This window comes from Lutimaribacter degradans (assembly GCF_023703375.1).
Lineage (GTDB): Bacteria > Pseudomonadota > Alphaproteobacteria > Rhodobacterales > Rhodobacteraceae > Lutimaribacter > Lutimaribacter degradans.
The window spans coordinates 111,615-167,294 of record NZ_JAMQGO010000004.1 but is presented as its reverse complement, the minus strand read 5'-3'; the positions used below and the strand labels follow the sequence as shown (position 1 = coordinate 167,294).

Genomic DNA, 55,680 nt, shown 5'->3' with positions numbered 1-55,680 from the left:
TCCACCGTTTCCTTCTCGATATCGGCGAGAAGGGCGCTGGCGGGCTTGTCCATACGCACCTCGGTGTATCGCATGGCGGCGGGGCTGTCGCCATCCATCGAGCCGAAATTGCCCTGGCCATCGAGCAGCGGCAGCGACATCGAGAAATCCTGCGCCATGCGCACCAGCGCGTCGTAGATCGCGCTGTCGCCGTGCGGGTGGTACTTGCCCATAACGTCGCCGACGGCGCGGGCCGACTTGCGGTAGGATTTGTCATGCGTGTTGCCGGCCTCGTGCATCGCGTAAAGGATGCGCCGGTGCACCGGCTTCAACCCGTCGCGCAGATCTGGGATCGCGCGGCTGACGATCACCGACATGGCGTAATCGAGATAAGACGATTTCAGTTCTTCGGTGATCGAGATGGACGGGCCCGTATGCTCGGGGCGGGCGGGGCCGTTTTCATCTTCGTTATCAGGGGTTTCCGGCGTATCGTTCACGTGATCTGCCCGTTCTTTTCTGCTGCGCAATATGTTGTTGCACGAACTATATCAGAGCCATGATATGGGGTGCAATCAAAGACCTTGCGTGATGTTGGCAGCCGCAGAGAAGGGGTGATAACATTCTGTTTTTGTTGCAAATTAATTTCCGACGGGCATGATTTGAGGACAGTGACAGAAAACCGAGGTCAAAGATGGATCACCGTGAAACCGAATTGATGCTGAAGGGCTATGGGCTGACGACGGCGGAGATGTTCTATCACATGCCCGATTACGCCCATGTTCTGAACAGTTTCGTTTGGCAGGATTACGACATTGCACCCGATCATCCGCGGCTCTTCAAGTTCATCGAGTTCTGGCGGGAAGAGATAGAGGGACCGCTCCATTCGGTGCGCTTTACCCACCGCAAGATGGTGGCCCCGGGCGAATGGCGCAACGTCGTGGGTGAGTTCACACTGCATTGAGGGCGGTCGGTCGCGCATGTGCGGCATTCGTTTGCCTGACATGCGCGATCCGCCGAACGCGGCAGAAGGGCCACGGGGTGGGCGTCGCCCGGCGCCGTGTGTTCAGGGAATGATGCGGGTGTATTTAACGCCTTCAAGCGTGGCGCCCACCAGAAGACCGGCCTGGCCAAAGATCACGGCAAGGATCGGGGCCTGGGATGTGGTCGTTTCGGCGCGGATATTCTCGGCCTTGTCGTTGAACACGTATTCCACGTCGGCCCCTGCCGCCCAGCCTGACGAGCGCCGGAAACGCATCAGCGCCTCATCTGTCATGAAAAACAGTACATGCGCATATTGTTGCGCGCCGATCTGCAGCCCGAAACTGCCCTTGGTCGCCGAGTAGTAATCAACCGTCGAGCCGCCCACGCGCAGTGCGCCACGGCCGTAGCCACCGCCAAAGCCGAAGCCCGCCTCGGTCAGCAGAGGCATGACAAGTTGGCCGGTCGATTTCGTGGCAATGTCCTGCGTGCTGGGGTAGTTGCTGTAAAGAAAGTTCAGCGTGGAATCGACCCGCGCGTCGATCTTGGCGCCGCCATCGCTTCCCACGCCGTTGCCGCAGGCCGCCGTTACGCCCGCACCGGCCAGTGCGGCCAGCGTGAAGCTGCGTCGGGTAATTTTTGTCATTGTATATGCCTGTATCTGATTGCCTGACTGCTCTGCCGGTTTACACACCGATCTGCGCCGCAACTATACGTGTTGTGCTGCGATCTGTCACTAGGGCATGGGCCGGATGTGCGGGATGCCGCCATTGCCGGCGCGGCCACGGGCGGATCAGTTGTCTTGCAGCAGCCGCGCCACTTGTGGCGCGAAATAGGTCAGCACCCCGTCGCAGCCGGCACGCTTGAAGCACATGAGCGATTCAAGCATTGCCTTTTGCCCGTCGATCCAGCCGTTCTCGGCTGCACCCGCGATCATCGCGTATTCGCCCGACACCTGGTAGGCATAGGTGGGCGCGCCGAACGCGTCTTTCACCCGGCGGCAGATGTCCAGGTAGGGCATGCCGGGTTTGACCATCACCATGTCGGCGCCTTCGCGCAGGTCGCGCTCGACCAGGCGCAGGGCCTCGTTGCTGTTGGCTGGGTTCATCTGGTAGGTCGTCTTGTCTCCCACCAGCGCACCCGAGGCGCCCACGGCATCGCGGAAGGGGCCGTAAAAGGCGCTGGCGTATTTCGCCGCATAAGACAGCAGCATTACGTCCTTGAATCCTTCGGATTCAAGTTCGGTGCGGATCGCGCCGATACGGCTGTCCATCATGTCGCTGGGGCCGATGATATCGGCGCCCGCACGCGCCTGGCTGAGCGCCTGCCTCACCAGCGCATCCACGGTTTCATCATTGGGGATCTTGCCATCCACCACGAAGCCGTCATGCCCGAGGCTGTTATAGGGGTCCAGCGCCACGTCGGTCATCACCGCGATATCGGGCACCGCATCCTTGATGGCGCGCGTGGCGGAATTCGAAAGGTTGTCGGGGTTCCAGGCCTCGGCGCAATCCTCGGTCTTCTTGGCGGGGTCTGTGTAGGGAAACAGGCAGATCGCGGGAATTCCCAGGCTGGCCGCCTCGCGGGCCGCCTTGACCACGTTGTCGACGCTCAGACGGCTGACACCGGGCATCGAGGCGACGGGCTCGACCACGTCCTTGCCATCGCGCAGGAAGACCGGCCAGATCAGGTCACCCACTGTCAGCGCGTTTTCCTGTACCAGGGCACGGACCTGGGCCGATTGGCGGGTGCGGCGAAAGCGGGTGGCGGGAAAGGGGGCCTGGCTGGGGTGCATTGTCTTTTTTCCTTGGCAGCGGGGTTCAGAATGACTGACATGGAATTTCGCGCATCTCAAGGGTAGGAATTGCCACGCCGGAGCGATATGGAAGCGCGGAACAAGCTTTGAGGCACGCCATTGGACTGGTTCGACAACTTCACCACGCTGATCGACATGCGCTCTTTCTCCAGCGTGTGGTACTGGATCGCGCTTGCGGTTCTTTGGTCGACGGCCAGCCATTGGGTCCTGGGCATCCCCTTTGACATGGTCAGCCGGGCCGCCAGTCGCGGCGGGCAGGCACAGACCGATCTTGAGGACATGACACGCGTCATGACCAACCGGCTTTTGTCGATCTCGCGCATTTCCGGTTTGTGGCTGCTGGGGCTGGCCTGCTTTTTCCTGACGTCTCTGGCGCTTATCGGCTTTCTCTACGAAGTGCAGATGGCGCAGGCGGTGTTCTTGATGGTATTTCCGATGTCCCTCGTCGGGCTGCTAAGCCTGAATACCGCGCGGCGCATCCAGAACCGCCAGGCTAGCGGCGAGGAACTGCGCAAGGTGCTGTGGCGGCATCGGGTCATGGTTCAGGTGGTGGGAATGATCGCCATTTTCGTCACCGCGATGTGGGGTATGTATCAGAATCTCAAGGCTGGCATGGGCAACCATTTCGGCCCGATGGGCGCAATCGAGCAACAGGTAGATGATGACCCGAATAACGGTTGGGGGCGCCCCGGAGGGGTTTGACGCTCGCCTGATCCTGAACGAGGTGGCGCGCGCCGACGCGCCCGTTATCCATGTCGCGCGCGATGACAAGCGCCTGGCGGCCATGGAGGCGGCGTTGCGCTTTTTCGCGCCCGGAATGCCCGTTCTGCGCTTCCCCGCCTGGGATTGCCTGCCTTATGACCGCGTCAGCCCGCATGCCGATATTTCGGCAGAGCGCATGGCAACGCTGGCGGGGCTGGTGCACGGGGCGCCCCGGCAATTCGTGCTGCTGACCACGATCAGCGCTGCGATGCAGCGCATCCCCGCGCGCGAGGTTTTGCAAGAGGCTGCGTTCACCGCCCGCGTGGGCGAGCGCGTCAACGAAGAGGCGTTGCGGGCCTTCCTGGTGCGCATGGGGTTCGTGCAGGCGCCTACCGTGACGGAGCCGGGCGATTACGCCATTCGCGGCGGCATCATCGACATCTTTCCCCCCGGCGAGTCGGGCCCGGTGCGGCTTGATTTCTTCGGCGACGTTCTGGATGGCGCGCGCCGCTTTGATCCGGTCAGCCAGCGCACCACCGAAAAGCTGGACCTGGTTGAACTGGCGCCCGTTTCGGAGGTGATGCTGGACGACCCCGCGATCCGCCGTTTTCGCCAGAATTACCGGATCGAGTTCGGTGCCGCCGGCACTGATGACCCGCTCTACGAGGCGGTCAGCGCCGGGCGCAAGCACCAGGGCGTCGAGCACTGGCTGCCGTTCTTTCACGATCGGCTCGAGGTCGTGTTCGACTACCTGCCGCAGGCCACCGTCACGCTGGATGACCAGGTGACGCCCACCCGTATCAGCCGTTGGGAGGGGATTGTCGATCAATACGACACAAGGCGCGAGGCGATGGCGCAAAAGGGCCGTGGCGACAGCGTCTACAAGCCGGTGCCGCCGGGGCTTTTGTATCTCGATGATGAAGGCTGGGAGGCCGCCCTGGGTGCGCGCCGCGTGATGCAGTTCAGCCCGCTGCCACAGCCCTCAGGCCCCGGGGTGATCGACGCGGGCGGGCGTGTCGGGCGCAGCTTCGCGCCCGAACGGCAGGCCGAAACCCTCAGCCTTTTTGGTGCCCTGGCCGATCACATCAAGGCGCGGCTGGATGTCGGGCCGGTCGTGATCGCCTCGTATTCCGAGGGCGCGCGTGAGCGCCTCGACGGTCTGATCGAGGACGAGGGTGTATTGGGCGCGGTCCATGTGCGCGACATGGGCGGTGTCGGCAAGCACGGGCTGCACCTGGCGGTCTGGGCGCTGGAACAGGGGTTCGAGGCCGAGTCGTTGACGGTTATCAGCGAGCAGGATGTCCTGGGCGACCGGCTGATCCGAGCGCCCAAGAAACGCCGCCGGGCCGAGAACTTCCTGACCGAGGCGCAGGCGCTGTCGCCGGGCGATCTGGTGGTGCATGTCGATCATGGCGTGGGGCGCTATCACGGGCTTGAGGTTGTGACGGCGGCGGGCGCGGCGCATGAATGCCTGCTGCTGGAATATGCCGAGGGCGCCAAGCTGTACCTGCCGGTCGAGAATATCGAACTGTTGTCGAAATTCGGCCACGAAGAGGGGCTGCTCGATCGGTTGGGCGGTGGCGCGTGGCAGGCCAAGAAGGCCAAGCTGAAAGAACGCATACGCGAAATGGCCGAGCGGTTGATCCGCGTGGCCGCCGAACGTGCGTTGCGCCGTGCCCCTGTTCTGGAGCCGCCGCCCCACGCTTGGGAAGAGTTCAGCGCGCGCTTTCCCTATACCGAAACCGACGACCAGCTGCGCGCGATCGAGGATGTCCTGGCCGACATGACAAGCGGCCAGCCGATGGACAGGCTGATTTGTGGCGACGTTGGGTTTGGCAAGACAGAGGTTGCGATGCGCGCGGCTTTTATCGCGGCCATGTCTGGCGTGCAGGTTGCGGTGATCGCCCCCACGACACTGCTGGCGCGCCAGCATTTCAAAAGTTTTTCCGACCGGTTCCGCGGCTTCCCGCTCGAGGTGCGGGCACTTTCTCGGTTCGTCAACGCCAAGCAGGCCGCGCAAACGCGCGAGGGCTTGGCCAAGGGCACGGTAGATATCGTGGTGGGCACCCATGCGTTGCTGGCCAAGTCGGTTAAGTTTCAGAACCTTGGCCTGCTTGTCATCGACGAAGAGCAGCATTTCGGCGTGGCCCACAAGGAGCGCCTGAAACAGATGCGCAGCGACGTGCACGTTCTGACGCTGACCGCCACGCCGATTCCGCGCACGTTGCAACTGTCGCTGTCGGGTGTGCGTGACCTGTCGATCATCGGCACTCCGCCGGTCGACCGGCTGGCCATCCGCACCTATGTCAGCGAATTCGATCGCGTCACCATCCGCGAGGCGCTGCTGCGCGAGCATTACCGGGGCGGGCAGTCCTTCTACGTGGTGCCGCGCATTTCCGACCTGCGCGAGATCGAGGATTTCCTGCAATCGCAGGTGCCCGAGATCTCGTATGTCGTGGCGCATGGCCAGATGGCGGCGGGGGAACTCGATGACCGCATGAACGCCTTTTACGATGGCAAATATGACGTGTTGCTGGCCACGACGATCGTGGAATCGGGGTTGGATATTCCGACCGCCAACACGATGGTGGTACACCGCGCCGACATGTTCGGGCTTAGCCAGCTTTACCAGATCCGGGGTCGCGTCGGGCGGTCTAAAACCCGCGCCTATGCCTACCTGACGACCAAGCCGCGCGCGCCGCTGACACCGGCGGCCGAAAAGCGGCTGCGCGTGCTGGGGAGCCTCGACAGCCTCGGCGCTGGCTTTACGCTGGCCAGCCAGGACCTGGACATTCGCGGCGCCGGCAACCTGCTGGGCGAAGAGCAGTCGGGCCAGGTGCGCGACGTGGGTTACGAGCTTTACCAGACCATGCTGGAAGAGGCGATTGCCAAGATCCGCGCGGGAGAGATGGAGGGGCTGTCGGAGGCAGATGAGCAATGGGCCCCCCAGATCAACCTCGGCGTGCCCGTTCTGATCCCCGAGGATTACGTGCCCGACCTGGACGTGCGATTGGGATTGTATCGCCGTCTCAGCGGGTTGCACACCAAGGTTGAACTGGAAGGATTCGCCGCCGAACTGATCGACCGCTTCGGCAAGCTTCCGAAAGAGGTGAACACGCTGCTGCTGGTCGTGCGTATCAAGGCGATGTGCAAGCGCGCGGGTATCGCCAAGCTGGACGGCGGCCCCAAGGGCGCCACGATCCAGTTTCACAATGACAAGTTCGCCTCGCCCGAGGGGTTGGTGGAGTTCATCAAGGATCAGCGCGGCCTGGCCAAGGTCAAGGACAACAAGATCGTGGTGCGCCGCGATTGGAAGAACGAGGCCGACAAGATCAAGGGCGCCTTTGCCATCGCGCGCGACCTGGCCGAAAAGGTGATCGCCGTGGAAAAGAAGAAAAAGGCCCAGGCGTAAACCCGGCCGTCGCCGGTGCGTTTATGCGTGCGGCCCTGGTGCATTTCGGGCGCCGGGTTCACCGATGCTTGTGAGTGGCAAACCATGCGCGAATGCGCGGCGCGATCCAGCCCCAAAGGGCAGGCGCGCCACGGGCGATGGGCCTGCCCACGCGGCTTTCCACCATGTCCAGCGTTGCGCCGTGGTTCACCCAGCTGATCCCGCCCGAGGCGAGGTTCTGGTTGGGCGGTTGAAACCGGTCGAGCGCCTTGGCAAACCGCGCATCCGGGCTGTCGGCGGCCTCAAACTCATCCCAAAGCGCGCGCAGATCGCGCGCCTGATCGGGTGGCAAGAGACCAAAGATGCGCCGGGCGGCGGCCTGTTCGCGTACCGCGATGGCGGCGCGGTCGGCCTCGGCATAGATCGGGGTGTCGCCCGCGTCGATCTCAACCAGGTCATGCAGCAGCAACATGCGGATCACGCGGGAAATATCGACGCCCCCGGGCGCGTGTTCGGCCAGCACCAGGGCATAGAGCGCCAGGTGCCAGCTATGCTCGGCCGTGTTCTCGGGCCGCGAGGCGTCGCAAAGGGTCGTGGCGCGCGTTACCGTTTTCAGCCGGCAGGCCTCGGTCAGAAAGGCCATCTGCGCATCAAGCCGCCGGGCCTGCTCGGTCATTTGGTGCCTGGCGTTGCAGGTTTCGCCGATTGTTGAGCTGCGCGTGCCCTGGTGCGGAGCAGTTGGCGCGCGCGGGCAACGGCCATGCGCACCCGTATCGCCGACATGAACGCCTCTTGCGTCGGCGTGGATGAGGCGCCCAACGTATTGGACACCTCTGAAACCAGGTCTTCGTTGCCGGTGATCTCGACCAGCTTGAGCGTGTCGCGCGCCAGTTCGTCTGCCAGGTCTTCGGTGACGCCCATCTTTTTTACCGCGAATTTTCCGTCAGGCGCCGTTTGACGTAATCACTGACGGTTCCGATCATCGTGTCCATATGCGGCTCTTCGAAGAAATGGCCCGCGCCCTCGATTTCCTCGTGGGTGATGGTGATGCCCTTTTGCTCGTGCAGCTTGCCCACCAGGCTGACGGTATCGGCCGGGGGGGCCACGCGGTCATTGGTGCCGTTGATGATCAGGCCCGAGGCCGGGCAGGGCGCAAGGAAGCTGAAATCATACATGTTGGCCGGCGGGGCCACCGAAACGAAGCCGGTGATCTCGGGGCGGCGCATCAAGAGCTGCATGCCGATCCAGGCGCCGAAGGAAAACCCTGCAACCCAGCAATGCTTGGAGTTGTTGTTCATCGATTGCAGGTAATCGAGCGCCGAGGCGGCATCGCTGAGTTCGCCCACGCCCTGGTCGTATTCGCCCTGGCTGCGCCCGACACCGCGGAAATTGAACCGCAACACGGTAAAGCCCATATTATAAAACGCGTAATGCAGGTTGTAGACGACCTTGTTGTTCATCGTGCCCCCGAACTGAGGGTGCGGATGCAGAACGATTGCAATGGGCGCGTCGCGCTCTTTTTGCGGGTGATAGCGGCCTTCCAGGCGGCCTTCGGGTCCGGGAAAAATGACCTCGGGCATGACATTCCTTGTCAGAATTGGCTTGGCATTATAGTTGACTGTAACGCTCAAGCACTTTAGAACTGTTCTAATTCCCGGCGGTCGCGCCGGATCAGGGTGATAGCGAGATAAGCCTTTCGCCCTGCAAGGTCAATCTGTTGGCGGGGTAGGGCCATGAAACTGAGCACCAAGGGGCGCTATGCGATGGTGGCGCTGACCGATATCGCGCTACAGCCGCAGGGCAACCTGGTGACGTTGGGCGATATTTCGCGACGCCAGGACGTGTCCTTGCCCTATCTCGAACAGTTGTTCGTCAAGCTGCGCCGGGCCGGGCTGGTCGAGTCGGTGCGCGGGCCGGGCGGCGGGTACCGACTGGCGAAACCGGCGTCGGACATTCGCGTGGTCGACGTTCTGGCGGCGGTCGACGAAACGGTGGACGCCATGCACAAGGGCGCCGGCGCCACCGGCGGCCTGTCGGGCAGCCGCGCGCAATCGCTGACGAACCGTTTGTGGGAGGGGCTGAGCGCGCATGTTTATGTCTTCCTGCACCAGACACGGCTGTCGGACGTGGTCGAGAATGACCTGGCCCCGTGCCCGGCCGTGCCCACCCTGTTTTCCGTCGTGGACGAGGGATGACGCGGCGTGAGCATGCGGAGCGGGCTTTCGCCCGCGCTTGGGGCGCATCGCTTGCGCGATGCAGGATGAGGGGCGCTGCCCCTCAAGCACCCCGGGGTATTTCTGGCAAGAGGAAGGATTGATGGCTTTGCGCCGCGTTTACCTGGATTACAACGCCACCGCACCGCTGCGGCCCGAGGCCCGCGAGGCGATGCTGGCGGCGTTCGATCTGGCGGGCAACCCCAGCAGCGTGCATGCCGAGGGGCGTGCCGCCAAGGCGTTGATCGAGCGGGCGCGCGGGCAGGTGGCCGAGGCCTTCGGGGCCGACGGGGCGGATGTGATCTTTACCTCCGGGGCAACCGAGGCCGCGGCGCTGGCTTGCGCAGGGCGTGGATTGTCGGGTGCGGGGGTCGAGCATGACGCGGTGGGCGCCTGGGTTGACGAGGTGCTGCCGGTTGACGGGCAGGGGCGTGTGACCGTTGGCGATCCGGGCCGGTCTGTCTTGCAGGCGGCCAATTCGGAGACCGGCGTTGTGCAGGATCTGCCGCAGGGACTGGCCGTGGTGGACGCCACGCAAGCCTTTGGCAAGCTGCCCTTTGCCTTCAACTGGGCGGGGTGCGAGATGGCGCTGATCTCGGCGCACAAGCTGGGCGGGCCCAAGGGCGTGGGCGCGCTGGTGGTGCGGCGGGGCACCGATGTGGCCGCGCATCTACGCGGCGGCGGGCAGGAGATGGGCCGGCGCGCGGGCACGGAAAACGTGGCCGCGATCGCGGGGTTCGGGGCGGCCGCGCAGCAGGCCGCGCGGGATCTGGCCGACGGGGTGTGGGACCGCGTTCTTGAACTTAGAAAAATTCTAGAAAAGGCCATTGAGGCTGGCGCAAAAGAGACTATTTTGGTCGGGAAAGATACGCAGCGCCTGCCGAACACCTGTTGCTTTGTCACCCCCGGCTGGAAGGGCGAGACGCAGGTGATGACGATGGACCTGGCCGGGTTCGCCGTAAGTGCGGGCAGCGCCTGTTCGAGTGGCAAGGTGCGCGCCAGCAAGGTGCTGGCGGCGATGGGGTTCGACGAGGCTGCGGCTGCCTGCGCGATGCGGGTGTCGCTGGGCCCCGATACGACGGAAGAAAACGTGCTGCGCTTTGCCGAGGCGTGGTTGAGCAAGTTGGAACGGCACCGCGCACGCAGCGCGGCGTAACAGGAAAGGAAGGCGGCCCATGACGGCTTTGGACAAGGTAGAGGTGAAGGAAGGCGTCGATCAGGAAACGGTCGATGCGGTCAAATCCCTTGGCAAGTACAAGCATGGCTGGGAAACCGATATCGAGATGGAATACGCCCCAAAGGGGCTGACCTCGGATATCGTGCGGCTGATCTCGGAGAAGAATGGCGAGCCCGCCTGGATGACCGAGTGGCGCCTGCAGGCCTACGAGCGCTGGCTGAACATGAAGGAGCCGGACTGGGCCATGGTCGATTACCCCGAGATCGATTTCCAGGACCAGTATTACTATGCCCGGCCCAAGAGCATGGAAGACAAGCCCCAGAGCCTGGACGATGTCGACCCCAAGCTGTTGGCCACCTATGAAAAGCTGGGCATCCCCCTTAAGGAGCAGATGATCCTGGCCGGGGTCGAGGGCGCCGAGGATGCGCCCGCCGAAGGCCGCAAGGTCGCCGTCGATGCGGTGTTCGATTCCGTCTCGGTAGGCACGACCTTCCAGGCCGAGCTCAAAAAGGCCGGGGTGATCTTCTGCTCGATCTCCGAGGCGATCCGCGAGCATCCCGAGCTGGTCAAGAAATACCTGGGCTCGGTCGTGCCGGTATCGGACAATTTCTACGCGACGCTGAACAGCGCGGTGTTCTCGGACGGGTCTTTCGTCTACGTGCCGCCTGGCGTGCGCTGCCCGATGGAGCTGTCGACCTATTTCCGTATCAACGCTGAAAACACCGGCCAGTTCGAACGCACGCTGATCATTGCCGACAAGGGGTCGTTCGTCTCGTATCTCGAAGGCTGCACCGCACCGCAGCGCGACATCGCGCAACTTCATGCCGCCGTGGTCGAGATCATCGTCGAAGAAGACGCCGAGGTGAAATATTCCACGGTGCAGAACTGGTATCCGGGCGACGAGAACGGCAAGGGCGGGATCTACAACTTCGTGACCAAGCGCGCCGATTGCCGCGGCGACCGGGCCAAGGTGATGTGGACGCAGGTTGAAACCGGATCGGCCGTGACGTGGAAATACCCGTCCTGCATCCTGCGTGGCGATGACAGCCAGGGCGAATTCTATTCGATCGCCATCACCAACAACCATCAGCAGGCCGATACCGGCACCAAGATGGTGCACCTTGGCAAGAACACCAAGTCGCGCATCGTGTCGAAGGGGATAAGCGCGGGCTACGCACAAAACACCTATCGCGGGCTTGTGTCGATGCACCCCAAGGCGAAGAACAGCCGCAACTATACCCAGTGCGACAGCTTGCTGATCGGCGACAAGTGCGGCGCGCATACGGTGCCGTATATCGAGGTGCGCAACAACTCTTCCCGGGTCGAGCACGAGGCGACAACCTCGAAGGTGGATGACGACCAGATGTTCTATTGCCGCCAGCGCGGCATGGACGAGGAAGAGGCCGTGGCGCTGATCGTCAATGGCTTTGCCAAGGAAGTGTTGCAGGCGCTGCCGATGGAGTTTGCCATGGAAGCGCAGCAGCTGGTGGCCATTTCGCTGGAAGGGTCGGTGGGCTGATGCCCGCCTGATGGCCGCACGGTGAGCACCCCATTGGCATATCTGGCAGGGGCCCTGGCGCCCCTGCGCCCTTTGCGCATCGCGGATGTGGGCGCGAACCCGATCGTCGCGTCGGCCTACGACGCCCTTGTGCGGCAGGGGCTGGCGCAGGTCTGGGGGTTTGAGCCGCATCCCGTGGCGGCGGCAGCGCTGCGTGACCAGGCGCCCGAGAACGTAAAGGTGATCGAGCAGGCGATAGGCGCGCCGGGCCGCGCGGTGTTCAACGCTTATCCAGCCTCCGAGATGTCGTCCTTGTTCAAGCTGTCGCGAAGAAGCATCGGATACCTAGGGCATTTCCGCAGGCATCTTGATAGCGAGGAGGAGGTCGACGTAACGCTCGACTCGCTCGATGCGGTGGCGGATGTGCCGATGATCGACTGCCTCAAGGTCGATGCGCAGGGTGCCGAACTGTCGGTGATCGAGGGCGCACGGCAAAAGCTGGTGCAGGCGGTTGCGGTGGTCGCCGAGATGCGGTTTTACCGTCTTTACGATGGCGAACCCGAGATGCACGAGCTCGACCGCGCGTTGCGGGGGCAGGGGTTTGTTCTGCATCGCTTTATCGCGCCGAAGGCACGTATGCTGGGCAACAGCCAGGCGCATCGGCTGAACCGGCGCGCGGTGGGCAGCCAGTTGATCGACGGCGACGCGGTCTATATTCGCAACCTCGAAGACCGCGCGGCGGTCAGCGATGAGCAATTGGCGCATCTGGCGCTTTTGGCAGATGCGATGTTCGGCAGCCGCGACCTGGCGCTGTGGTGCCTTGACGAGCTGGCGGCGCGTGGCGCGCTTCCCGGCAAGGTGGCTGCCAAATATGTCGACAAGCTGCCGGCCGCGCTGAAAGCAGAAGGGGCGAAGGCATGATCGTCACGACCACCAACTCCATCGAGGGTCACAAGATCGTCGACTACCGCGGTATCGTCGTGGGCGAGGCGATCATGGGCGCCAACATCGTGCGCGATATCTTTGCAAACGTGACCGACATCGTAGGTGGCCGGTCGGGCGCCTATGAAACCAAGCTGCAAGATGGGCGCGATACCGCCCTGCGCGAGTTGGAGCAACGCGCGCTGGCATTGGGCGGCAATGCCGTGGTGGGCGTGGACCTGGATTACGAGGTGGTGGGCCAGTCGATGCTGATGGTTTCGGCCAGCGGTACGGCGGTGGTGATCGAGTGAAACAAGGCGCCGACATACTTGCGCGTCCGGAACTGACGCTGCCCGAGGCAGAGACCGCCATGGTGCGCGCGGCGTATGGCCGGGCGGATGTCATCCTGGAATATGGGTCGGGCGGGTCCACGGTGTTGGGCGCCGAAATGGGCAAGCGCGTGCTGTCGGTGGAAAGCGACCAGGACTGGGCGAAGATGATGCGCGACTGGTTCACGCAGAACCCGCCCGAGGGCGAGGTTGACATAATCTGGTCTGACATCGGCCCTACGAAGGAATGGGGGCATCCGGTGGATGACCGTGCCTGGAAACGGTTCGCCCGCTACCCGCTGGAGGTGTGGGACATGCCCGAGTTCGCCCATCCCGACGTGGTGTTGGTGGACGGGCGGTTTCGCGTGGGCTGTGCGCTGGCCGCGGCCTATCGCATCACGCGCCCTGTCGGCCTTTATTTCGATGACTACGTGCCGCGCAAGCGGTTTCACGAGGTCGAAGAGTTCATCGGCCCGCCGGCCGAGATCGCGGGGCGCATGGCACGGTTCGAACTGAGGCCGCAGGCGATCCCGCCCGACCGGCTGTTGCGGATGGTGCAATTGATGACACGGCCCTGAAGGGCTGCCCGAAAAAGAGAACGAGAAAGGAACGAAAAATGCTGGAAATCAAGAACCTTCACGTACGCCTGGAAGAAGAGGACAAGAAGATTCTGAAAGGTGTGGATCTGACGGTCGAGCCCGGCAAGGTACATGCGATCATGGGGCCCAACGGGTCGGGCAAATCGACGCTGTCTTACGTGCTTTCGGGGCGTGACGGTTACGAGGTGACCGATGGTACCGCCACGCTGGATGGTCACGACCTGCTGGACATGGAGCCCGAGGAGCGCGCCGCCGTGGGCCTGTTCCTTGCGTTCCAGTACCCGGTCGAGATTCCGGGCGTCGGCAACATGACATTCCTGCGCACCGCAGTGAACGCGCAGCGTAAGGCGCGCGGTCAGGAAGAGATGTCGTCGGCCGATTTCCTCAAGCTCATTCGCGAGAAGGCCAAGGAACTGAAGATCGACGCCGACATGCTGAAACGCCCGGTCAACGTGGGCTTTTCGGGCGGCGAGAAAAAGCGCAACGAGATCCTGCAAATGGCAATGCTGGAACCCAAGATGTGCATCCTCGACGAAACCGACAGCGGCCTTGACGTGGATGCCATGAAACTTGTCAGCGACGGCGTGAACGCGCTGCGCGACGAAGGCCGCGGGTTTTTGGTGATCACGCACTACCAGCGGCTGTTGAACCACATCAAGCCGGACGTGGTGCACATCATGTCTGATGGCCGCATCATCAAGACGGGTGGCCCCGAGCTGGCGCTCGAGGTCGAGGAAAACGGCTATGCCGATATTGTCGAGGAGGTGGCGTGATGGCATTGCCCCAGGCAAAACTGGACGCAACCGAGGCGCGTCTTGCCGCGCTGGCGCTGCCTGCGGGCGGCACCTGGATCACCCAGGCGCGCGAGGCGGCGCTGGCCCGCGTGCGCGAGATGGGGCTGCCCGGGCGGCGGGACGAATACTGGAAATTCACCCGCCCCGACACGCTGATCGTGCCGCAGGCGCCCAAGGCGGCTGTCTTTGCCGATGACGAAGGCCTGCCATTCGACGACATGGATCGGCTGCGCGTTGTGTTCGTGGATGGCGTGTTCGACGCCGAGGCCAGCGACGACCTGTCGGCCGCAGGCATCGAGATCGAGCGGCTGGAAACTGCCGCCGCGCAGGACATCCACTGGGCCAAGGATATCTACGGCACGCTGGAAAAGGCCGGACAGAACCCGGTGATGCGCCCGCTGGCCGCTTTGAACAGCGCCTACGCCACCGATGGCGTGGTGATCCGCGTCACCGGCAAGGCGAAAAAGCCCGTCAGCCTGATCTATCATCACCAGTCCGAGACCTCGGACGCGATCCTGCACAATGTCATCAAGCTGGAAAAGGGCGCCGAGCTTACGGTGCTGGAAAACGGGCCTGCCGCGGCGCGGTTCAACCAGGTGATGGAGGTCGACGTGGCCGATACCGCGCGCTTTCACCACGTGCGCATCCAGGGCCGCGACCACGAACGCCACGCGGCGACGCATATCTTTGCGCGGTTGGGCACGGAAAGCGTGTTCAAATCCTTTACCATGACGGTGAACGGCGTGATGACGCGCAACGAATGCGTGATCGAACTGACGGGCGACGATGCCATGGCCCACGTGGCCGGTGCGGCCATGGGGGATGGCGATTTTCACCAGGATGACACGGTGTTCATTACCCATGACGCGGTGAATTGCGAAAGCCGCCAGGTGTTCAAAAAGGTGTTGCGCAACGGTGCCACGGGCGTTTTCCAGGGCAAGATCCTGGTGCAGCCCGAGGCACAGAAAACCGATGGCTACCAGATCAGCCAGTCGCTTTTGCTGGATGATGACAGCAATTTCCTGGCCAAGCCCGAACTTGAAATCTATGCCGATGACGTGGCCTGTTCGCACGGGTCGACCACGGGGGCGATCGACGAGGACATGCTGTTCTACCTGCGTGCCCGCGGCTTGCCTCTGGGCAAGGCGCAGGATCTGCTGGTGCTGGCTTTCCTTGCCGAGGCCGTCGAAGAGATCGAGGACGAGCCGCTGCGTGAACATATCACGGTGCGCCTGCAGGGCTGGCTGGAGCGTCACAGTCGCTGATGGCCCTTATGCGTGACATCACGGCCACCTACCGTGGCCCGGGTCGCGTGGTGGGCCGCCTTCTGGCGGCCCCCACCAATGAAGGCCGCGCATTGGCGCTGGTAATGGGCGCCTGCGTGGTGTTGTTCATCGCGCGCTGGCCCGCCTTGGCGCGCCAGGCCCACCTTCAGGACGAGGATTTGCAGATGCTGCTGGGCAGCACCCTGTTTGCAACGGTGTTCATGCTGCCGCTTCTGTTTTATGTTCTGGGCCTTGTCGCGCATCTGCTGGCGCGGGGTTTGGGTGGAAAGGGCACGGCCTACGGTGCCCGTATCGCGTTGTTCTGGGCCTTGCTTGCATCGTCGCCCTTGGTTTTGTTGAACGGGCTGGTGGCCGGTTTCATCGGTCCGGGTATCCAGCTTACCATCGTTGGTATCTTGTGGACGGCCGTGTTCTTGTGGTTCTGGATTGCCGGCATGCGCCGGGTTGGATGGGGATGAGGATGACAACACGCAGCCTGAAAGATCTGGCCGTCCAGACGTTGACTGCCCCGCGTGAGGCAGCCGAATATCTGCTGGGCCTGAACATCGCGCGCAACACGCTGTGGATGGCTCTGGTGCTGGCAACGGTGCTTAATGCGCTGCTGTTCAGCCTGTCGAATTATCTTTTCCCCACGCCGATGCCGATGCAGGGCCTGTTCGACAACCCCTTGCTTTACGCGTTGGCGCAGGGCGGGGGGCTGGCTATCACGGTGTTCGTGCTGACATGGGTCGGCAACATGATGGGTGGCAAGGGCCAGTTGGGCGATGTTCTGATCGCGCTGGTCTGGTTGCAGTTCATGCGCGTGCTGGCCCAGGCGCTGGTGATTGTTCTGGGCGTGGCCATTCCGATGCTGGGCGGGCTCGTGTCGCTGGCGGTGCTGGGGCTCAGCGTGTGGATATTGCTGAATTTCATAAATGTCGCGCATCAATTCGACTCGCTCGGCAAGTCTTTCCTGGTGCTGTTCCTGGCGGCGATGGGCGTCAGTTTCGGTATATCGATCATCCTGATGCTCATCGGAGTATCGGCCGAAGGGGTTAATCCCAATGTATGATGTCGACACGATCCGCCGCGACTTTCCGATCTTGTCGCGCGAGGTGAACGGCAAGCCGCTGGTCTATCTCGACAACGGCGCGAGCGCGCAAAAACCGCAGGTGGTGATTGACGCGATCACCACCGCCTACGCGCATGAATACGCCAATGTGCATCGCGGGCTGCATTACCTCTCGAACCTGGCAACCGAGAAATACGAATCCGTCCGGGGCACGGTGGCCCGCTTTCTGGGCGCGGCGGACGAGAACGAGATTGTCCTGAACTCGGGCACGACCGAGGGCATCAACATGGTTGCCTATGGCTGGGCCATGCCCCGGATGGAGGCGGGCGACGAGATCGTGCTGTCGGTGATGGAGCACCACGCCAACATCGTACCGTGGCATTTCCTGCGCGAACGCCAGGGCGTTGACCTGAAGTGGGTCGATTGCGACGCCACGGGCGCGCTGGACCCGCAAAAGGTGATCGACGCGATCGGCCCCCGGACCAAGCTGGTGGCGATCACGCATCTGTCGAACGTGCTGGGCACGGTGGTCGACGTGAAAGCCATTTGTGCCGCTGCGCGCGAAAAGGGCGTGCCGGTGCTGGTCGATGGCAGCCAGGCCGCCGTGCACATGCCCGTGGACGTGCAGGACATAGGCTGCGATTTCTATGCCGTCACGGGGCACAAGCTTTATGGCCCGTCGGGGTCGGGGGCGATCTGGGTCGCCAAGGAGCGGCTGGCCGAGATGCGCCCCTTCATGGGCGGTGGCGACATGATCCGCGATGTCAGCAAGAACAGCGTCACCTATGCCGATCCGCCGATGAAATTCGAGGCGGGCACGCCGGGCATCGTGCAGACGATCGGGCTGGGCGTTGCGCTCGATTACATGATGGGCGTCGGGATGCAGAATATCGCCGCGCATGAGGCCGATCTGGCGCGCTACGCGACCGAGCGCCTTTCGGGCTTGAACTGGCTGACGGTGCAGGGCTCCGCGCCGGGCAAGGCGGCCATATTCTCGTTCACCATGCAGGGCGTGGCCCATGCCCATGACATCAGCACGATTCTCGACAAGAAGGGCGTTGCCGTGCGCGCAGGCCACCATTGCGCCGGCCCGCTGATGGAGCATCTGGGCACGCCGGCCACCTGTCGCGCGTCGTTCGGCATGTACAATACCCAAGGCGAGGTCGACGCGTTGATCGACGCGCTGGAACTGGCCCACGACCTGTTTGGCTGACCGCGGGCGCTGCGGGCGCCCCCACGGTATCGGCGGAATATTGCCGATCCACCGCGGTCGGGGGCGTCAGACGTAGCGAAATGTGCAACCCTTGATCCAGCGACAACTGGAAAAAGGGAGTGTCTGCCATGACCAAACTCAAGATCACCGCCGTGCTGGTTGCACTGACGGCCATCTCCGCCTGCGCCCAACCGGAACCCGAGCCCGTTCCGCAGCCGGTGGCGCCCGAGCCCGTCTATGACAAGTACGGAAACCAGGTGAACTGAGGGCGCACGCCTTAAAAAAGCGCAAAAGCGACCCTTTGTGTCGTTTTTTCGCCAACATGCCTTTCAGTCTCGGGGCGGCCATCCTATGGTCGCCCCGATTTTCACCAGACTGGAGGCACTTATGACCACTTTGACCCAAGCCGATGAAATTTCGCATATCGCGTTCGGATTCATGGGGTCGAAGGCGCTGTTCGCAGCGCTGCATTTCAAGGTTTTCACGCATCTCTCCGAGGGGCCACTGGACGCCGAAGGGCTGGCCAAGCGCGCCGGGTTGCATCGCGACCGGGCCGAAACCCTGTTGACGGCGCTGGCCGGGCTTGGGCTTGTCACGGTCGAGAACGGACAGTTTTCCAATTCGCCTGCGGCCGAGGCATTCTTGGTCAAGGGCGCGAAATACGATTTCGGTGATTACCTGCGTCTTCAGGTCGGGCGCCAGATGTATGGGCTGCTGGACCAGATCGAAGGAGCTTTGGACGGGTCGCTGGGCGAGGATGACACGAAATCCTATGCCGAGTGGTTCGCCGATCCGGAAGAAGCGCGGCTGTATTCCGAAAGTCAGCATTCCGGCTCGCTTGGCCCGGCGCGGCAATTGGCACGCTCACTCGATCTTTCGGGCGCGCGCCATTTGCTGGATGTGGGCGGCGGCACCGGGGCTTTTGCCATCACGCTGTGCGAGGCCAACCCGGACCTGCAGGCGACGATCGTCGAATTTCCCAACGTGGCCGCGCTTGGCCGCGATTACGTGGAAAAGGCGGGCCTGTCCGACCGTATCACCTATGCGCCGGGTAACGCGCTTGAGGCCGACTGGCCCGGCAAGCAGGACGTGGTGTTGATGTCCTACCTGTTTTCCGGCGTGCCGGGAGAGGCGCACAAGGGCCTTGTCGACAAGGCCGTGCAGGCGCTGCGCCCCGGTGGGCGGATCTTGATCCACGATTTCGTCGTGGACGAGGATCGCAGCGGCCCGGTTCTGGCCGCGCTGTGGCAATTGCAACATACCGCCTTCACACCCAAGGCACGGTCGCTGGATGCCGAATGGCTGCACGGTGCGCTGGCAAGGGCGGGCTTTGACGATGTGACGGTTGAACCGATGATTCCGGAAATGACGATGCTGGCACAGGGGGTGAAACCGACCTGACTTTTTTGCACGCGATGGTCAAACCCCGTTGCGGTGCAACGGGCAATGGCCTATAGACGCGTGCACGACGGACCCTTAGCTCAGCTGGATAGAGCGCTGCCCTCCGAAGGCAGAGGCCAGAGGTTCGAATCCTCTAGGGTCCGCCATTACTCCCCGGCACTTAAGTCGTAGTTCACCCCCACAGTTCCGCCAGCTTTTGCATCAAGAGCACCGTATTGGTGGTGCGGACGGGCCTGTGGGCATGTCCGCTGGCCACACGAGCAGTGGCTGCGGTGATGCGTTTTTGACGTGAACGGCACCGGTTCGTGTGGTATCGGATAGCCGATTATTCAAGGGGCAGGTCGGTATATCGAGGCGAAGCATGACGGATAAGAACAAAAGAGTTTTCGTGTTGGGGGTTGGTGCGCAGAAAACTGGAACAAGTTGGCTGCACGCGTATATCAGCAATGACAAGCGGGCGAATATGGGATTTCAAAAGGAATACCATATCTGGGACGCAGTTCATTCAGACCTGTGCAAGGAATTCAGAATCCCGCACAAGGAAGCCGAAGGGCTCAATGTGTCGCAGTACCTACGCTATTGCATGCAAAATATAGATGGATTTTACGAAGGATATTTCCGGTCGGTTCTTAATGGTGGCGCCGAGATTACGGGTGATATCACGCCGTCTTATTCTGTTCTCGATGCAGAGCAGCTTTTCGAACTTAGGGAAAAGATAATAGGTATAGATGCGAAGATAAAAGTCGTGTTTTTGATGCGTGACCCGGTTGAACGGTGCTGGAGCGCCGTGCGAATGATGAAACGGCAGTCACCCAGCCAGGAAGACGATGAAGCGTGGCTGCGCAAACACTATGCAAGTGAAAGATTCATTTTTCGTACAAAGTACGAGGTGACTTGCGAGAACCTGAAACAGGTATTTGATAAAAGCGAATTGTATTTCGGGTTCTACGAAAACATGTTCGAGGATGAGAATATCGCAAGGATATCGAATTTTTTAACCATAGACCCAAAGACCGGATTGAAGTCAAAGTCCGTGAACGTATCACCTAAAAGCGGTGAAATTTCGCCGGAACTGCAAGCGGAGGTCAGGGATTTTTACGCTGACACCTACGATTATTGTTTTGCACAATTTCCGGAGATCCGGCCGTTCTGGCTGTCATGATTGGCTAAAAGAAAAGCAGAACGGTTGGCGTCGCGCCAATTGAAAGGCGTTATGCTTCAAGGTCTATATGCCAATGCAGCGAGTGCCGTTTGCGCGCTGGATCGGCGCGCAAATGGTGCCAGGGTCTTTCCCTGCCGACGGCCAAAGCCCGACGAAGCGCGCATGACGGTGGTGGGGTTGCTGATCATGGTTCGGCGACTCTTGCCCGGCGGCAGGGCGCGCGCCAATCCATCTGCTGGTAGATCAGCCGCCCTGCGCACGTAGCAGCTTTGTCATGACCTCAAGTTCGAATGTCTTGCAGTCTCCCTCGACCGGGGCAAAATCCTCGACACGGCAGAGCCGACCCTCGAGCGACATCTCGATTTCACCCTGGTCACTGTCATGGGTGAAGCTTGAGACCGAAGCACTCACCTCGCCGCCGTCGATTTCGGACGTGTAGTGTGAACCGATACCATCGGGAAAGAACGACACGTTAACGGGCACGGTGCCATCATTTATGATTTCGCCTGTTGCGAAGTCGCCGGCAACAGTGACCGTCAGGATATCGGCGCGCAGGAAATCGTCACTGTCGGACGAATGTGCCTGTATGTTCAGCATGTCGAACACGCCGGCACGATCAATGCTTGCCGTGGCTTGGGCGCCATCGGCCAGGAATGTAATCCATTCGTAGGTGTCGCGTCCGATCATGCCCGTGACACGGCCAAGCTCCTCGATCTGCATCGGCTGTTCGGGCGGGGCCGTTGTCGCATCGCCGCTGACCATCGTGAAATTGACCGTGCCGGCCCGGCAGATTTCGGCGTTGTCCTGCACGATAGGTTCGGGGTCGCCGCTAGACATGTCTTGCAGGCAAAAGCTGTCGCTCGCGATGCGCCCGGACAAGGCGCCCGCATCGCCTCCGAGGTCAAGCCGGTCAATCTCCAGGCTTTGGAACCCATCCAGTTCGGCCAGCCAGACGCGTTCGGGGTTCTGTGACCCGGCATCCCAAGCTTCGACCACCATGATTACCGCATCCGCGACCATGTCCGCGGTCATGTCGGCAGGAGACACGCTGCCTTCGGATTCGAAATCCATGAACAACATGACGCCGTCGATGCTGTCGTCGGATTGCTCCAGCGCGCTTGCAATGATGCCCAGGCCGGAATACCCGCTGCCGCCATAGGTTTCGTAGAACAGCCCCGGCATACCGCCGACGCCATCGGACACCGTGAAATCGAGGGGCTCGCCCTCAAGGGTGCCTGTGACCTGCCCGGTTTGCGCCATCACGGGTGAAACAGTGGCAAGGTGTGCCGTCCAGCCAAGGGCCGCCAGGCCGAGCAGGCCAACCAGTACATTCCGCATCGTTGATTTCATCCTTCTGAAATGTCACGCTCACGTGTGTTTAGCGGCACCCATCAGGCCACGCCCCCTTCGTATGAAGGGGGACAAAAATTGTCGGGTCTACAAAACATGACCGGGTCACACGCAAGCGGTCCGTCATGGCACGCGGAAAATAACGACACAGGAACAGGAGGAAGACGTGCGCGCGCTGGTTGCCGGAATAATCGCCCTGACCATCTTGTCGGGCCGGGGCATGGCCTTGGCCGATGCCGTGGTTCTTACCGTGACGGGGGATGTCAAAGACGCGCCCGTCACGTTCACGCGGGCCGAACTCGCGGCATTGCCACAGCACCGGCTGAGCACCTCGACAACGGTGACGGATGGCGTGCCGGTGTTCGAAGGTTTCCTGATGCGCGACCTGCTCGGTGCCGTGGGCGCCGAGGGCGAGACCGTCACGGCGGTAGCCCTGAACGACTATAGCATCCAGATACCGATTTCCGATTTCGAGCGGTTCGATGTGCTGGGCGCGGTCGCGATGGATGGTGAATCGCTGACCCCCCGCGACAAGGGCCCGATCTGGATCGTGTATCCGCGCGACGACCACCCCGAGTTGCAGGACATGCGCTATGAAACCCGGTGGGTGTGGCAATTGCACACGTTGGACGTGCAATGAGCGCCCCGTCGGCTGCCGCACCGCGCGGGGGATCGTGGATGGCGCTTTACGGGCCGTTGCTGCCCCTTCTGGCGATCTGTCTTGTGCCCTTGGCCTTCGCCCTGACCCGGACCGCGGCAATCGAGCGCGACATGCGCATCGCGGCCACCGAGAACATGCTTTGGGTCGTCAGCCAGACCCAGATGGAGATGCTGAACCTGGCGGTGACCGCGATGTCGCCGGACCAGACCGAAGATGACATTGCGCATCGCTATGACATGGTTCTTTCGCGGCTTGCGTTGCTTCAGGACGGGCCGCAGCGGCGCTATCTTGCGGAACTGGGCCACGAAGTGACCGTTGGCCAGATCGAACGCGAATTGCGCAGGCTTGACCCGGTTGCGCGCGGGCATAGCGACGAGCTGCATGATGCGCTGTCAGGGCTGGGCCTTGACCTGCAGCCACAGCTCAAGCGCATTGCAACCGACGTGATGACGGCCGAGTGGACGGCGGCAGCCGAACGGCTGGACGATTACAGAAGCATGCAAAGAACGGTTGTGCTGGCGGTGGGCAGCGCGCTGGTGGCGGCGCTGGTGATTTCGTGGCTGCTGCTGCGCAACCAGCGGCGCCTGCACAGGGCCGAGATGATGCAGGTCCGTGCCAATGTCATGCTTGAGAGAGAGCGCAACACCTCGGCCTGGTACAAGGATTTCGCGGCGCTCGTATCTCACGAGATCAGAACACCCCTGACGCTTATCGACAGCGCCATGCATCGCCTCTTGCGCAAGGGTGAGACGGTCACCGCGCACGACGTGGCCGAGCGTCATGCCGTGATACATGACGCGGTGCTCAGGTTGACCCGCGTCGTCGAAACGGTGCTGATGGCAGGCCGCGTCGACGAGGAAGCCGTTGAAAGCAGGCTTGCCCCTGAAAACCTTTCAGCGCTTGCCGAAAAGGCGATTGCCGACGCGCAGCGCCACTATCCCGACCGCGAGATCATACTGTCGAGCAGCGCGACCGGCCTGCTGGCGCAGTGTGATCGGCACCTGGTCGGGCATATTCTTGGCAACCTTCTGTCGAATGCGCTGAAATACAGCCCCCCCGATACCCCGGTTGAATTGCGCCTGTTCGCCCAAGGGGGCCGCGTCGCTTGCGCGGTGGGGGATCGTGGCCCGGGCATCACCCCGGCCGAACAGGATCACGTGTTCGAGCGTTTCTATCGCGGTCGCGACCAGATGACAAAACCCGGCACCGGGCTTGGCCTTGCGTTGTCGCGTGAACTTGCGTCGCTTCAGGGTGGCGAAGTGACGATGGAAAGCTGGCCTGGCCGGGGTTCACTTTTCACCCTGTGGCTTCCCGCAGCAACGAGGCACGACGCATGACCGCCCCTTCAGCCCCCCTGATCCTGTGTTGCGAAGACGAACCGGCGCTGCGGCGCGACATCGCCGACGAACTGCGCGAGGCCGGGTACCGCGTGCGCGAGGCCGCGAATGCCGACGAGGTGTTCGACGCGCTTGGCGAATGCACGCCCGACCTCGTGCTGTGCGACATCATGATGCCCGGGACCGATGGCTACGGCGTGCTGGCCGGTTTCCGAAAGGATTTTCCACATTTGCAGCACGTGCCGCTGGTCTTTCTGTCGGCGCTGGCCACCACAGACGCGCTGATCCGGGGCAAGCGGGCAGGCGCGGACGATTACCTGACAAAGCCCATCAATTACGATTTGCTGATCTCGACCATCGAGGCCCGGCTGCGCCAGACCCACCGCGTGCAGCAATCAAGCGCCCCGGTGGAACGGATCGGCTGGCATCTTTTCGACCAGCTTTCGGTTGGCGTGCTTGCCTTTGATGCGAATTGCAGCCTCGTGCGTGTCAATCCGGCGGCGGAAAACCTGCTGTCACGGTCTGCCCATCCCGATACGGCGCTTGGGATACCGCCGGGGCTTGCCAAACCCTTGCGGCAGATGGTTCGGGCGGCGCTGGAAAAGCGCGAAGAGACGCAGGCCGTCAGGCTCGACGACGAGGCGGCTGGAATGGCGGTCATGTTTTCTTGCCCGGCAGAGGGGCAGCGCGCAGATCCCAAGCAGCCCGCGGTTTTCGTCTATGTGACCGATCCCCAGTATCGGACACCGCTTTCGGGCGACGCGCTCAAAAGCCTGTTCTCTCTCACGCCTGCCGAAACCGAGGTGGCGCGCCGGCTGGCCATGGGGCTGCGCCTGAACGAAATCGCCACCGATCTGGGTGTGTCGCAGACAACCGTTTCATTCCACCTGCGCAATGTCTTCGACAAGACCGGAACGAACCGGCAGGTCGAGCTCGTGGCGCTGCTGCTGTCATTGCCGCTTCGGGCGGTATCCTGAACGGCGCAAACAATCCCCTGCATCCGCACGGGGCGCGGCGGCGAAGACCGGCCTAAGCTTCGACTCGGGACAAGAATCATCCCCGGCAGCGATTCGTCGTGCCGATCATGGGGGAAACTTCGCCCTGGGCAGCTTGTGACACCGGTTCGGCCCGCCAATCTGTTGCCCGTGGCGCGCCGGAACAAAGGAGAAAAGAATGAAGAAAGACCAGTTTCGCAATGCAGTGCTGCTGGCGCTGTCGATCGGTTTCAGCGCACCCGCGGCATCGGTTTGGGCCGAAGAGTTCATCAAGTTGGGTCATGCCAAGGGCGTGACGATCGACCTGCCGCTAAAACAGTTTCCCGGCGATCATTTCACGCCCGTTCAACTGCGCAATTTCTACAGCAATCGCATCACCACCGCCGGTGACCTGATCAAGGCCGACCCCAAGATTGTCGGGCGCATTCTCGGGCTCGATCCGCGCCAGGCCAAGATGACGCAACGCCACCTGCGGGATTCGCTGAAAAAGTAGCGTTGAACCGGCAGGCATGGAGATGTCGGGCATCCCGGCGGGAATATGCAGGCAAAACAAATCGGAGAAGGAAACGATCATGTGGGACTTTTCATTCCGGCGCAGCATCGGGCTGATGATGCAAACCTTGCCTTTCATACTGCTGCGCATGGCCGTCTATTTCGGTGCAGCGCTCGCTTATGTTCTCGCTACTGGTACCGGCGCCGGCATAGGCTGGGGGATCGGTGCCATGGGCGACGAGGGGTTCCGGGGTTCGGCCACTTTCTTTGGTGGCGTCACTGGGTTCGGCCTCGTCGCGATCGTGATGTACTGGCTGCGTGAATACGTGCTTTACCTTGTGAAGGCGGGGCATATCGCGGTCCTGGTCGAATTGATCGACAACCGCCCGATCCCCGAGGGGCGCAGCCAGGTGGGCCACGCGCAGGCCATGGTGCGCGCCCGTTTCGCCGAGGCCAGCACGCTCTTCGCGGTCGACCAGATCGTGAAGGGGGTGTTGCGCGCCATCACCGGGCTGATCCGGGGCGTGTTCACGTTGCTGCCCATTCCCGGCATCAAGCAACTGGTCACGATCCTGCGGGCCTTTCTGAACGTGGCTGTCGGTTTCATCGACGAGGTGATCCTGGCCCACGCCATGCGCACCCGCGCCACCGACCCCTGGGGCTCGGCGCGCGAGGCGCTGGTGCTTTACGCGCAGAACTACAAGCCGATGCTGCGCAACGCGGCCTTCGTCACGGTCTTTGTCTATGGCCTGACGGCGGTGATCCTGTTCTTGATGCTGGCCCCTGCGGCGGCGATCTCGCACCTGTTTCCCAGCGGCATGTCGGCGGCAGGCGTTGTCGTTGCGTTGATCCTGGCATGGTCGGTCAAGCAGGCCCTGCTTGAGCCGCTTGCCGTGGCGTGCCTGCTGCAAGCCTATTTCAAGACAATCGAGGGCCAGACCCCCAACCCGGAATGGGATGCGCGGCTGGATTCGATGTCGTCGAAATTCCGCAAGCTCAAGGAGCGCGCGATACCGACGGAGGCGGCAGCACAATGAGAGGTGCGGCGCTTCTTTTCGGTTTCCTGTCGGTGCTCGCCGGGTCCGCCCTGGCGGACTACACGCATGATCGCATCATCGGCTTTTCACCGGACGGTCGATATGTCGCCTTCGAGACATACGGCCTGCAACGCGGGTCAGGGTTGCCCTTTTCCAACATCTTCATCGTCGACCTTGATCGAGATGCGTGGGTGTCTGGCTCTCCGGTGCGTTCGCGCGCATCCGAGGCCAATATGGCCGAGGTCGAGGCCGCTCCCTACGCTGCGCTATCGGCCAAGCGCGAGGAAGTGCGGGCCAAGAGCGCCGAGCTATTGGGCGGGCTCGAAATCCGTCGGCCTGCAACTGTCTTGTTTGCCCGTGGTATCGGCGAAGCGCACGACGCGCCGTCGCGGATCACGGTCGCACGCCCCAACCCTGACGATCCGACCCGGCCCCCCCAGGCCACGACCACATTTGAGCTTGAGGAAATCGCAGTTCCCGGTGGGGCAGAATTCTGCCCCCGGCCCGAGGCTTTGCGCGGCTACCGGCTGACGCATCTGCGATCGGGCGACCGCCCCCAGGTTCTGCACGAAGACAGCCGTATCCCCAGCTCGCGCGGTTGCCCCGTTGCGTATCGTATCGACACCGTGGCCTCGGCGGGCCACCCACGGCCAGATGGGCGCGGTGTTGCGCTGATCTCGGTATGGGAACAGGGGTTCGAAGGGCTGGAACGCAGCGTGATCGCCATTCCCGTGCCGCTGCCCGGTGCAGCCGGAACCACCACCCGTGCAAGCGGCCAAAGCGTCACCGGCACCGCCGCCCCCTTTGTCGCGGGGTACGAGCGCCGTGACATCGAACAACTGGAACGGGCCGTGCGCAACAGGCTACCGGCGGATGGCTCATCGGTTTTCCTGCCGGATGCCGATCTGCCGCCCGCCGCACGCGCCGCGTTGCTTTTTGAGTCCGAGGAAAAACCGCTGCCCCATTCCCGCAGCTGGATCACCGTCGAGACGCAAGAGGTTCGCCCTGCCGGGGCAGGCAGCCCGGTTCCCGTCTCGCTCATCTCGGTTTTGCGGCAGAATCTTGGGTCGGCGCGCAGGGCGGCACTGGCCGAGATCGTCGGCGCCGATCGCGTGGCGCCGCCCGAAACCTTCGGTATCGGGCCAAATGTCGAATGGCGCTACGCGATGCGCCCGGTCCAGGGGATGCGTGCCGGCCTTGTCGCGGCGGGCCGCCTTGAGTTGAACCCGCAAACCGCTGATCGCTGCGGCCCGGCCAGGTGCGGTGCCGCCGATCCCAGCCGGGTGACCGGCGCCGAAACCGCACCGCCCACGGCAGATACGGGTGTGCCCTTGCCAACCGCGGCCGACGGCCTGCCATCGGATGCCGAACTGATCGGCCGGCTTTTTGCCGCTGGCCCTGCCGACGCGTTCCTGGTCGAACGCGGTCTTTGGCAAGATGATGCGGTGCAGGCGGTTTCCTTCGTTGATGGAAGCCCGGTCTGGGGTTTGATCGCAACGCGCGACACCGTCACCTGGATACGCGCCCCGCGCGTGGTCGGCCCCTGAGCGACCGCAATCCCGATGCAGGCGCCATCGGGGTTTCATGACCTGTGAAGGTGGCCGCCTGGAAAGCCAGCTTTGACCCTGGGTTCGGGGCCATGGTCAAGCGCGCGCCAAGGGTCGTTGATCCAGATCAAAGCGCGAGGGCGCGACTGGCATTCTACTTTCAGAATGCATAGTCCCGAGGAGGAGCGGCAATGCCTTTGCCCACCCAAACGATCCTTGGCCTGTTGGCGCTGACCCTATGGGCGGTCGGGGCCACGGCACAGGGAGCCCCACCAGAGATACCCGGTCGTGACAGCACGGCGGATCACAGCAAGTTCGAAATCCTGAAACAGGAGTTCGATTCCGGCCCCGAGGTGACCAAGGCCTGCATCAGCTGCCACACCGAGGCCGACGACCAGGTGATGCACTCGATCCATTTCAACTGGAATTTCGAACATCCGGAAACCGGCCAGCAACTGGGCAAGCGCAACGTGATCAACGCGTTCTGCGGCTCGGTCGCGGGGAACGAGCCGCGCTGCACCTCGTGCCATGCGGGCTACGGCTGGGAGGACATGAGCCAACCCCCGCCGCAGCAATCCACAGCCGTTGATTGCCTTGTTTGCCATGATAGGTCGGGGCAGTATGCCAAGTCGGCCACCGACGCCGGGCACCCGCCGCTTGATCCGGTAAAGCCGGGCACCACGACGATTACCGGGGCCGAGGCATGGGCCGTTGACCTGTCACAGGCCGCGCAGTCTGTGGGGATGCCGGGGCGCGAGAACTGTGGCAGTTGCCATTTCTACGGCGGTGGCGGTGACAACGTGAAACACGGCGATCTCAGCTCGGTGCTTTACGATCCCCCGCGCGAGGTTGATGTGCACATGTCGGCCGAGGGTGAGAATTTCACCTGCGCAACCTGCCACGTGACGGATCGTCACCAGTGGGACGGGTCGCGCTATGCCACCCATGCGTCTGACGAAATGGGCACCGGCAAGCCCGGTGCACGGCGCGACGTGGCCACGTGCCAAAGCTGCCATGACAATGACCCGCACGAGGCCACCATCAAGGGCATCAAGCTGAACGATCACACCGACGTTCTGGCTTGCCAGACCTGCCACATCCCCGAGTTCGCCCGCGGCGGCGTGGCAACCAAGACCTGGTGGGACTGGTCCACCGCCGGCAAGCTGAAAGATGGCAATCCCTATCACGAGGACGGGTTTACCCAGTCGGACGGTCAGCAGTTGCACACCTACCTGTCGACCAAGGGCGATTTCGAGTGGGCCGAAAATGTCGCGCCGATCTATGCGTGGTTCGACGGGCAGGTGGAATACACCACCGGAAATGTCACCATCGACCCCGAAAAGGTGGTCGAGGTGAACAAGGTCTCCGGCGCGCGCGACGATGGCCGCAGCCGCATCTGGCCGTTCAAGCGGATGGAAGGGCGGCAGGCCTATGACAAGACGCTCAACCATCTTGCCTATACGCATGTCTGGGGGCCGACGACCGACACCGCGTTCTGGACGAATTTCGACTGGAGCAAGGCCATCGAGGCCGGAATGAAGGCCGCAGGGCAGGAGTATTCGGGCGAGTACGGGTTCGTCGATACGCATATGTACTGGCCGATCACCCACATGGTTGCCCCGGCCGAACAGGCCCTGGATTGTGAAAGCTGCCATGCCACCGATGGGCGCATGGTGGGGCTGGCCGGCGTGTTCCTGCCCGGCAGCAACCCGAATGGTTGGGCCGGTCTCTTGGGCAGGTTGATCGTGCTGGCCGCGCTGGCCGGCGTGGCCTTGCATATCCTGCTGCGGGTGATCAGCGGCAAGAAAGGGGGCACGTCATGACCAAACGGTGCGTCAAGGTATATCCACGGTTCGAACGCTTGTGGCATTGGAGCCAGGCCGCCCTTATCTTTTTCCTGCTGTTCACCGGGCTGGGGTTGAACGGGGCGCATGGGGCGCTGCCCTTCGGGCCGGCGGTGATGCTGCACACGACGGCGGCGCTGGCTCTTCTCGCGCTGTGGGTCTTCGCCACATTCTGGCTGTTCACCACCGGCACCTGGCGGCAGTTCATCCCCAAGATCGAGGGAACTTTCGCCGTGGCGCGGTTCTATGCCTGGGGCGTTTTCAAGGGTGAGAAACATCCGTATGAAAAGATATTCTGGCGCAAGCATAACCCGCTTCAGGCCGCGACCTATTTCGCGCTGAAATGGGCCGTGTTTCCCACGATCTGGATCAGCGGCATTGCCTATCTGACCTACAATATCTGGTCAGGGTCGGTCGATCAGCCCGTGACCTGGATCACCGTTATCGCCAACTTGCACCTGCTGGCGGCCTATGTGATCGCTGGGTTCGTCATCGTGCATGTCTACTTGCTGACGGTCGGGCACGGGTTCCGCAGCCATGTCGCGCCGATGATCACCGGCTATGACACGATCGACCTGACGCCGGAACAAGAGGCCTATCTTGAAACCAACGAGCCGGGCCGCCTGAAACCCGCCGATTGATCCGACGATGGCTGTCGGGCGGCAGTCAAGCCGCCTCTGGCCGCAGGGTTGGCAGGCTGACCGGATCAGAAACGGGTGCCGATCAGACGGTCGACCGGCGCGTAATCATCGGTCAGGATAACGGGCGCGCGGGCTTGTAGCCCCTCGCGGAATCGCGCGGTAAGCTGGCCAAACCGCGTGGGGTCGGGATTGCGGCCATCGACCATTTCGACCGGGCTGGGCGCGTTGCCCGCGACAAGGGTAAAGACCAACCGCTGCCCTGGCTGGGGCGAGCGCGCCTCGGTCCAGATTTCAACCACTGGAAAAACCTGCTCCAACGTCGCGGTGACCGAGGCCAGCGCGCGCAGGTTGTCGGCGTGGTCGATCACGTTCATCAGGTAGACGCCATCGGGCGTCAGCCGGTCGCGGACAAGCTGGAAGAACTCTTTCGTCACCAGGTGTTCGGGCACCGCGATATCGGTAAAGGCATCGCCCAGGACCACGTCAAAGCGGCGGTCGCTGTTGCGTAGCGCATGGCGGGCATCCTGGGTCAGAACGCGGGCCGTGGTTGGATCGAACCAGAAATCGAGCATGGCAACCTCGGTCACGGCCGGGTCGATCTCGGCCACGGTCACGTCTGGCGCCGGGTCCAGCAGCGCCCATTTGCGGGGCACGCTGAACGTGCCGCCACCGATCAGAAAGGCGGAAAAGGTATCGTCGCCCATGCGCATCAGCGTCAAGCGATCCAGCAGCGCGGCGCTTTCGTAAAACATCACCTCTGGCACGTCGCGCGCGGCCATGCCATGCACCAGGTGGTCGAGCACCATCATGTTCACCGGGCGCGTGGGGTCGGCGCTCATGTCGACGGTGCGGATGCAGAAATAATCGCTTTCGCGTGTGCAGGGGCTGGGTTGGGCCAGTGCGGTGCCCGCAAGGGCCACCGCCGCCAACCCGGTGCCAAACGCCAGCATGAACCCGCGTGGCGCACCCGCACGCCCGGCCCAGGTCAAAAGCGCGGCGGCCGAGGCCAGGTAAACCGCTGTCACGGCAACCAGCGTTCCGGTCGAGCCAAGCCATGACACGAAGACAAACCCCGCCAGCAAGGTGCCCGCGATGGCCCCGATGGCGCCCGCGGCAAACATCGCCCCCAGCGCGCGGCCCGACCTGTCCGGTGTGGCGTTGACACTGATCTGGGCCAGAACCGGCGCGGGAATGCCCGCAAAGAATGAGGGCAGGAAAAACGCCGCGGTCGACAGCGCGACGATGGCCACGATGGCGTTCTCGGTCATCGGCAGGATCGCCGCCGCGCCCCAGCGCAGCGCGAACAGCGCGCCCGCCGTTGTCAGGGCGGCACCCAGCATGGCCCAGCCTGTCCAGCGCAGCGCGCGCGGGCTGTCCATCTCGGCCATGCGCCCCCCCGCCCAGTGGCCTGCGGAAAAGCCCGCCAGAACCACAGCGATGATCGACGTCCAGGTGTAGAGCGACATGCCCACGAAGGGCGCCAGCATCCGGCCCGCCACGATCTCGACCACCAGCGATGCCGCTGAAACGATGGCTTGCACGATCACCAGTTTAGGGATCGAGGGCAGGGGGCTAGGCGGGGAAAGGGGGCTGTTGGTCATGGGGGCAGATATTCGCTGCCTTGCTGTCAGACGCAACTAAAAAAACGCCCCGGGGACGACGGGGCGGCCAAGTCTATTGATGCGGGACGTTGTTTGTCAGCTACCCCAGCTGCGTACGGGCCCGCAATCCATGTGTACGAAATTCGAGCGCGAATACCGCCCCACGCCACCAGCCCGGCAGGCTGCGGCGGCGCGCGCCATCTGCTGAACCGAGCGCGACCCCAGCCGCAGGTCGGCGGCCTCGCCTTGAATATGGCGGGAATTCTTGGCCACACCCGACGAACGGCGGCGCAACATGGCGTTCGTTTCGGGGCTGCGATAGCCCGAAAGAAGCATGTAGGGTTCGTTCACATCCATCAGGTTATGCGCGGCTGTCATGATGTCGATGGTGCGCAGGTCGATCGACTTGACCTTGTTGTTGCGCCAGTCACGCATGAAATAATTCACTTCCTTGACAGCGTCGGCGATATAATCGCCTTCGATCCAGTAGATCATGTCGATCCGTTCGCCCGAACGGGGATTGTACATTTTCAGGCGGCGAATATCGCCCGCACCCCGAAGAAACCCTGCTGCTTTTGAAAATGTCGGCGCCGCTGTCAGCGTTGTAGCTGCGAATGCGCCTAAAAGTGCCCGGCGGGACATACCCGCACTACGTTGTTCTGTCATTTTCGCGCCCGTCCCGTCGCTTACCTGTTGCGGCCATGTCGTTGCATGACCTCTGCCAATCCATCCCCAGATGCAGGGGTCTTATTGCATAACTCGATTCGTGGTCCAAGCCTCGAGTGTACGAATTTTAGTTTATCAAGGGTTTTCGGCAATTTTCTGCGCAAACCGTGGAATCTGTGCTTCATTTGCAAAATGCCGCGACCTTGATGCATCAGCCGCGCGGCGCGTTTCGCGCCTGTCTGAAATGTGAATGGACAGGTAGGGCCCGAAGCTGCATCACGGAAGATACCCGACCGTTTCGCATGACCGATTGATCGAAGAGGACCGTGATGCTTGTTTTCCCGACCCAAGCCGGAGTTGCCCGACTGCTGGCCGGCCTTGTTGCCTTGGCTCTCGCGCTGATGCTGGCCCTGCCGGCACAGGCGCAGATGACGGCCTTCAAGCAAGCGGTTGCAACCGCGGCGTCGGATGATGAGCATATCGCCGCCTTTTACCAGGATCGCAATTACGAACCCCTTTGGACCGCCGCGAACGGCAAGGCCCGGCGCAGCGCGCTGGTGGCCGCCTTGCGCGATGCGCCAGAACACGGGTTGCCGGCCCCACGGTACGATCTCGACGGTCTGCTTGACCGGTTGAGCGCGGCCAAGACCTCCAAGGCGCGCGGCGTGGTAGAGGTCGAGATGAGCCGGGTGTTCTTGCAATATGCGCGCGACGTTCAGACCGGCGTACTGACCCCCGGCAAGATCGACAGCGGCATCGTGCGCGACGTGCCCCGGCGCGACCGGCTGTCTTACCTGGTCAATTTCGCCAAATCGAACCCGAGCGGATTTTTCCGCGCGCTGCCGCCACGCACCAATGAATATGCCCGCCTGATGAAGGAAAAGATGCGGCTTGAGCATCTTGTCGCCTCGGGTGGCTGGGGGCCGCGCGTTCCCGCCGGGGCGCTCAAGCCCGGTGCCACGGGCAACGCGGTCATCGCGCTGCGCAATCGCTTGATCGCCATGGGGTTCATGGGGCGCAGCGCCACGCAAAGCTACGACGCCGAGATGCAACAGGCGGTGCAGGCGTTCCAGTTGGCCCACGGGCTTGAACCCGATGGCGTCGCCGGTGACGGCACCATGACCGAGGTGAACACATCGGCCGAGGATCGCCTGAAATCGGTCATGGTGGCGATGGAGCGCGAACGCTGGCTCAACATGCCGCGCGGCGATCGTCATATCCTGGTGAACATCACCGATTTCTCGGCACGGATCGTCGATAACGACACGGTCACCTTCGAAACACGCTCGGTCGTGGGGGCGACGGCCTCGGATCGTCGCACGCCCGAGTTTTCCGACGTGATGGAGCACATGGTCATCAACCCTACTTGGCACGTGCCCCGTTCGATCGCGGTCAAGGAATACCTGCCGATGCTCAAACGCAACCGCAACGCCGTGTCGCATTTGCGGGTGGTGGATTCGCGCGGAAGCACCGTCAACCGCAACGCGGTGGATTTCAGCAACTACACGGCGCGAACCTTTCCGTTCAACATCAAGCAGCCACCGGGCCAGAGCAACGCGCTGGGGCTTGTGAAGTTCATGTTCCCCAACCGCTACAACATCTACCTGCATGACACGCCGACGAAACACTTGTTCAGTCGCGAGGTGCGCGCCTATTCGCATGGCTGCGTCCGCTTGCAAGAGCCGTTCGAATTTGCCTATGCGCTGCTGGCGCGCCAAACCAACGACCCCGAAGGGTACTTCAAGCAGCGTCTTGATACCGGCCGTGAAACCGTCGTGCCGCTGGAGCAGCCGGTGCCGGTGCACCTGATTTACCGCACCGCCTTTACCAAGGCCAAGGGCCATACGCAGTACCGCCGCGATATCTACGGCCGTGACGCCAGGATCTGGAACGCACTGTCCCAGTCAGGGGTAGCGTTGCGCGCGGTTCAGGGGTAAATCAGGCCCCGAACGACAGGGGGCCGAGATGCGCCACAGCATTCACGACATCGCAAAGGCGCTGGGGGCAAAGGCCCTTGGCGCCACTGATATTTCGGTAACAGGCGTGGCCGAGCCCGCAATGGCCGGGCCCGATCACCTGGCGCTGGCGATGAAGCCGGAATTCGCCGCCGGGCTGGTGCAGGGGCACGCCCGTGCCGCGCTGGTCTGGGACGGGGCGGATTGGCAGGGCTTGGGGCTGGAGGCCGCGATCATCGCCCCGCGCCCGCGTTACGCGATGGCGGGGCTTTCGGCGATGATGGACCCGGGGCAGGGTTTCGCGCCGGGGGTGCACCCCACGGCCGTTATCGACCCCACGGCCGAGGTTGCGGACGATGCCAGTATCGGCCCGCTAAGCGTGATCGGCCCGCGCGCGCGCATCGGCGCCGGCGCGGTGATCGGGCCGCAGTGTTTTGTCGGGGCCGACGCGGTTCTGGGGCAGGGCGCCTATCTGCGCGAGGGCGTGCGGATCGGGGCCCGCGTGACCATCGGCGAACGCTTCATCGCGCAGCCGGGGGCCACGGTGGGGGCGGATGGCTATTCCTTCGTCACGCCCGAGCAAAGCAGCATCGAACGCGTCCGCGACAGCCTGGGCGACCAGGGCGAGATTACCGCGCAGGCCTATGCGCGCATCCATTCGCTGGGCAACGTCACCATCGGCGACGATGTCGAGCTGGGCGCGAACAGCTGCATCGACCGGGGCACCGTGCGCGACACGCAGATCGGCAATGGCGTGAAATTCGACAACCTGGCCCAGATCGGCCACAACGTGGTGATCGGCAATGATTGCCTGATCTGCGGACTTGTGGGGGTGGCTGGCTCGACCCGGATCGGCAATAACGTGGTGTTGGGCGGGCAGACCGGCGTATCCGACAACCTGTTCATCGGCGACAACGTGATAACCGGCGGCGCCACCAAGGTGCTGGCCAATGTGCCCGCAGGCCGCGTGATGATGGGCTATCCGGCGATGAAAATGGATACCCATATCGAAACCTACAAGGCGCTGCGCCGGCTGCCGCGCCTGATGAAGCAGGTCGCTGCGTTGCAAAAAGCGGTTTTCAAGCCGGGACAGAGCGACTAAATCGGCGGCAGCTGAAGGGAGGCCCGGGCATGAATGTCAAGGACAAGGTCATCGAAATCATCGCGGAGCAAGCGGTGCTGGAACCGTCTGACGTGACGATGGACAGCACGTTGGAAGATCTGGGTATCGACAGCCTAGGGTTGGTCGAGTCGATCTTTGCCATCGAAGAGGCGTTCGACATATCCGTACCCTTCAACGCCAACGAGCCGGAAAAAAGCGATTTCGATATATCCTCGGTCAGGCAGATCGTGCAGGGAATCGAAAAGCTGGTGGCCGAGCAGCACGCATGAAGCGAGTCGTCATAACGGGCGCGGGCACGATCAACGCCCTGGGCCATGACGTGCCCGAAACGATTGAGGCCATGCGCGAAGGCCGATGCGGTATCAGGCAACTGGAGTTCCGCGATGTCGAGCGGCTTTCGATCTCGATCGGCGGGCAGGTCAAGGGGTTCGAGGCCGAGGGCCGGTTCAATCGTCAGCAGATGACGCTGTATGACCGTTTCACCCAGTTCACCCTTGTTGCCGCGAAAGAAGCGATCAACCAGTCGGGGCTAGAGTTCATCGGCGACCTGGCGGCGCGCGCCGGCGTGGTGCTGGGAACCGCCGGCGGCGGTGTCAGCACCTGGGACGACAATTATCGCGCCGTCTACGAGGAAGGGAAAAACCGGGTGCATCCCTTCGTCGTGCCCAAGCTGATGACCAATGCCGCGGTGTCGCATATCAGCATGGAATACAATCTGAAGGGGCCATCCTTCACGGTGTCGACGGCCTGTGCCTCGTCGAACCACGCGATGGCGCAGGCCTTCCAGATGGTGCGCACCGGCATGGCGCCGGCGATGGTCACCGGCGGGTCTGAATCGATGCTATGTTTTGGCGGGGTGAAAGCGTGGGAAGGGCTGCGCGTCATGTCAAAGGATGCCTGCCGCCCGTTTTCGGCGAACCGCAACGGTATGGTGCAGGGCGAAGGCGCGGGGGTTTTCGTGTTCGAGGAATACGAACACGCGCGCGCGCGTGGCGCCGAGATCCTGGCCGAGGTGGCGGGCTATGCCATGTCGTCGGATGCTTCCGACATCGTGATGCCGTCGAAACAGGGTGCGGCGCGGGCGATTTCGGGCGCGTTGCGCGATGCGCGGCTGAACCCCGAGGACGTGTGCTATATCAACGCGCATGGCACGGGCACCGCCGCCAATGACAAGACAGAATGTGCGGCCGTGGCCGACGTGTTCGGCACCCACGCGGATGATTTGATGATCTCGTCCACGAAATCCATGCATGGTCACCTGATCGGTGCAACCGGCGCCGTGGAATTGCTGGCCTGTATCATGGCGGTGCGCGACGGGGTGATCGCGCCCACGATCGGCTATGAAGAGTTCGACCCGGAATGCGCGCTGGACGTTGTGCCGAACGAGGCGCGCGAGGCCAAGGTTGACGTGGCTTTGTCGAATGCTTTTGCCTTTGGCGGGCTGAACGCGGTTCTGGCCCTGCGCAAGGTCTGATCGCGCGGGGGCGTTGCCCCCTGTGTCGCTGCGCGCTCGATCAATCCTCTTGCGGGCGCATGGCGAGCCAGATCAGCGCGCCGCCCGCCAGCACCAGGAACGGGGCCATCGCAAGGTTGACGCTGGCCCAGCCTTCAATCGCGCTCCCGCCCGAGCAGTTCATCAGCCCGCCCGAAGCGAGCGAGGCGAAGGTGACGCCGCCGAAAACGATCAGGTCGTTCAGGCCCTGCATGCGGCCACGCTCGTGCGCCTCATGCGCGCCGGCCAGCATTGTGGTGGCGCCGATGAAGCCGAAATTCCAGCCCACGCCCAGCAGGATCAGCGCGATGAAGAAGTTTTCAAGCTCGACCCCCTGCAACGCGACAACGCCCGCCGCGCCCAGGATAACAAGGCCGCTTGCGACGATGGTTTTCACGCCGAAACGCGCGATCAGGTGCCCGGTAAAGAAGCTGGGCACATACATCGCCAGAACATGCGCGGTGACCACGTCGGCGGCGTTGCCTTCCTCGAACCCGCACCCCACCACGGCAAGCGGCGTGGAGGTCATCACCAGGTTCATCAGTGCGTAAGAGACCATGGCACAGATCACCGAGACGGCGATGATCGGGGTGGTGATCATTTCCCACCGCGAGCGGCCGCGCGGCGCGTCCTCGCTGGGGACGGGCGGTTTCGGGATATCGAGAAACAGAAACAGCAGCGACCCGATGACGTTGACGCCGATCACCGCCAGGTAGGTGCCCATGAAGGGAATCACCATCGCCTGGCTGGTGATCTTGACCAGTTGCGGCCCGATGATGGCCGAGGCCAGCCCGCCCGCCATGACATAGGAAATCGCCTTGGGGCGAAAATCGTCCGACGCGGTATCGGCCGCGGCAAAGCGGTAGAACCCTTGCGCCGACATGTAGACGCCGGTGATGAGGCTGCCGAGCAGGAAGATCGGGAACGAGGCGAGGTAAAGCCCGTAGGCCCCGACGGCCCCCCCAAGCGCGCCACAGCTTGCCCCGATCCAGAAGCCGGTGCGGCGGCCGTATTTCTGCATCAGGGCCGAAATCGGCGTGGCCGCCAGCATCGAGCCCAGAACGATCAGCGAAATCGGCAATGTCGCCCAGCAGGCATTGCTGGCCAGCGATTGCCCCGCCAACCCGCCGATGGTGAAAATCATCGGCATCTGCGCGCCCAGTATGGCCTGGGCCAGAACAAGAATCACGACGTTGCGCTTGGCGCGGCTGTCATCGGCTTGGGGTTGTGCGATTTCTGTCATGCGCAATCTGCTAGACCGGCGCAGCGATCTGCGCAAGTTTGAATATGATCAAACGTGGCGTCTGGGGCCGGTCCGTCTCAGTCCTTCTTGCCGACATTCTTGGCGAATGCCTTTTGGAAAGCCGCCTGTTTCCGGGCGTCGGCCTCGGACTGGTTCTGCGCCTTCCACTCGTCGTAGGGCATGCCGTAATAGATCTCGCGCGCGGCGTCCTTGGACAACTCGATTCCATGGTCTGCTGCGGCCTCCTGGTACCAGCGGCTCAGGCAGTTGCGGCAGAACCCGGCCAGGTTCATCAGGTCGATATTCTGCACATCCGGGCGGTCCTGCATCAGGTGCTGGCGCAGGCGGCGAAAGGCGGCGGCCTCGATCTCGGTGCGGGTCTGGTCGTCCATCTCGGTCTCCCTTTGCGATGTGCAGAATGTGCGCGTGGCGCGCGGTGCGGTCAATTGCCGATGTGATCCAGCGCGCGGGTCAGCAACGGCGCCAAGCGCGCGGCCCAGGCGGCCTGGTCCCGTGGCGTTTCGATCAGATCATTGCGAATTTCGATCAGGGTGTTGTGGCGTTGCTGCGCTATGGCGTGGCGCGCGATGGCATCTCCCGGCAAGTGCCCGCCATAGGGCTCGTTCTCGCCCACGCACAGGTCAGGCTCGGCGCGCAGCAGGTTGACAAGGGGCCTGGAAAGCCGCGTGTCTGCGGCATAGAGAATGCCCACATGCCAAGGCCGGGGCGGACGGCCCTGCAACTGCCGTGTGTAGGAATGGATCGAGACGATCACCGTGTCGTCGCGCCGCGCGGCCAGCCGCGCCACCGCCTCGTGATAGGGCCGGTAGCAGCGGGTCAACCGCCGGGTCAGCTCTTGCGCGTCGGCATGGCGATTGGCGGGGATGATCGTGCCGTCATAGAGCTTCATCAAAAGCGTGGGGTCGTCTTCTCCCCGGTTCGGGTCGATCACCAACCGCGAGAAATTCGATAGCACGGCGGGCGCGTCCAGCAACCGCGCCAGTTCGCGCGTGACACCCGCGGCGCCCACGTCGTAGGCAATGTGGCGTTCCATGTCGCCCGCCGCCAGCCCAAGATGGCCGTCATTGACAAAGGGCGGCACCGTGTTCGCGGCGTGATCGCAGGTGATCAGCCATCGCGCTTGCGCGGTTTCGTTGACGATTTCGAAGGGTTCGTATGTCATCGGGCTGTCATTTCCTTTGCGCACGCTCTAGGACAGAATGCGGCAAATTGGAATTGCCATGCAGGATAAAATCCGAAAACCGGGGGTGGGCAGAATGAGACGACACCGCAATGTGAAAATCGTGGCCACGCTGGGGCCGGCATCGGACAGCTATGACATGATCCGGGCTCTGCACGAGGCGGGGGCGGACGTGTTCCGCCTGAACATGAGCCATGGCAGCCACGACGAGATTCGCGAACGGCACGCCATGATCCGCCAGGTTGAGCGCGACCTTGACAGCCCCATTGCCATTCTCGCCGACCTCCAGGGGCCCAAGCTGCGGGTGGGTGAGTTCGAGAAGGGCGAGGAAGAGTTGGAAGAGGGCGCGGCGTTCCGGCTTGATCTTGACCCGACGCCGGGCGATTCCACCCGCGTCTGCCTGCCGCATCCGGAGATTTTCGCCGTTCTGGAACCGGGCGCCGAATTGCTGGTGAATGATGGCAAGATCCGCCTGGCGGTGCAGGAATGCAGCGCCGAGCACGCCGATTGCGTGGTGAAGGTGGGCGGCACGATTTCCAACCGCAAGGGCGTGAACGTGCCCGACGTGGTGCTGCCGCTGGCCGCGCTGTCCGAAAAGGACCGGGCCGATCTTGAATTCGTCTGCCAGCTGGGGGTCGACTGGCTGGCGCTCAGCTTCGTGCAGCGCCCCGAGGATGTGCACGAAGCGCGCGACCTGACGCAGGGGCGTGCAGCGATCCTGTCGAAGATCGAGAAGCCGGCCGCCGTCAAAGCCTTTGACGAAATCCTTGCGGCCAGCGATGGCATCATGGTGGCGCGGGGTGACCTGGGCGTTGAACTGCCGGTGCAGAACGTGCCCCCGATCCAGAAGCGCCTGGTGCGCAAATGCCGCGCAGCCGCCAAGCCGGTGATCGTGGCTACGCAGATGCTGGAATCCATGATCGAAAGCCCGGTGCCCACGCGCGCCGAGGTGTCGGACGTGGCCACGGCGATCTATGAAGGCGCCGATGCCATCATGCTGAGCGCGGAGTCGGCGGCGGGCGAATATCCGGTCGAAGCGGTGACAACCATGGATAACGTCGCCATCGAGGTGGAAAGCGACCCGACCTATGTCGAGGTGATCGAGGCAAGCCGCCGCGCCGACCGGCACAGCATTGCCGACGGCATCGTTGCCGCCGCGCGCGAAATCGCCGAGACGACCGAGATCCGCGCGATCTGCTGTTACACCGAAAGCGGCACCACCGCGGCCCTGACAGCGCGCGAACGCCCGCGCGTGCCGATCATCGGCATGACCTCGGTGCGGGGCACGGCCCGGCGCCTGGCCCTGACCTGGGGGGTCAATTGCGTGATGACGGGTGAGTTGAGCCGGTTCAAGATGGCGGTGGTCAACGCGGCCCGCGCGGCGCGTGCGCAAGGATATGCCAGCGCCGAGGACCAGATACTGGTGATCGCCGGCGTACCTTTCAACGTGCCGGGCACCACCAACATCCTGCGCGTGGCGCCCTGCGCGGAACATTTGATTTTCGCCGCCGATCCGGAGTAGCTTGGGTGAGTTTCAACAATCGCGGGCGGGTAAACCATGAGTTTCGACAGTGAACTGGCCTTGGTCGTGGGCTTCGTGCTGTGCGTTTTTGCAATCCCCTCGATCGTCAGCGCCTTTTCAGACCGCCGCGCCCCGCGCGTCGCGACCCTGGTTCTGATGGCCGGGGGCGGGTTGGTGGTCTGGGCCATCGCGACCAAGCCGGGGGGCTACAATATTGAAGATATCCCCGACGTCTTCGTGCGTGTGGTCGCGCGCTTCATCTGAAGCCCCGTCGAAAGCTCGCCCGGCGATTGGGGCTTGCAACCCCGGCCGGGGCGCACTATACGGCGCACTCGTTCCGCGCGGCCGGCCAAGGTGGCATGCCGAGTCGTGCGTTGTCGACCGATCAAGAGGAGACGGAAATGCCCAAGATGAAGACGAAATCGAGCTGCAAGAAGCGGTTCAAGGTGACGGCCAAGGGCCGGATCAAGGCGGCCCAGGCGGGCAAGCGCCACGGCATGATCAAACGCACCAACAAGTTCATCCGCAACGCGCGGGGAACAACCACGTTGTCCAAGGCTGATGAGCAGATCATCAAGCCGATGATGCCCTACGCGCGCTAAGGAGGTCTGATCCATGTCCCGAGTCAAAGGCGGTACCACCACCCACGCCCGTCACAAGAAGGTCATCAAGGCCGCGAAAGGCTATTATGGCCGTCGCAAGAACACCTTCAAGGTCGCCCGTCAGGCGGTCGACAAGGCGAACCAGTACGCCACCCGTGACCGCAAGAACCGTAAGCGCAATTTCCGCGCCCTGTGGATCCAGCGGATCAACGCGGCCGTGCGCGCCCATGACGACCAGCTGAGCTACAGCCGGTTCATCAACGGCCTGACGATGGCCGGCATCGAGGTGGACCGCAAGGTTCTGGCCGACCTGGCCGTGCACGAGCCCGAGGCATTCGGCGCGATCGTCGACCAGGCCAAGGGTGCCCTGACGGCCTGAGCCGTTTCGCAGTAAAAGAATCAAGCGCCGTCAGCATTGCCTGGCGGCGTTTTTCGTTTGGTGGTTTGATTTGGTCGGGCGCGCGCACCCGGTATCTCGCCTTGGTGCTTGGGGCCTATGGGCAGTGGCCTGCGTTGGCATGGCTGGCCAACCTCGATACGATGCGCGGGTGGTTCTGTAGGCGCCTCCGACGGGGGTATTTTGAGCAAGAGGAAGGGCAGGGGTGCGCATGGAGATACAGCGTGTCACGGTGATTGGCGGCGGCTTGATCGGTGCCTCGTGGGCGGCGTTGTTCCTGGCGCATGGTTTGTCGGTCACCGTCCAGGATATCGACAAGGCGGCCGAGGCGCGCGTGCTTGCACAGCTTGCCGCGGCCTGGCCGGATTTGCAGGCGCTGGGGCTGGCGCGGACAACGCTTGAGGCGGCACAGGCGGCATTGCGGGTGACGCCGGACATGCAGGCGGCGTTGCAAGGCGTGCAATTCGTGCAGGAATGCGGGCCGGACCGGCTGCCGGTGAAGCGCGAGATCATCGCCGGGATCGAGGCGCATGTCACGGCCAATGTCATCATCGCCTCGTCAAGCTCGGCCTTGATGGCCAGCGAGATGCAGCAGGGCGCGGCCCATCCCGGGCGTATCTTGGTGGGTCATCCGTTCAACCCGCCGCATCTCGTGCCGCTGGTCGAACTGGTGCCGGGCCGGCACACCGAGGCAGAGACGGTCACCACCGCGCGCGCTTTCTATGAAGGCTTGGGGCGGGAAATCGTCGTGCCGTTGCGCGAGTCGCGCGGCCACGTGGCCAACCGGTTGACCGCCGCATTGTACCGCGAGGCGGTGCACCTGGTGGCCGAGGGAATCGCGACTGTCGAGGATGTCGATCGCGCGGTCAGCGCCGGCCCGGGGCTGCGATGGGCGCTGATGGGGCCGCACCTGACCTATCACATGGGGGGCGGTGAGGGTGGCCTGCGCCATTACCTTGAGCACCTGGGTCCGGCGCAAGAGCGGCGTTGGGCCGATCTGGGCACGCCGCGGCTGGATGCCGCGACCGTCGATGCCCTGGTGTCGGGCCTTGACGCGGCGTTGGCGAGAATGGATGAAACCACGCTTGCACGGCGGCGTGACGCGGCACTGGTTGCCCTGGTGCTTGCCCGGCGCGACCAGGGCTTTGGTGCCTAGCATGCGGTGCGTGGCTTGCGCTTTCATGCGGGGGCGGATAGTCAGGCGCGGACCAAGCTGAACGAGGCCGGTATGGACGACCTGCGCAACAAGTATATCGAACGGATCGCCGAGGCCGCAGACGAGGCCGTGCTGGAAGAGCTGCGCGTGCAGGCCCTTGGCAAAAAGGGCGAAATCAGCCTGAAGATGCGCGAACTGGGCAAGATGAGCCCGGAAGAGCGGCAGGTGGCCGGCCCCGCGTTGAACCAGCTGAAGGATGAGATCAACAGCGCCATCGCGGCCAAGCGCGCGGCGCTTGAGGATACGGCGCTCGACGCGCGGTTGCGCGCCGAGTGGCTGGACGTGACCTTGCCCGCGCGCCCACGCCGCGCCGGCACGATTCACCCTGTCAGCCAGGTGACCGAAGAGGTCACGGCGATTTTCGCCGATATGGGCTTTGCCGTGGCCGAGGGGCCGCGGGTCGAGACCGACTGGTACAATTTTGACGCGCTGAACATCCCCGGGCATCATCCGGCGCGTGCCGAGATGGACACGTTCTACATGCACCGCGACGAGGGCGACGAGCGCCCGCCCTTCGTTCTGCGCACCCATACCAGCCCGGTACAGATCCGCAGCATGGAGGCGCAGGGCGCGCCCATCCGCATCATCTGCCCCGGCGGCGTTTACCGCGCCGATTACGACCAGACCCATACGCCGATGTTCCACCAGGTCGAAGGGCTGGCGATCGACCGCGATCTTTCGATGGCCAACCTGAAATGGGTGTTGGAAGAATTCTTCACGGCCTTTTTCGGCACGACCGTGAAAACGCGGTTCCGCGCCTCGCATTTCCCGTTCACCGAACCCTCGGCCGAGGTCGATATCCAGTGTTCGTTCGAAGGCGGCACCGTCAAGGTTGGCGAAGGCGACGACTGGCTTGAAGTGCTGGGAAGCGGCATGGTTCATCCCAAGGTTCTGCAGGCCGGGGGCATCGACCCCGAGCAGTGGCAGGGCTTTGCCTTTGGCATGGGGATCGACCGGATCGCGATGCTGAAATACGGTATTCCCGACCTGCGTGCGTTTTTCGACAGCGACCTGCGCTGGCTGCGCCATTACGGGTTCGCGTCGCTGGACGTGCCGACGATCCGGGGCGGGTTGAGCAGGTAAACCGCGCGCGGACGGAATTCTTGCAAGAATTCCGTTTCGTTTTCTTTCGCAAGAAAACGGCGCGTTGCCGCCCTTTCAGCAACCCGATCGGGCGGGCAGGGTCGTTTCGTGCGTATGCCCGAACGGAGTGTGCAATGCCCCTCTTTTCCCATGAAAATCGTGAGCGCAACGCCGACACGCGACGTGTCTATGCCGCCTATGAAATCGCCCATACGGCAGTGGATTTCCTGGCGGCAATCTCGTTCCTGCTGGGATCGGTGTTGTTTCTCTTTCCCGACTATGAAACCCTTGCCATCTGGTTGTTCATCATGGGCTCGGTTTTCTTTTGTCTCAAGCCCACGTTGCGGCTGGCTCGCGAAATCCAGCTTTGGCGCATGGGGCGGCTGGATACCCTGGCGCGGCGGGCGGATGACTGAGCGCGTGATTGCGCGTATCACGCCCGCACAGCCCCTTTCGCCCATGGCCGCGATGGGCTATGAGCGGCGCGATACGTCTCATAACCCGCAGCAGGCCCATGAAATTCACGCTTTCCTGGCTGAAACGCCATCTGGACACGACCGCGACGCTTGACGAAATCCTTGACGCCCTGACCGATCTGGGCCTCGAGGTGGAAGAGGTCGCCGACCCCGCAGCGCGGCTGGGGGCCTTTACCATCGGCAAGGTGCTTCGGGCCGAGAAACATCCCGATGCTGACAAGCTGAAGGTTTGCATGGTGCAGACGGATGCGGGCGAGGCGCAGATCATCTGCGGCGCGCCCAATGCGCGTGAGGGCATCACCGTGGTGGTGGCCAGGCCCGGCACCTACGTGCCCGGCATCGACACCACGATCCAGGTCGGCAAGATCCGCGGTGTGGAAAGCCACGGCATGATGTGCTCGGAGCGCGAGATGGAGCTGTCGGACGAACATGACGGCATCATCGAATTGCCCTCGGGTGACGTGGGGCAGCGTTTCACCGACTGGCTGGCCGAACACGACCCGGTCAAGGTCGACCCGGTCATCGACATCGCGATCACGCCCAACCGGCAGGACGCGCTTGGGGTGCGCGGCATCGCGCGCGACCTGGCGGCGCGGGGGCTGGGCACGATGAAGCCCGTCGAGGCGCCTCGGATCGAGGGCAAGTTTCCCTCGCCGATCACCATCACGATCGACGAGGACACCCGCCAAAATGGGTGCGAGGTTTTCGCCGGTCGCCTGATCCGCGGGGTCAGGAACGGGCCGAGCCCGAAATGGTTGCAAGACCAGCTTCGCGCCATAGGCTTGCGCCCGATCAGCGCGCTGGTGGACGTGACCAATTTCTTTACCTTCGACCGCAACCGCCCGCTGCACGTGTTCGACGCCGACAAGGTGCAGGGCAACCTGCGGGTGCACCGCACCCAGGGCGGCGAAACGCTGGTTGGGCTGGACGAGAAGGAATACACCTTCGGACCCGGGCAGGTGGTGATTTCCGATGACAATGGCATCGAGTCCATCGCAGGCGTCATGGGCGGGCTGGCAACCGGCTGCACCGAGGCCACCGTGAACGTGTTTCTTGAAGCTGCTGTCTGGGATCGCATCCAGATCGCCCATACGGGACGTGCGCTCAAGATCAATTCCGACGCGCGCTATCGCAACGAACGCGGGATCGACCCGGGCTACAACATGCAGGCCATCGAGGATGCGACCGCCATGATCCTCGAATTGTGCGGCGGGGAGCCGTCGGACGTGGTCGTGGCGGGCGACGTGCCCGATACCGCCCGCGCCTACGAGTTGAAGCCCGAGCGCGTGACCAGCCTTGTCGGCATGGACATCCCCGAGGTCGAACAGCGTGCCACGCTTGAGGCGCTTGGATTCCGGCTGGAGGGCAACATGGCCTGGGTGCCAAGCTGGCGCCCCGACGTGATGGGCGAGGCCGACCTGGTGGAAGAGGTGGCGCGTGTCGCCTCGTTGACCAAACTGGTGGGCAAGCCGATGCCGCGCGCGCAGGTTGGCGTGCCCGCGCCGGTGATGACAACCGCGCAGAAACGCGAACAGACCGCGCGGCGCACGACGGCGGCCCTGGGGTATAACGAATGTGTCACCTACAGCTTCATCGATCAGGTGTCGGCCGCGCTGTTCGGGGGCGGTGACGATGCGACGATGTTGGCCAACCCGATCAGCTCGGAGATGAGCCACATGCGCCCGGACCTTTTGCCGGGGTTGTTGCAGGCAGCGGCCCGCAACCAGGCGCGCGGCATCAACGATCTGGCCCTGTTCGAGGTTGGCCCGGCCTTTACCGGCGGTGAGCCGGGTCAGCAGCACCTTGCGGTCACGGGCCTTCTGGTCGGGCGCACCGGGCCAAAGGATGTGCACGGCGCTGCGCGCGCGGTTGACCTGTACGACGCCAAGGCCGATGCCGAGGCGATCCTTTCGGCCCTGGGCGCGCCGGAAAAGGCGCAAATCCTGCGCAACGGGCCCGATTGGTTCCATCCCGGCCGTCACGGGGTGATCTGTCTCGGCCCGAAGAAACAACTGGCCGTTTTCGGTGAGCTGCATCCCAAGGTGCTGCGCCAGATGGACATCAAGGGCACGGCCGTGGCCTTTACCATCTGGCCGGCCGAAATTCCCGAACCCAAGAACAAGTCGGCCAGCCGTGGCGCGTTGATCCTGCATGACCTGCAGGCGGTCGAGCGTGATTTTGCCTTTGTCGTCGATTCCACGGTCGAGGCGCTGACGCTGGTGAACGCCGCGGCTGGCGCTGACAAGGCGCTGATCGAGAATGTCCGCGTGTTCGACGAGTTCATCGGCGGCAGCCTGGGCGAGGGCAAGAAATCCCTGGCCATCACCGTGCGGCTGCAACCCACGGAAAAGACGCTGAAAGAGGCGGATATCGAGGCGGTCAGCCAGAAGATCGTGGACAAGGTCACCAAGGCCACGGGCGGCGTGCTGCGGGGCTGAACGCGCCCGCGGCAAATGTGCCCTGGCAAAACACCCGTACCGCGAAAGCCGCGCGGCGGATGCGGGCTGCCCCCGGTACGAGAGAGCGCATGACGACACCCGAGGAGTTCTGGAGCAAGGCCGCGCCGCGCTATGCGAAAATGCCCGTGCGCAACATCGATGCCTACAAGCGCACGCTGGCACGCACCCGCAATTACCTGTCACCGGGCGATCATGCGCTTGAGGTGGGCTGTGGAACGGGCGGCACCGCGCGCGAATTGGCCCCGAACCTGGGGCATATCACCGCCACCGATATCGCCCCTGAAATGATCCGCATTGCGCAAGAGCGAGCGCGGGACGAGGGCGTGACAAACGCCACCTTCGTGGCGGCGGATATCGCGGACTCGCCCGCCGGGCCGTTCGACGTGGTGTTGGCGCATAACCTGTTGCACCTGGTGCCCGATACGCAAGCGGCCCTTGCCGATCTGCGTGACCGGCTGAAACCTGGCGGGGTGTTCATCTCGAAAACCGTGTGCCTTGGCCAACCAGGGCTGAACTGGAAAATCCGGCTGGTTCTCAAGGCGCTGCCGCTGCTGCAATGGCTGGGAAAAGCGCCCCGGTTGCAGCGCCTGTCGGGCGCCGAGATCGAGGCGATGATAACCGATGCCGGGTTCGAGGTTTTGGAGGCGGTCACCGACCCCGAGACAAGCCGTTACATCGTGGCACGCAAGACCTGATGCTGTTATCAGGGGGCTGGTATTGACGGAGGGCACGATGCTGAAAGTTTACCTGTCGGGCGAGATTCACACCGATTGGCGCGAGCAGATCATCAAGGGCGCGCAAGGATTGGACGTTGAGTTTTCTGCGCCCGTCACCGACCACGCCGCCAGCGATGATTGCGGCGTCACCATCCTGGGCGCCGAGGACAAAAAGTATTGGCACGACCACAAGGGCGCGATGGTCAATGCCATCCGCACACGCAAGGGGCTGGCCGACGCAGATGTTGTCGTCGTGCGTTTCGGAGAAAAGTACAAGCAGTGGAACGCGGCTTTTGACGCGGGCTATGCTGCGGCCTTGGGCAAATCGCTGATCATCCTGCAACAGCCCGAGCATGACCACGCCTTGAAAGAGGTCGATGCCGCCGCGCTGGCCGTCGCCCGCGAGCCAGGGCAGGTGGTCCAGATCCTGCGCTACGTGCTGACTGGTCAGCTGCCCGCGTGACGCGGATCATCGAGACCGATGCCGACGTGGCCGAGGGCGCGGAGTGGTTGGCCAGGCGCTGCCCGCGCATGGCCCATGCCCATGATCTATGTGCCCCGCTGCCGCTGCGCCGGCGACCCGACGGGTTTGCGCAACTTCTTGGGGCCATTGTCAGCCAACAGGTCAGCGTGGCATCGGCCCGCGCGATCTGGGGTCGGCTTGAACAGGCCGGCCTGACCACGCCCGAGGCCATACTCGCGCTATCGCAGGACGAGTTGCGCAGCCACGGCCTGAGCCGTCAGAAAGCCACCTATGCCCAGGCGTTGGCGGCCGCGGGTATCGACTATGACCGCCTGCGCGACGCCTCGACCGACGAGGTCGTGAAAACGCTGACGGCAGTCAAGGGAATCGGCGTCTGGACGGCCGAGATATATGCCAAGTTCAGCCTGGGTCATGCGGATGTTTTCGCCGCCGGCGACCTGGCGCTGCAAGAGGCCGCGCGGATGTTGTACGATCTGCCCGAGCGACCTGGCGAACGTGCCCTGCGCCGGATGGCCGAGGATTGGTCGCCCTGGCGGTCGGTTGCGGCGCGGATGCTTTGGGCCTACTACCATGTCGAAAAACAACGCGAGGGGATCGCATGACACGAGTTTTGACCGCCGGCCGCAAGGAACCCGTTTCGGGCAGCACCCGTTCCGTCGTGGTGTTCCTGCATGGATATGGCGCCAACGGGGCCGACCTGTTGGGCCTGGCTGATGTCCTGGGCGAGCACCTGCCGGATACCTTGTTCGTGGCGCCCGATGCGCCTGAATCGATTCCCGGCATGCCCTCGGGCTACCAGTGGTTCCCAATCCCGTGGCTGGATGGATCATCCGAGGAAGCTGCCGCGCGCGGCATGGCATCGGCGGTGGACGACCTGAACGCCTTTCTTGATGCGCTGCTGGTGGACGAAGACCTTCTGCCCGAGCAGATGGTGCTGTTCGGGTTCAGCCAGGGCACGATGATGAGCCTGCATGTCGCGCCCCGCCGCGAAGACGAGATCGCAGGCTTGGTGGGTTTCTCGGGGCGTTTGCTGAATCCCGAGTTGTTGAGCGATGAAACCGTCAGCCGGCCGCCCGTTTTGCTGGTGCATGGCGATGCCGATGACGTGGTGCCGGTGCAATCGCTGCCCGATGCGGCCGAAGCATTGCAAAACGCGGGCTGGAAAGAAGTATATGCCCATATCATGAAAGGCACGGCGCACGGCATTGCCCCCGATGGGCTGTCGGTTGCGCTGGCCTTCATGCGCGACAAATGCAACCTTTGAACGCATAGGGACGACGCGCCCGCAAAAGGGCAGGGCGGCCCCGCCGGGCCCTGCGACTTTTGGTGGATGGCGCCGCGTTGCGCGGGCCGCTGTCATTTTCCTGTTTCAATGGCAAGCCAGTCTGCGCGTGACCCTACCCCATGTCGTGGGGCTTGCCCCGTTGCCGCCGCGATATATAGTAGGGTTATCTTGGGGCGGGCGCGTCCCGCCCTGGTGTCACGTATTGATGCAGGCAGGGCGGAGGACGAGTCCCCGATGGATGGCGATTTCAGGTCAGAATTTGTAAAAGAGCCCGGCGGGCTCCGGCGATATCCGGCGCTGGTTTTGAACGCGGATTATCGGCCCTTGTCTTACTACCCCCTGTCGCTGTGGCCCTGGCAAGAGGCGGTCAAGGCGGTCTGGCTGGACAGGGTGAACATCGTCGCCGAGTATGACGAGACGGTGCGCAGCCCCTCGACGGTGATACGAATACCGTCGGTGGTGGTGCTGAAAGATTTTGTAAAACCGCAAAAGCGCGTGGCCTTCACGCGCTTTAATCTTTTTCTGAGGGATGAATTCCGGTGCCAATATTGCGGCTCGAAGGGAGAGCTGACTTTTGACCACGTCGTGCCGCGCGCGGCGGGCGGCGTGACCAGTTGGGAAAACGTGGTGGCGGCCTGTGCCCCGTGCAACCTGCGCAAAGGGTCCAAGACTTTGCGCCGGTCGGGCCTGTCCTTGCGGCGCCCGCCACGCGCACCAGGGGCCGAAGAACTGCGCAACATGGGGCGGAAGTTTCCGCCGGGCCACCTTCACGAAAGCTGGATGGACTTTCTTTACTGGGATGCCGAGCTTGAAGCCTGAGAAAAACCGCCGGTTCCGAAACGACAACGGGCGCCTTCAATAGGCGCCCGTTCACGTTCATGGCTGTTTGCAGGCTCAGCCCTTTGTGGTGTCACCGGCGGGCGTGGTTGCCTGCTGCGGTTGACCCGAGGCGGCAGCCGCCTGTTTCTGGCCCGACTTGCCCGAAAGCGGGTCGTCCTGGCGTTGCACGGACCCTTCGAAATGGGCACCGGATTCGATGGCGATCGTCTTGTGAATGATGTCGCCCTCAACCCGTGCGGTCGACGACAGGCGCACCTTCAGGCCGCGCACGCGGCCCACGATACGGCCGTTGATGACCACGTCATCGGCGATGACCTCACCCTTGATGGTGGCGCTTTCGCCGATCGTCAGCAAGTGGGCGCGAATGTCACCTTCGACAGTGCCCTCAACCTGCACATCGCCGGTGGTCTTGATGTTGCCGGTAATGTGCAGATCAGCCGACAGAACCGATGCGGGCGGTTTTGCCTTGGGCGTCGTGCCGGATTTGAAATCGGACTGCGGCTTGGGCGCCGCGTTGGTTTCCGGGGTTGCGGGCTTTGTCGCCTCTGCAGCCTTGGGGCCGGGATCGTTGATTTTGCTTTTAGAAAACATCGTTTGCAGCCTTGATATAGATCATAGGATTGACAGCCTTACCGCCAACGCGCACCTCGTAGTGCAGGTGGGGGCCAGTCACACGTCCAGAAGCTCCCATATCACCGATCCGCTCCCCGCGCGAGACCCTTTGGCCCACTTTCACGTTTAATCGCGACATGTGGGCATACCGGGTTTCGAGACCGAACTGGTGCTGGATCTTCACCAACCGGCCATAGCCAGAGGACCAGCCGGCATGGGTGACGACGCCATCGGCGGTGGAGTAGAGGGGCGTGCCGACGGGGCCTGCGAAATCGACGCCCTGGTGCAGCCTGCGGCCGCCAGTCTTTGGGTCGCGCCGATAGCCGAAGCCACTGGTAAAGCGATAGCCCGCCTTGACCGGGGTGGCAAAAGGCGCGGCCTCGGCGGCGATACGGTAGAGGTTCAGCCGGTCCATCTGGTCGAGCAGACGGTTCACACGGTCGGTGCCGATATCGGGCATTTCGCCCTTGGTCGAAAAGCTGATGGGGGTCAGCGGGCCACCCTGGCCGGAATAGCTGCGTCGCACCTGGTCGATCAGGTTGTCGGTGTTCATGCCCGCGGCGCGGAACATCTTGTCCAGCGGTTTGACCGAAACGGCCATCGCCTCTTCAAGCTGGCGGAAGACCTGGTCGTTCTGGTCTTGCAGCAGCTTGAGCCGCAGCGCCAGGTCGTCGGCCTGCAACAACGCATCTTGCGCATTGGCTTCGATCTGGTCGCGCTCGGCTGCCGTTTCCGCCAAGGCGGTGGTCAGCATGTTCAGCGTGCCTTCGGCGACGGAACCCGCGCTGGCCATGAAACTTTGTGCGCCCTTGTCTTGTTCCTGCGATTGCAGATTGGCCAGTTCAGTGCGTGCGGCGTCACGTTCTTTCATCGTACGGCGCAAGGTGGTCTGGATCACCTCGATGCCGGTTTCAAGCTCGCGGCGTCGATCCTCGGATTCAAGCAGCTGCGACTGCATCATCGAGATCTGTTCCAATGCCGAATTGAACCGTTCTTGCGCGGCCAGCGCCTCGGCGGCGCGGCTGTCGCGCTGTGCCGAAATCACGTTCAGCCGTTCCTGGTACATGCGTTGTTCGCGCTTGGCCTGTTCGCGAAAATTGCCCGAGCCGATCGAATCCATCAGCAAGATCGCCGTGGCAATGGTGGCCCATCCAACCAGGGCCGCGCTGCCCGCGAAGGCAAAAAGCTGGGTATGTGGGCGCAGTCGAATGAAGCGCGTGTCGCTTTCCGATCGCAGGAACAGCCGCTTCTCGGGGAACCAGCGTTCCAGAATCGCGTGTGTTCGGATAGCCAACAGAGTTCTCAACAAACCGCCCCTTGTCCCGTTTCGGCTTGGGCGCCTTCTGGAATGTGCGCCCATGGCGTGATTAACCAGACCTCCACATGGGCGCAACAATTTTGGGCTGGTGTGGCGCTGGAACGGGCGATTCGGCGAAAAACCGCCGAGTCCTAATAGGTTGGGCACGCCGTTCAGACCGTGCGAGGCGGCGTTTCATCGGCCAGCGGCCAGTAGAAATCGGGCGGCAGCCCGGCCTCGGCGCGCTTTTCCTCGTTGAAGGGCGGCTTCAGCGGGCCGTGAAAATACTTCTGCACCAGCTCGTGAAACACGTCTTTGGGATCGAGGTTTTCGCGCCCGCACAGGAAATGAAACCATTTCGAGCCATAGGCGACATGCCCGACCTCTTCGGCGTAGATGGTTTTCAGCGCGTCGACCGCGCCCGTATCGCCCGCCTTTTCGAATATGCCGATCATGCCCGGTGTCACGTCAAGGCCGCGCGCTTCAAGCACCATGGGCACCACAGCCAGACGGCCCAGGATGTCGTCGCGCGTGTCCTCGGCGGCGCGCCACATGCCGGCATGGGCGGGCAGGGCGCCGTAATGGCTGCCCATCGCCTCCAGGCAGTCGCACACCAGGTTGAAGTGTTTCGATTCCTCGTCCGCCGATTTTACCCAGTCATCGTGGAAACCGGGCGGCATGGGCACATGGCCGAAACGCGCGATGATGTCCCAGTGCAGGTCCACGGCGTTCAGTTCGATATGGGCCACGGCATGCAATATGGCGATGCGGCCCTGGGGGCTGCCGGGCTTGCGCTTGGGCACATCGCGCGGGTGCAGCAATTCGGGCTTTTCCGGGCGCGCGGGGCGCAGGGGCGGGTCCGCGGTGCCCACCTCGATCGATTTGCCCGCCTTGCGCGCGGCAAACCACGCCGCGGCATGCGCATGCGACAGCGCGGTCTTTTCGCGCCCGTCCGCGGTGGTCAGAACCTCCACGGCCATTTGCGTCAGTGTCTTGCTCACAGGGCCTTCGCCGCCTCCAGCACCTCTTCGGCGTGGCCATCGACCTTGACCTTGCGCCAGACACGGGCAACCTTGCCTTCGCCGTCAATCAGGAAGGTCGTGCGTTCGATCCCCATGAAGGTCTTGCCGTACATCTTCTTTTCTTTCCACACGCCGTAATCTTCGCAGGTAGTGGCATTTTCATCCGACAGAAGCGGTACGATCAGTTCCTTCTTTTCCATGAATTTTTCATGGCTGGCGACGCTGTCCTTCGAGATGCCGAAAACCTGCACGCCGATATCAAGGAACTGCTGGTATAGTTGCGAAAAGGCGATGTTTTCCTTGGTGCAACCCGAGGTATCGTCGCGCGGGTAGAAAAACAGCACAACCGGCGACGGGCGCAGGGCCGAAAGGCTGATGCCATCGCCGCCGTCGCGCGGCAGGGTAAAGTCGGGTGCGGTATCGTTTTCGGCGACCATCGGCCAATTCTCCCCTCGTTTGAGTTTTGTGAGTTCCATATTAGGACGGGGCAGGCAAGAATAAAGACGGCAAGGCAGAGAGCACGTGACACAGGACAGGCCGCAGACCCAGACCAAGCAGACCGGGCGGAAACGACGCCGGTGGGTGCGCCGGCTTTCGTGGTCGCTTGGCGTGGTTATTGTCGTGTTCGGCCTGGTGGCCGGGGCGTTGCAATGGTCGATCGGGCGCGATTTCACCGCGCCGCCCTGGCTGCGCTCCGAGGTCGAGGCGCGGTTGAACCAGTCGGCCGGCGGGCTCAGGGTGCGTGTGGGCCAGATCGTTGGCCGGGTTGATGAAGGATGGCGCCCGCGCATCTTGCTGCGCGATGTTGACGTGGCCCGCCCCGACGGGCAGCCGCTGGTCACGCTGGCGCGCGTGACGGCGGGCCTGTCCATGCCCGCCCTGGTGCGGGGCCACTTGCGCCCGGCATCCTTGCGCCTGGCGGGCGCGTCGTTGCGTTTGCGGCGATTGCCGGATGGCGGCTTCGACATAGCACTGGGTGATACCCTGACACCGATCGGCCAGGGCGCCAACCTGGCGCACCTGCTGCAGGGGGTCGACGGTATCCTGATGCAACCGGAATTCCAGCAGTTGCGCCAGATCGAGGCCGAGGCGCTGACGCTGCGATACGAGGATGCGCGGCTCGACCGTGGCTGGACGGTCGATGGCGGGCGGCTGCGCCTGTCGCGCACGGGCGACAACCTGGACATGGCTGCCGATTTCGCGCTGCTGGGCGGCGGGGCATCGGTTGCGACGCTGGAGTTCAACTATGACCGGACCATGGGGCAGGCAGGGGCCCGGTTCGGCGTGACAGTGGCCGACATGGCGGCCGAGGATATCGCGGTGCATTCGCCCGCCCTGGCGTGGCTGGGTGTGCTGCGCGCGCCCATCTCGGGCTCGATGCGCATCGCGATGGATAACCAGGGCAAGCTGGGCCCGTTGAGCGCGGCGTTGCAGATCGACGAGGGCGTGTTGCAGCCCACGGACGAAACCCTGCCGGTGCCCTTCGACAGTCTGCGCGCCTACATGACTTACGCGCCCGATGAATCGCGTCTTTACTTTGACGACCTGACGCTGGTCAGCCCCTGGGCCACCCTGCGCGCCGAAGGCGTGTCGACGATGCACGGGCTGGAAGACGCATGGCCGACCGAGTTCACCGGCCAGTTCCGCATGTCCGACCTGCGCGCGAATCCCGGCGACCTGTATAACGATCCTGTCCAGATCGCGGGGGCGGATGCCGACATGCGTTTGCGGCTCGATCCGTTCGAACTGGATGTCGGGCGCATGACCGTGCGCGATGGTGACAGCACGATGCATCTTTCAGGCAGCCTGAAGGCCGCCCCCGATGGTTGGGTTCTGGGCGTTCAGGGCGGCATGGACAGCATCGCGCCGGAACGAGTTCTGGCGCTCTGGCCCGAAACGGTCAAACCGCGCACGCGCAAGTGGATAGATGACAACCTGCACCAGGCAAGCCTGCGCGATATCGAACTGGCCTAT

Annotated in this window: 59 protein-coding genes and 1 tRNA gene (2 of these 60 running past the window's edge); 44 read left to right on the top strand and 16 right to left on the bottom strand. The window is 63.2% G+C overall.

The features are described from left to right. Positions 1 to 476, bottom strand: partial view of a DNA gyrase subunit A gene (gyrA, locus tag M8744_RS08775; protein WP_251413364.1) — the beginning only. It extends 2,257 nt beyond the left edge of the window; only the first 476 of its 2,733 coding nucleotides appear in the window; its start codon is at positions 474 to 476; its stop codon lies off the left edge, out of view. A 194-nt stretch (positions 477 to 670) separates the two neighbouring features. On the opposite strand from gyrA, the gene M8744_RS08770 reads away from it, so the two are divergent. Then, positions 671 to 940, top strand: coding sequence for an usg protein (locus M8744_RS08770; RefSeq protein ID WP_251413359.1), 270 nt, complete (start codon positions 671 to 673; stop codon positions 938 to 940). A 102-nt stretch (positions 941 to 1,042) separates the two neighbouring features. Here the strand turns inward: M8744_RS08770 and M8744_RS08765 are convergent, their stop codons facing one another. Both M8744_RS08765 and hemB read right to left on the bottom strand, forming a co-directional pair. Further along, the gene (locus tag M8744_RS08765) at positions 1,043 to 1,603 is read right to left on the bottom strand and encodes a lipid-binding SYLF domain-containing protein (protein WP_251413357.1); all 561 of its coding nucleotides are present in this window, start codon (positions 1,601 to 1,603) and stop codon (positions 1,043 to 1,045) included. A 147-nt stretch (positions 1,604 to 1,750) separates the two neighbouring features. Further along, complete coding sequence (gene hemB, locus M8744_RS08760; RefSeq protein ID WP_251413355.1) at positions 1,751 to 2,752, bottom strand: porphobilinogen synthase; 1,002 nt, start codon at positions 2,750 to 2,752, stop codon at positions 1,751 to 1,753. A 120-nt stretch (positions 2,753 to 2,872) separates the two neighbouring features. Here hemB and M8744_RS08755 point away from each other — a divergent pair, with 120 nt between their 5' ends. Both M8744_RS08755 and mfd read left to right on the top strand, forming a co-directional pair. Further along, entirely contained in the window at positions 2,873 to 3,475 is a 603-nt protein-coding gene (locus M8744_RS08755; protein WP_434481357.1) for a component of SufBCD complex, read from the top strand. Beyond that, positions 3,432 to 6,887 carry a transcription-repair coupling factor gene (gene mfd, locus M8744_RS08750; RefSeq protein WP_251413353.1) on the top strand — a complete coding sequence of 1,152 codons (3,456 nt, stop codon included), beginning with the start codon at positions 3,432 to 3,434 and terminating at the stop codon, positions 6,885 to 6,887. Before M8744_RS08755 ends, mfd begins: the two co-directional genes overlap by 44 nt. A 58-nt stretch (positions 6,888 to 6,945) precedes the next feature. Here the strand turns inward: mfd and M8744_RS08745 are convergent, their stop codons facing one another. From M8744_RS08745 to M8744_RS08735, 3 genes are read right to left on the bottom strand one after another with little or no spacing between them, the layout of a single operon-like run. Next, entirely contained in the window at positions 6,946 to 7,542 is a 597-nt protein-coding gene (locus M8744_RS08745) for an HD domain-containing protein (protein WP_251413341.1), read from the bottom strand. After that, a complete protein-coding gene (locus M8744_RS08740; RefSeq protein ID WP_251413338.1) occupies positions 7,539 to 7,787 on the bottom strand; it encodes a hypothetical protein in 249 nt (82 codons plus the stop codon). Before M8744_RS08740 ends, M8744_RS08745 begins: the two co-directional genes overlap by 4 nt. Positions 7,788 to 7,792: 5 nt before the next feature. After that, complete coding sequence (locus tag M8744_RS08735; RefSeq protein WP_251413335.1) at positions 7,793 to 8,446, bottom strand: alpha/beta hydrolase; 654 nt, start codon at positions 8,444 to 8,446, stop codon at positions 7,793 to 7,795. A 153-nt stretch (positions 8,447 to 8,599) separates the two neighbouring features. On the opposite strand from M8744_RS08735, the gene iscR reads away from it, so the two are divergent. From iscR to M8744_RS08660, 15 genes are all read left to right on the top strand, one after another. Next, positions 8,600 to 9,061, top strand: coding sequence for a Fe-S cluster assembly transcriptional regulator IscR (gene iscR, locus M8744_RS08730; protein WP_251413333.1), 462 nt, complete (start codon positions 8,600 to 8,602; stop codon positions 9,059 to 9,061). Positions 9,062 to 9,188: 127 nt separating this feature from the next. Next, positions 9,189 to 10,235 carry a cysteine desulfurase family protein gene (locus M8744_RS08725; RefSeq protein WP_251413815.1) on the top strand — a complete coding sequence of 349 codons (1,047 nt, stop codon included), beginning with the start codon at positions 9,189 to 9,191 and terminating at the stop codon, positions 10,233 to 10,235. A gap of 19 nt (positions 10,236 to 10,254) precedes the next feature. Then, positions 10,255 to 11,775: a Fe-S cluster assembly protein SufB gene (gene sufB / locus M8744_RS08720; protein WP_251413331.1), complete on the top strand. Its 1,521-nt coding sequence runs from the start codon at positions 10,255 to 10,257 to the stop codon at positions 11,773 to 11,775. Positions 11,776 to 11,808: 33 nt separating this feature from the next. After that, positions 11,809 to 12,675, top strand: a complete 867-nt coding sequence (locus M8744_RS08715) for an FkbM family methyltransferase (RefSeq protein ID WP_251413329.1) — start codon at positions 11,809 to 11,811, stop codon at positions 12,673 to 12,675. Next, positions 12,672 to 12,986 carry a heavy metal-binding domain-containing protein gene (locus tag M8744_RS08710; protein ID WP_251413328.1) on the top strand — a complete coding sequence of 105 codons (315 nt, stop codon included), beginning with the start codon at positions 12,672 to 12,674 and terminating at the stop codon, positions 12,984 to 12,986. Before M8744_RS08715 ends, M8744_RS08710 begins: the two co-directional genes overlap by 4 nt. 59 nt (positions 12,987 to 13,045) lie before the next feature. Then, a complete protein-coding gene (locus M8744_RS08705) occupies positions 13,046 to 13,582 on the top strand; it encodes a class I SAM-dependent methyltransferase (protein WP_251413812.1) in 537 nt (178 codons plus the stop codon). Positions 13,583 to 13,620: 38 nt separating this feature from the next. Then, entirely contained in the window at positions 13,621 to 14,376 is a 756-nt protein-coding gene (sufC, locus tag M8744_RS08700; RefSeq protein WP_251413326.1) for a Fe-S cluster assembly ATPase SufC, read from the top strand. Next, positions 14,376 to 15,662 carry a Fe-S cluster assembly protein SufD gene (gene sufD, locus M8744_RS08695; protein ID WP_251413323.1) on the top strand — a complete coding sequence of 429 codons (1,287 nt, stop codon included), beginning with the start codon at positions 14,376 to 14,378 and terminating at the stop codon, positions 15,660 to 15,662. The genes sufC and sufD overlap by 1 nt, the downstream gene beginning before the upstream one ends. Then, positions 15,662 to 16,141 carry a YIP1 family protein gene (locus M8744_RS08690; protein ID WP_251413320.1) on the top strand — a complete coding sequence of 160 codons (480 nt, stop codon included), beginning with the start codon at positions 15,662 to 15,664 and terminating at the stop codon, positions 16,139 to 16,141. Before sufD ends, M8744_RS08690 begins: the two co-directional genes overlap by 1 nt. A gap of 2 nt (positions 16,142 to 16,143) precedes the next feature. Beyond that, a complete protein-coding gene (locus M8744_RS08685) occupies positions 16,144 to 16,734 on the top strand; it encodes a Yip1 family protein (RefSeq protein WP_251413316.1) in 591 nt (196 codons plus the stop codon). Further along, entirely contained in the window at positions 16,727 to 17,947 is a 1,221-nt protein-coding gene (locus M8744_RS08680; RefSeq protein ID WP_251413313.1) for a cysteine desulfurase, read from the top strand. The genes M8744_RS08685 and M8744_RS08680 overlap by 8 nt, the downstream gene beginning before the upstream one ends. Positions 17,948 to 18,075: 128 nt before the next feature. Then, positions 18,076 to 18,213: a hypothetical protein gene (locus M8744_RS08675; RefSeq protein WP_251413311.1), complete on the top strand. Its 138-nt coding sequence runs from the start codon at positions 18,076 to 18,078 to the stop codon at positions 18,211 to 18,213. A gap of 121 nt (positions 18,214 to 18,334) precedes the next feature. After that, the gene (locus tag M8744_RS08670) at positions 18,335 to 19,348 is read left to right on the top strand and encodes an acetylserotonin O-methyltransferase (protein ID WP_251413308.1); all 1,014 of its coding nucleotides are present in this window, start codon (positions 18,335 to 18,337) and stop codon (positions 19,346 to 19,348) included. 69 nt (positions 19,349 to 19,417) lie between these two features. Then, positions 19,418 to 19,494, top strand: a tRNA-Arg gene (locus M8744_RS08665). Positions 19,495 to 19,709: 215 nt separating this feature from the next. Beyond that, positions 19,710 to 20,510, top strand: a complete 801-nt coding sequence (locus M8744_RS08660; protein ID WP_251413305.1) for a sulfotransferase domain-containing protein — start codon at positions 19,710 to 19,712, stop codon at positions 20,508 to 20,510. Positions 20,511 to 20,753: 243 nt separating this feature from the next. Here the strand turns inward: M8744_RS08660 and M8744_RS08655 are convergent, their stop codons facing one another. Further along, positions 20,754 to 21,848, bottom strand: a complete 1,095-nt coding sequence (locus tag M8744_RS08655; RefSeq protein WP_251413302.1) for a hypothetical protein — start codon at positions 21,846 to 21,848, stop codon at positions 20,754 to 20,756. A gap of 178 nt (positions 21,849 to 22,026) precedes the next feature. Here M8744_RS08655 and M8744_RS08650 point away from each other — a divergent pair, with 178 nt between their 5' ends. From M8744_RS08650 to M8744_RS08615, 8 genes are all read left to right on the top strand, one after another. Continuing rightward, entirely contained in the window at positions 22,027 to 22,500 is a 474-nt protein-coding gene (locus M8744_RS08650; RefSeq protein ID WP_251413299.1) for a putative pterin-binding protein, read from the top strand. Next, on the top strand, positions 22,497 to 23,858 hold the full coding sequence (locus M8744_RS08645) for a sensor histidine kinase (RefSeq protein WP_251413296.1): 1,362 nt from the start codon (positions 22,497 to 22,499) through the stop codon (positions 23,856 to 23,858). The genes M8744_RS08650 and M8744_RS08645 overlap by 4 nt, the downstream gene beginning before the upstream one ends. After that, a complete protein-coding gene (locus M8744_RS08640) occupies positions 23,855 to 24,835 on the top strand; it encodes a response regulator (protein ID WP_251413293.1) in 981 nt (326 codons plus the stop codon). Before M8744_RS08645 ends, M8744_RS08640 begins: the two co-directional genes overlap by 4 nt. A gap of 196 nt (positions 24,836 to 25,031) precedes the next feature. Continuing rightward, a complete protein-coding gene (locus M8744_RS08635; protein ID WP_251413290.1) occupies positions 25,032 to 25,346 on the top strand; it encodes a hypothetical protein in 315 nt (104 codons plus the stop codon). Positions 25,347 to 25,425: 79 nt separating this feature from the next. Then, a complete protein-coding gene (locus M8744_RS08630; RefSeq protein ID WP_251413288.1) occupies positions 25,426 to 26,382 on the top strand; it encodes a hypothetical protein in 957 nt (318 codons plus the stop codon). After that, complete coding sequence (locus M8744_RS08625) at positions 26,379 to 27,929, top strand: DUF2259 domain-containing protein (RefSeq protein WP_251413286.1); 1,551 nt, start codon at positions 26,379 to 26,381, stop codon at positions 27,927 to 27,929. The genes M8744_RS08630 and M8744_RS08625 overlap by 4 nt, the downstream gene beginning before the upstream one ends. A 191-nt stretch (positions 27,930 to 28,120) precedes the next feature. Next, positions 28,121 to 29,752 (top strand): tetrathionate reductase family octaheme c-type cytochrome, encoded by a 1,632-nt coding sequence (locus M8744_RS08620; RefSeq protein ID WP_251413285.1) that lies wholly within the window; start codon positions 28,121 to 28,123, stop codon positions 29,750 to 29,752. Further along, complete coding sequence (locus M8744_RS08615) at positions 29,749 to 30,414, top strand: cytochrome b/b6 domain-containing protein (protein ID WP_251413265.1); 666 nt, start codon at positions 29,749 to 29,751, stop codon at positions 30,412 to 30,414. The genes M8744_RS08620 and M8744_RS08615 overlap by 4 nt, the downstream gene beginning before the upstream one ends. Positions 30,415 to 30,479: 65 nt before the next feature. Here M8744_RS08615 and M8744_RS08610 read toward each other — a convergent pair whose 3' ends face one another. Then, entirely contained in the window at positions 30,480 to 32,015 is a 1,536-nt protein-coding gene (locus tag M8744_RS08610; protein WP_251413250.1) for a fused MFS/spermidine synthase, read from the bottom strand. A gap of 96 nt (positions 32,016 to 32,111) precedes the next feature. After that, complete coding sequence (gene mepK / locus M8744_RS08605; RefSeq protein WP_251413235.1) at positions 32,112 to 32,681, bottom strand: peptidoglycan L,D-endopeptidase MepK; 570 nt, start codon at positions 32,679 to 32,681, stop codon at positions 32,112 to 32,114. 329 nt (positions 32,682 to 33,010) lie between these two features. Here mepK and M8744_RS08600 point away from each other — a divergent pair, with 329 nt between their 5' ends. Genes M8744_RS08600 through M8744_RS08585 form a run of 4 tightly spaced genes read left to right on the top strand, consistent with a single transcriptional unit; the run spans position 33,011 to position 37,233 of the window. Then, positions 33,011 to 34,618 carry a L,D-transpeptidase family protein gene (locus tag M8744_RS08600; RefSeq protein ID WP_434481356.1) on the top strand — a complete coding sequence of 536 codons (1,608 nt, stop codon included), beginning with the start codon at positions 33,011 to 33,013 and terminating at the stop codon, positions 34,616 to 34,618. A gap of 28 nt (positions 34,619 to 34,646) precedes the next feature. After that, positions 34,647 to 35,738 carry a UDP-3-O-(3-hydroxymyristoyl)glucosamine N-acyltransferase gene (gene lpxD, locus M8744_RS08595; RefSeq protein WP_251413230.1) on the top strand — a complete coding sequence of 364 codons (1,092 nt, stop codon included), beginning with the start codon at positions 34,647 to 34,649 and terminating at the stop codon, positions 35,736 to 35,738. A 29-nt stretch (positions 35,739 to 35,767) separates the two neighbouring features. After that, entirely contained in the window at positions 35,768 to 36,028 is a 261-nt protein-coding gene (locus M8744_RS08590; protein WP_251413217.1) for an acyl carrier protein, read from the top strand. Then, on the top strand, positions 36,025 to 37,233 hold the full coding sequence (locus M8744_RS08585) for a beta-ketoacyl-[acyl-carrier-protein] synthase family protein (protein ID WP_251413214.1): 1,209 nt from the start codon (positions 36,025 to 36,027) through the stop codon (positions 37,231 to 37,233). Before M8744_RS08590 ends, M8744_RS08585 begins: the two co-directional genes overlap by 4 nt. 40 nt (positions 37,234 to 37,273) lie before the next feature. Here M8744_RS08585 and M8744_RS08580 read toward each other — a convergent pair whose 3' ends face one another. The 3 genes from M8744_RS08580 to M8744_RS08570 all read right to left on the bottom strand — a co-directional run bounded on the left by M8744_RS08580 (position 37,274) and on the right by M8744_RS08570 (position 39,677). Then, positions 37,274 to 38,494, bottom strand: coding sequence for an MFS transporter (locus M8744_RS08580; protein WP_251413211.1), 1,221 nt, complete (start codon positions 38,492 to 38,494; stop codon positions 37,274 to 37,276). 77 nt (positions 38,495 to 38,571) lie between these two features. Beyond that, positions 38,572 to 38,886 carry a DUF1244 domain-containing protein gene (locus tag M8744_RS08575; RefSeq protein ID WP_251413208.1) on the bottom strand — a complete coding sequence of 105 codons (315 nt, stop codon included), beginning with the start codon at positions 38,884 to 38,886 and terminating at the stop codon, positions 38,572 to 38,574. A 50-nt stretch (positions 38,887 to 38,936) separates the two neighbouring features. Beyond that, the gene (locus tag M8744_RS08570) at positions 38,937 to 39,677 is read right to left on the bottom strand and encodes an N-formylglutamate amidohydrolase (protein WP_251413205.1); all 741 of its coding nucleotides are present in this window, start codon (positions 39,675 to 39,677) and stop codon (positions 38,937 to 38,939) included. Between the two features lie 94 nt (positions 39,678 to 39,771). Between M8744_RS08570 and pyk the strand changes: the two genes are divergently transcribed. The 13 genes from pyk to M8744_RS08505 all read left to right on the top strand — a co-directional run bounded on the left by pyk (position 39,772) and on the right by M8744_RS08505 (position 50,754). Beyond that, positions 39,772 to 41,217 (top strand): pyruvate kinase, encoded by a 1,446-nt coding sequence (gene pyk, locus M8744_RS08565; protein WP_251413198.1) that lies wholly within the window; start codon positions 39,772 to 39,774, stop codon positions 41,215 to 41,217. A 36-nt stretch (positions 41,218 to 41,253) separates the two neighbouring features. Next, positions 41,254 to 41,481 (top strand): hypothetical protein, encoded by a 228-nt coding sequence (locus M8744_RS08560; protein WP_251413194.1) that lies wholly within the window; start codon positions 41,254 to 41,256, stop codon positions 41,479 to 41,481. 137 nt (positions 41,482 to 41,618) lie between these two features. Continuing rightward, positions 41,619 to 41,819 carry a 50S ribosomal protein L35 gene (gene rpmI / locus M8744_RS08555; protein WP_251413191.1) on the top strand — a complete coding sequence of 67 codons (201 nt, stop codon included), beginning with the start codon at positions 41,619 to 41,621 and terminating at the stop codon, positions 41,817 to 41,819. Positions 41,820 to 41,832: 13 nt separating this feature from the next. Next, on the top strand, positions 41,833 to 42,198 hold the full coding sequence (gene rplT / locus M8744_RS08550; RefSeq protein ID WP_251413189.1) for a 50S ribosomal protein L20: 366 nt from the start codon (positions 41,833 to 41,835) through the stop codon (positions 42,196 to 42,198). Positions 42,199 to 42,427: 229 nt separating this feature from the next. Further along, complete coding sequence (locus M8744_RS08545) at positions 42,428 to 43,372, top strand: 3-hydroxyacyl-CoA dehydrogenase NAD-binding domain-containing protein (RefSeq protein ID WP_251413187.1); 945 nt, start codon at positions 42,428 to 42,430, stop codon at positions 43,370 to 43,372. 72 nt (positions 43,373 to 43,444) lie between these two features. Then, positions 43,445 to 44,515 carry a phenylalanine--tRNA ligase subunit alpha gene (gene pheS / locus M8744_RS08540; protein ID WP_251413793.1) on the top strand — a complete coding sequence of 357 codons (1,071 nt, stop codon included), beginning with the start codon at positions 43,445 to 43,447 and terminating at the stop codon, positions 44,513 to 44,515. A 134-nt stretch (positions 44,516 to 44,649) separates the two neighbouring features. Then, positions 44,650 to 44,931 (top strand): YrhK family protein, encoded by a 282-nt coding sequence (locus M8744_RS08535; protein WP_251413174.1) that lies wholly within the window; start codon positions 44,650 to 44,652, stop codon positions 44,929 to 44,931. 98 nt (positions 44,932 to 45,029) lie between these two features. Next, positions 45,030 to 47,429 carry a phenylalanine--tRNA ligase subunit beta gene (gene pheT / locus M8744_RS08530; protein ID WP_251413171.1) on the top strand — a complete coding sequence of 800 codons (2,400 nt, stop codon included), beginning with the start codon at positions 45,030 to 45,032 and terminating at the stop codon, positions 47,427 to 47,429. 89 nt (positions 47,430 to 47,518) lie between these two features. Then, the gene (locus M8744_RS08525) at positions 47,519 to 48,145 is read left to right on the top strand and encodes a class I SAM-dependent methyltransferase (protein WP_251413168.1); all 627 of its coding nucleotides are present in this window, start codon (positions 47,519 to 47,521) and stop codon (positions 48,143 to 48,145) included. Between the two features lie 37 nt (positions 48,146 to 48,182). Further along, positions 48,183 to 48,629 (top strand): YtoQ family protein, encoded by a 447-nt coding sequence (locus M8744_RS08520; RefSeq protein ID WP_251413165.1) that lies wholly within the window; start codon positions 48,183 to 48,185, stop codon positions 48,627 to 48,629. Next, positions 48,626 to 49,252 (top strand): DNA-3-methyladenine glycosylase family protein, encoded by a 627-nt coding sequence (locus M8744_RS08515; RefSeq protein ID WP_251413162.1) that lies wholly within the window; start codon positions 48,626 to 48,628, stop codon positions 49,250 to 49,252. The genes M8744_RS08520 and M8744_RS08515 overlap by 4 nt, the downstream gene beginning before the upstream one ends. Further along, positions 49,249 to 49,914, top strand: a complete 666-nt coding sequence (locus M8744_RS08510; protein WP_251413158.1) for an alpha/beta hydrolase — start codon at positions 49,249 to 49,251, stop codon at positions 49,912 to 49,914. The genes M8744_RS08515 and M8744_RS08510 overlap by 4 nt, the downstream gene beginning before the upstream one ends. A gap of 255 nt (positions 49,915 to 50,169) precedes the next feature. Then, positions 50,170 to 50,754, top strand: coding sequence for an HNH endonuclease (locus M8744_RS08505; RefSeq protein WP_251413155.1), 585 nt, complete (start codon positions 50,170 to 50,172; stop codon positions 50,752 to 50,754). Positions 50,755 to 50,829: 75 nt separating this feature from the next. Here the strand turns inward: M8744_RS08505 and M8744_RS08500 are convergent, their stop codons facing one another. The 4 genes from M8744_RS08500 to M8744_RS08485 all read right to left on the bottom strand — a co-directional run bounded on the left by M8744_RS08500 (position 50,830) and on the right by M8744_RS08485 (position 54,143). Further along, complete coding sequence (locus M8744_RS08500; RefSeq protein WP_251413152.1) at positions 50,830 to 51,366, bottom strand: bactofilin family protein; 537 nt, start codon at positions 51,364 to 51,366, stop codon at positions 50,830 to 50,832. Next, positions 51,356 to 52,693, bottom strand: coding sequence for a M23 family metallopeptidase (locus M8744_RS08495; RefSeq protein ID WP_251413149.1), 1,338 nt, complete (start codon positions 52,691 to 52,693; stop codon positions 51,356 to 51,358). The genes M8744_RS08500 and M8744_RS08495 overlap by 11 nt, the downstream gene beginning before the upstream one ends. A gap of 164 nt (positions 52,694 to 52,857) precedes the next feature. Next, positions 52,858 to 53,664 (bottom strand): ferritin-like domain-containing protein, encoded by an 807-nt coding sequence (locus M8744_RS08490; protein ID WP_251413787.1) that lies wholly within the window; start codon positions 53,662 to 53,664, stop codon positions 52,858 to 52,860. Positions 53,665 to 53,681: 17 nt separating this feature from the next. Beyond that, entirely contained in the window at positions 53,682 to 54,143 is a 462-nt protein-coding gene (locus M8744_RS08485) for a peroxiredoxin (protein ID WP_251413146.1), read from the bottom strand. 85 nt (positions 54,144 to 54,228) lie between these two features. On the opposite strand from M8744_RS08485, the gene M8744_RS17825 reads away from it, so the two are divergent. Further along, positions 54,229 to 55,680, top strand: the start of a protein-coding gene (locus M8744_RS17825; RefSeq protein WP_251413143.1) for an AsmA-like C-terminal region-containing protein. The gene runs 1,839 nt beyond the window's last position; only the first 1,452 of its 3,291 coding nucleotides appear in the window; the start codon lies at positions 54,229 to 54,231; its stop codon lies off the right edge, out of view.

Coding starts and splice junctions, on each gene's coding strand:
- M8744_RS08655 (WP_251413302.1), bottom strand. CDS start 21,848: ATGCGGAATGTACTGGTTGGCCTGCTCGGCCTGGCGGCCCTTGGCTGG.
- M8744_RS08505 (WP_251413155.1), top strand. CDS start 50,170: ATGGATGGCGATTTCAGGTCAGAATTTGTAAAAGAGCCCGGCGGGCTC.
- M8744_RS08645 (WP_251413296.1), top strand. CDS start 22,497: ATGAGCGCCCCGTCGGCTGCCGCACCGCGCGGGGGATCGTGGATGGCG.
- rpmI (WP_251413191.1), top strand. CDS start 41,619: ATGCCCAAGATGAAGACGAAATCGAGCTGCAAGAAGCGGTTCAAGGTG.
- M8744_RS08525 (WP_251413168.1), top strand. CDS start 47,519: ATGACGACACCCGAGGAGTTCTGGAGCAAGGCCGCGCCGCGCTATGCG.
- M8744_RS08765 (WP_251413357.1), bottom strand. CDS start 1,603: ATGACAAAAATTACCCGACGCAGCTTCACGCTGGCCGCACTGGCCGGT.
- M8744_RS08570 (WP_251413205.1), bottom strand. CDS start 39,677: ATGACATACGAACCCTTCGAAATCGTCAACGAAACCGCGCAAGCGCGA.
- M8744_RS08560 (WP_251413194.1), top strand. CDS start 41,254: ATGAGTTTCGACAGTGAACTGGCCTTGGTCGTGGGCTTCGTGCTGTGC.
- M8744_RS08640 (WP_251413293.1), top strand. CDS start 23,855: ATGACCGCCCCTTCAGCCCCCCTGATCCTGTGTTGCGAAGACGAACCG.
- pyk (WP_251413198.1), top strand. CDS start 39,772: ATGAGACGACACCGCAATGTGAAAATCGTGGCCACGCTGGGGCCGGCA.
- M8744_RS08585 (WP_251413214.1), top strand. CDS start 36,025: ATGAAGCGAGTCGTCATAACGGGCGCGGGCACGATCAACGCCCTGGGC.
- sufB (WP_251413331.1), top strand. CDS start 10,255: ATGACGGCTTTGGACAAGGTAGAGGTGAAGGAAGGCGTCGATCAGGAA.
- M8744_RS08635 (WP_251413290.1), top strand. CDS start 25,032: ATGAAGAAAGACCAGTTTCGCAATGCAGTGCTGCTGGCGCTGTCGATC.
- M8744_RS08675 (WP_251413311.1), top strand. CDS start 18,076: ATGACCAAACTCAAGATCACCGCCGTGCTGGTTGCACTGACGGCCATC.
- M8744_RS08745 (WP_251413341.1), bottom strand. CDS start 7,542: ATGACCGAGCAGGCCCGGCGGCTTGATGCGCAGATGGCCTTTCTGACC.
- M8744_RS08660 (WP_251413305.1), top strand. CDS start 19,710: ATGACGGATAAGAACAAAAGAGTTTTCGTGTTGGGGGTTGGTGCGCAG.
- M8744_RS08705 (WP_251413812.1), top strand. CDS start 13,046: ATGGTGCGCGCGGCGTATGGCCGGGCGGATGTCATCCTGGAATATGGG.
- M8744_RS08670 (WP_251413308.1), top strand. CDS start 18,335: ATGACCACTTTGACCCAAGCCGATGAAATTTCGCATATCGCGTTCGGA.
- mfd (WP_251413353.1), top strand. CDS start 3,432: ATGATGACCCGAATAACGGTTGGGGGCGCCCCGGAGGGGTTTGACGCT.
- M8744_RS08630 (WP_251413288.1), top strand. CDS start 25,426: ATGTGGGACTTTTCATTCCGGCGCAGCATCGGGCTGATGATGCAAACC.
- M8744_RS08490 (WP_251413787.1), bottom strand. CDS start 53,664: ATGGCCGTGGAGGTTCTGACCACCGCGGACGGGCGCGAAAAGACCGCG.
- M8744_RS08485 (WP_251413146.1), bottom strand. CDS start 54,143: ATGGTCGCCGAAAACGATACCGCACCCGACTTTACCCTGCCGCGCGAC.
- M8744_RS08610 (WP_251413250.1), bottom strand. CDS start 32,015: ATGACCAACAGCCCCCTTTCCCCGCCTAGCCCCCTGCCCTCGATCCCT.
- M8744_RS08740 (WP_251413338.1), bottom strand. CDS start 7,787: ATGGGCGTCACCGAAGACCTGGCAGACGAACTGGCGCGCGACACGCTC.
- lpxD (WP_251413230.1), top strand. CDS start 34,647: ATGCGCCACAGCATTCACGACATCGCAAAGGCGCTGGGGGCAAAGGCC.
- M8744_RS08685 (WP_251413316.1), top strand. CDS start 16,144: ATGACAACACGCAGCCTGAAAGATCTGGCCGTCCAGACGTTGACTGCC.
- M8744_RS08510 (WP_251413158.1), top strand. CDS start 49,249: ATGACACGAGTTTTGACCGCCGGCCGCAAGGAACCCGTTTCGGGCAGC.
- M8744_RS08500 (WP_251413152.1), bottom strand. CDS start 51,366: ATGTTTTCTAAAAGCAAAATCAACGATCCCGGCCCCAAGGCTGCAGAG.
- M8744_RS08600 (WP_434481356.1), top strand. CDS start 33,011: ATGCTTGTTTTCCCGACCCAAGCCGGAGTTGCCCGACTGCTGGCCGGC.
- M8744_RS08625 (WP_251413286.1), top strand. CDS start 26,379: ATGAGAGGTGCGGCGCTTCTTTTCGGTTTCCTGTCGGTGCTCGCCGGG.
- M8744_RS08545 (WP_251413187.1), top strand. CDS start 42,428: ATGGAGATACAGCGTGTCACGGTGATTGGCGGCGGCTTGATCGGTGCC.
- M8744_RS08770 (WP_251413359.1), top strand. CDS start 671: ATGGATCACCGTGAAACCGAATTGATGCTGAAGGGCTATGGGCTGACG.
- M8744_RS08735 (WP_251413335.1), bottom strand. CDS start 8,446: ATGCCCGAGGTCATTTTTCCCGGACCCGAAGGCCGCCTGGAAGGCCGC.
- rplT (WP_251413189.1), top strand. CDS start 41,833: ATGTCCCGAGTCAAAGGCGGTACCACCACCCACGCCCGTCACAAGAAG.
- M8744_RS08710 (WP_251413328.1), top strand. CDS start 12,672: ATGATCGTCACGACCACCAACTCCATCGAGGGTCACAAGATCGTCGAC.
- sufC (WP_251413326.1), top strand. CDS start 13,621: ATGCTGGAAATCAAGAACCTTCACGTACGCCTGGAAGAAGAGGACAAG.
- hemB (WP_251413355.1), bottom strand. CDS start 2,752: ATGCACCCCAGCCAGGCCCCCTTTCCCGCCACCCGCTTTCGCCGCACC.
- pheS (WP_251413793.1), top strand. CDS start 43,445: ATGGACGACCTGCGCAACAAGTATATCGAACGGATCGCCGAGGCCGCA.
- M8744_RS08590 (WP_251413217.1), top strand. CDS start 35,768: ATGAATGTCAAGGACAAGGTCATCGAAATCATCGCGGAGCAAGCGGTG.
- M8744_RS08520 (WP_251413165.1), top strand. CDS start 48,183: ATGCTGAAAGTTTACCTGTCGGGCGAGATTCACACCGATTGGCGCGAG.
- iscR (WP_251413333.1), top strand. CDS start 8,600: ATGAAACTGAGCACCAAGGGGCGCTATGCGATGGTGGCGCTGACCGAT.
- M8744_RS08535 (WP_251413174.1), top strand. CDS start 44,650: ATGCCCCTCTTTTCCCATGAAAATCGTGAGCGCAACGCCGACACGCGA.
- M8744_RS08580 (WP_251413211.1), bottom strand. CDS start 38,494: ATGACAGAAATCGCACAACCCCAAGCCGATGACAGCCGCGCCAAGCGC.
- M8744_RS08680 (WP_251413313.1), top strand. CDS start 16,727: ATGTATGATGTCGACACGATCCGCCGCGACTTTCCGATCTTGTCGCGC.
- sufD (WP_251413323.1), top strand. CDS start 14,376: ATGGCATTGCCCCAGGCAAAACTGGACGCAACCGAGGCGCGTCTTGCC.
- M8744_RS08690 (WP_251413320.1), top strand. CDS start 15,662: ATGGCCCTTATGCGTGACATCACGGCCACCTACCGTGGCCCGGGTCGC.
- mepK (WP_251413235.1), bottom strand. CDS start 32,681: ATGACAGAACAACGTAGTGCGGGTATGTCCCGCCGGGCACTTTTAGGC.
- M8744_RS08575 (WP_251413208.1), bottom strand. CDS start 38,886: ATGGACGACCAGACCCGCACCGAGATCGAGGCCGCCGCCTTTCGCCGC.
- M8744_RS08615 (WP_251413265.1), top strand. CDS start 29,749: ATGACCAAACGGTGCGTCAAGGTATATCCACGGTTCGAACGCTTGTGG.
- M8744_RS08620 (WP_251413285.1), top strand. CDS start 28,121: ATGCCTTTGCCCACCCAAACGATCCTTGGCCTGTTGGCGCTGACCCTA.
- pheT (WP_251413171.1), top strand. CDS start 45,030: ATGAAATTCACGCTTTCCTGGCTGAAACGCCATCTGGACACGACCGCG.